The organism is Christiangramia crocea (genome assembly GCF_022410465.1).
GTDB classification, from domain to species: domain Bacteria; phylum Bacteroidota; class Bacteroidia; order Flavobacteriales; family Flavobacteriaceae; genus Christiangramia; species Christiangramia crocea.
The window spans coordinates 57672-115342 of record NZ_JAJSON010000020.1; the positions used below are offsets into that span (position 1 = coordinate 57672).

A 57671-nucleotide genomic window follows, 5' to 3' on the forward strand; every position below is an offset into this window, starting at 1 on the left:
GCTGAGTAGATCCTCCGTTAACACGATAGAATTTCTGAGTGGTTATCTTAAGAGCTCCCATATCGCCCATATCATTATTTCTCAACCATCTGTTCAGGTCAATCACATTCTGAACTGTTCCCTTACCATAAGTTTGCTTACTACCAATAATAATAGCCCTTTTATAGTCCTGCATCGCTGCAGCCAGGATCTCTGAAGCCGAAGCTGAAAGCTCGTTCACAAGAATCACCAGCGGACCATCCCAGAGGACCTCAGGATCTTCATCCTTAAGCACTTCTTTACGCTGGCCGTTTGATTTTACCTGCACAATAGGACCTTCTTCAATGAACATTCCAGCGATATCTACAACAGTTTTTAACGAACCACCGCCATTATTTCTAAGGTCTAAAACCAGCCCCTCCATTCCTTCCTGCTTAAGGCGGATAATATCCTGCTTGATATCTGAGGCTGCGTTACGCTCCTCATAATCGGTCATGTCAAAATAGAACTTTGGAAGATTGATTACTCCGTATTTTCTATCATCCTTTTTAACCATGGAGGTCTTCGCGTAGGTCTCTTCAATTTCGATGACGTCACGAGTAAGAGTTACTTCTTCTATATTACCCATTACCTTTTTACGGATCGTTAGGGTAACCTTGGTATCTTTTGGGCCTTTGATAAGGTCTACCGCATCATCCAGACGCATTCCCACGATACTCACTGCTTCTTTTTCGTCTTCCTGCTGAACCTTAAGGATAACATCTCCTTCACTGATCTCTTCACTTCTCCAGGCCGGTCCACCTGAAATAACTTCTGTAATAGTAATATTGTCACTATCCTTAATGAGACGGGCTCCAATTCCTTCAAGTTTACCAGACATAGCTATATCAAACCTGTCTTTGTCCTGTGGAGCGAAATAAAAGGTATGCGGATCGAACTCTTCTACTATGGAGTTTATATATACAGAGAAATAATCTTCCCTTTGAAGATCATCTGTAAAATCATAATACCTGTCAATATTGGACATTGTAGTCTCTCTGGCTTCTTCCTCAAGCTCGGCATCAGACTTCATCTCGTAGGATGGATCCTCTTCCTTCTTCTGTTTTTCATCCTGTTTAAGATCGTAATAGGTTATCAGGGTGTTGAACTTAAGTTGTTCTTTCCACCTTTTTCTCATTTCTTCTTTTGACGAAGCATACTCCAGACTATCGTAGTCTGTATTGATTGTTTCATTTTCAGAAAAATCGAAAGGCTTGGAAAGTATATCCTTATAAAGAGACCTGGCCTCTTCCATTCTTTTACCTAATCGGCTATAGGTAAGATTGAAGAACTCAATGTTCTTACCCTTTATCTGGTCGTCTATTTGGTTTTTATAACTGCTGAATTCTTCAACATCCTCCGCATAAAGAAAGCGTTTGGAGGGATCCAGGCTCTCCAGATAATCTTCGTATACATTAGCTGAAAAATTGTCATTAATATCTTTCGCCTCATAATGACCCTGGTTAAGCACATAGGTAATAAGATCTATAAGAAGCTTATCTTTATTAGGGTCATCAAATTTTTTGGTCGTAAAACTACAGGCAGCAGCAGCAAATAGAAGAACTACCGCTAAAATTTTAAAATTCCTTTTCATAACTCGTTTTAATTTCGTCATCCTTTGGTCACTATAAGTATAGTAAAAACTATGCCAATGAGTTGCATAATCAGCATTAATTTGTTAAACCACTAATATAAGCCATACTTATTTAAATTCTTATTTTAGCGAAACCAAATATTTTTGAATGAACAAGACTAAACCGCTTATCCTGGTCACTAACGATGATGGCATCACAGCCCCGGGGATAAGGACGCTTGTAGAAGTTATGAAAGAGCTCGGAGACGTGATCGTTGTCGCGCCGGACAGCCCTCAAAGCGGGATGGGACATGCTATCACAATAAGTGATACTCTTTTCTGCGAGCAGGTCACCATAAAGGAAACGTACAAGCATAAGGAATACAGCTGTTCAGGAACTCCGGCCGATTGTGTAAAGATCGCCACCCAGGAAATCCTGCATCGCAAGCCAGACCTTTGTGTAAGTGGCATCAATCACGGTTCTAATTCTTCCATAAACGTTATATATTCAGGCACCATGAGTGCTGCCGTAGAGGCAGGAATCGAAGGTATTCCGGCCATAGGATTCTCCCTTTTGGATTATTCTCTTAATGCCGATTTTGAACCCATCAGAAAGTATGTCAAGAACATCACCAGAAATGTGCTTAAGAATGGCCTGCCAAAAGGCGTTGTCCTGAACGTAAATTTTCCTAAATTGAAAGAATCTGAAATAAAAGGCATCAAAGTTTGTCGGCAGGCTAATGCACACTGGGAAGAGGAATTCGATAAACGAACCAATCCCCAGGGCAGGGAGTACTACTGGTTAACCGGAAAGTTCGTCAACAAAGACGATGGAGAGGATACCGATGAAAAAGCCCTTTCTGAAGGATATGTTTCCGTAGTTCCCGTGCAATTCGACCTTACGGCACATCATTTTATTAAAGATCTAAGCAGCTGGCCTCTGAATGATTAAACAAAATATATTTACCGGATTTCTAACTGGCATCGCCGCAAATATAGCGGGAGTAATGCTTTATATCTCTCTACTTTCAGAAGCCGGGATCGACGAAACTCTTGAAGACGCTGTAGCCAATGGCTACCTCGGGAAGATCATTGCATTAGGAGCGATTTTAAACTTCGTCCCCTTTTTTGTATTTCTAAAAAAGAAACAGAATTATCACGCCCGCGGGGTATTACTGGCTACCGTATGCATTGCAGTAGCAGTAGCAATCTATAAATTCTTTTAGGATGAAATACTATATCATCGCCGGAGAAGCTTCAGGAGATCTTCACGCCTCTAACCTTATGAAGGCCCTCAAACAAATTGATGGAGAAGCTGATTTCCGCTTCTGGGGTGGAGACCTTATGCAGGAACAGGGTGGTACGCTGGTAAAACACTATAAAGAACTGGCGTTCATGGGCTTCTCTGAAGTCATCATGAATCTCAGAACGATTTTCAATAATATTAAACTTTGCAAGGAAGATATCAAAAGCTTTGATCCCGATGTGATCATCTTTGTTGATTACCCCGGTTTCAACATGCGCATTGCAAAATGGGCAAAAACCGAAGGTTATAAGACTCACTACTATATTTCTCCCCAGATATGGGCCTGGAAAGAAAACAGGATCAAAAAGATTAAACGCGATGTAGATCAAATGTATGTAATCCTGCCTTTTGAGAAGGATTTTTATACCAAAAAGCATGATTTTCACGTTCATTTTGTAGGTCATCCTTTACTGGACGCGATTGAAAACAGGCCTCCAATAGATATTAAAAGTTTTAAAAGGAATCACAATCTGGACGATAGACCGGTCATAGCCCTGCTTCCTGGTAGCAGAAAACAGGAAATCGAAAAAATGCTGAAAGTAATGCTGAGTGTTACAGGAGATTTTAAAGATTATCAGTTTGTTATTGCCGGTGCACCGAGTCAGGATAAAGAATTCTATGAAAGATTTATGAAGACATCCAATATCAGCCTTATAATGAACAAGACCTATGATGTGCTAAGCATTTCGCATGCGGCTCTGGTCACTTCGGGTACCGCTACCCTGGAAACCGCCCTTTTCAAAGTTCCGGAAGTGGTTTGTTATAAAGGAAGTTATATCTCTTATCATATTGCAAAACGCATCATCAATCTGGATTATATTTCCCTGGTAAATCTTATCATGAACAGGGAGGTGGTAAAAGAGCTCATCCAGGATGATTTCAATTCAAAAAACCTTAAAGCTGAACTCAATAAGATCCTTGATGAAGAAAACAGAAAAAGGATCTTTGAAGATTATTTTGAACTGGAACAAAAACTTGGTGGTAACGGCGCCAGCGGAAAAACAGCCCAGCTGATCTACCAAAACATTACCCAATGATCATGAGAAAACTAAAAAGATCTTTCTTAATGACCGGTCTTTTTTTTCTGACGGTTATTTTACTTTCCTCATGTGGTTCCTCCCGGCCCCGCGTGATCACCACAAAAAAAGAAGAAAATAGAACGGAAAAGATCACACAGGTATATGACCGAAATCCCTCTGCCGAACCTGAAAATGACAGAGCTTACAAGGTTATTAAAACCGCTAAAAAGTTTGAAGGCACTCGCTATAAATTTGGAGGCACCGATAAAAAAGGAATGGATTGTTCCGGACTCATCTACACCTCTTTTCAGGAAGAGGGCATCTCCCTTCCACGAACATCCCGCGCCATGTCTCTTGAAGGAAAACGCCTGTACCTTAAGGAAGTTAGCGTTGGGGATCTACTATTCTTTGAGACCAATAAGAACCGGAAGGTCATCAACCATGTTGGCCTGGTGGTAGAAGTGAATGATGATGGGATCTATTTCATACATTCCTCAACTTCTCGAGGGGTTATTATCTCTTCTCTTTCAGAGACTTACTGGTATAATAATTTTGTGATGGCGCGAAGAGTGATCTGAAAATTTCATATCTTCTGAATGTAAAAAACATTCGTTGAAGAACTTTCAGTTTATCTTCCTTCGACTCTCATTATACCTTATTGCAGGTATACTTTGTGCTTTTTATTTTTCTTTTAGCCGGCAATTCATTTTGTTATTCGGTTCAGCCACAATGTTATTTTTTCTCATTGCCTATCTGAATGCCACCAGACAGCTCTTTCCCAGTCCATGGATGGGAGTTGCTACTTTTTTTCTCATCTTTTCCATCGGACTTTTCTCAACCTATTATTCGATTCCGGAAAATCAGGCGAATCATTATCTTCAAAAGGATTCAGGTACTGAAAAGATATTCTTTGCAAAGGCGATAATTACTGAAGAATTAAAACCCACTCAATTTTCAGAAAGGTATTTACTGAAGGTGGAAGAACTTATTTCAGAAACCGAAATTCATTCTTCCAGAGGTAAATTATTACTGAATGTAAATAGTGATTCCATAAATCTTCAACCCGGAAATAAAATCTTAATTCCCTGGACTCCACAAGAAATAAAACCTCCTTTGAATCCTTTTCAGTTCAACTATAAGGACTATATGAAGAGGCTGGGAGTAGAAAGACAGGTCAGTATTTCAGGTGAACAGCTGGAAGTGACTGGACAGGAGGAAAATTTTATTGTATTAGCCTGGACCTTAAGAGAGAAATTGATATCCAACCTTAGAAATTATGATTTCGGCAAGGAGGAACTGGCAGTGTTTCAGGCTTTGATCCTTGGTCAGCGCAGGGATATCGATGATCAGCTTTATAAAAATTATGCTGCTGCCGGGGCGATCCATATTCTTGCGATCTCCGGTCTGCATATTGGTATTTTAATGCTACTGTTGAATTTTCTTCTAAAACCCGTGGAAAAGCTCAAATATGGCAAATACCTTAAACCCGGGCTTGTAATAATTTTACTCTGGGGCTTTGCGATCCTAAGCGGCTTAAGTCCGTCGGTGGTGCGTGCAGTTTGTATGTTTTCCTTTATCGCCATAGGACTTCAGCTTAAAAGGAAAACCAGCACACTAAACAGCCTGTTCCTATCACTATTCTTCCTTTTGCTTATCAATCCCTTTTATTTATTCCAGGTGGGATTTCAAATGAGTTACCTGGCCGTGTTCAGCATCATTGTTTTTCAACCTTATATAAATAGATTATTCAGCCCAAAAATCAGGATTATTGATTATTTCTGGAAAATAATTTCGGTGAGTCTGGCTGCTCAGATCGGGGTACTGCCCTTAAGCCTTTACTATTTCCATCAGTTCCCGGGTCTCTTCCTAGTTAGCAGTCTGGTAGTGCTACCACTTCTTGGCTTTATACTGGCCCTGGGGATACTGGTTATATTACTGGCGTTTATGAATATCCTGCCACAAATCCTGGCAGATCTTCTGGGAATGGTAATAACCTTCCTTAATACTTTCATCGGGAAGATCGCGAAGTTTGATGTCTTTGTGTTTAGTGATATCGATTTCAGCCTGTTACAGAGTATGGCAGTCTATCTGATCCTATTAGGGATTTTGCTCGTTATTGCAAAGCCAAACTTCAAAAGGCTTTGCTTTCTTCTGATAAGTATAATGGGTTTCCAGTTGGCAAGTTTTTATAATAAGATTAATAATCCGGCGGACGAGATAGTTGTTTTTCATAGAACTCGGGAGAGCGTAATAGGAAAAAAACAGAAATATGATCTTACAATATTTGCAGAAAATAAAGATCAATTGAGCTTTCTAAAAGCATATTTAAGAGAGCGACAGATAGAAAATTTCAGCCTCCAACAGCTTCCCGATATACTTTCGGTTTCAGACCAAATTTGTTTAGTGATCGACACTACTGCCAGCTATAACCTCAAAGAATTTCAGCCTGAATTTATTATTTTGAGGAACTCACCAAGACTGAATATGGAAAGACTCATAAATCAGCTGCAGCCCCGGCAGATAATCGCTGACGGAAGTAATCATCCTTCTTTTGTAAACCAGTGGAGGAATACCTGCAGACTAAAAAAAATCCCTTTCCACTATACTGGTGAAAAGGGAGCATATATCTTTCCTTAAGAATTAACTCGAAAAGGTACTCTCAAATTCTTCCTGGTATTTTTTCCATTCCTCATCGGTTTTCACCTGCTTGTAATCATCGGTGGCAAAAACCTTCAGGAAAATCTCAAGTTGCTGAGGAGTAAGATATCCTTTTAAAGGACTTAGAAACTCACCTTTCTCATCAAAGAATACCATAGTTGGATAAGCACTCACCCCCATTGCAAGAGCAAAATGGTGCACACTGTTCCGACCTTTCTTTTCGGGGTTGTAATCGGGGTTCTTAAAGACCTTGTCTTTATAATTTATCACCTCATTCCCTTCAGCGTTGAACTTTACAGCATAGTAATGTTCATTGATATATTCGGCTACATCTTTATTGCCAAAGGTGTTCTTATCAAGCATTTTGCAGGGACCACACCAGGTGGTATAGGCATCTACAAATATTTTTTTAGGCTGCTTCTTCTGAGCTTCCAGCGCCTCATTCATACTCATCCATTCGATCTCCTGAGCGTTGACAACAACGCCAGCAATCAAAAATAGAAAAAGGAATAATCTCTTCATAAATTCAATTTTCAGGTAAACAAACAAAAAGCGTTCCTAAATTTAATGAATTCCATTCATCCATTTACGCAATAAAGGCACAAGAAGTAACAAAATTAATGCAGCCGCACCAACCACGCCTACACCCCAGATAAGATAGGTTTCAGAATAAATACCCAGAGTCATTTCAGCCGGAGTATCATCAGTCACCGCCTCACTGGTTGTTAAGGTTCCTATAAGACCTGCCATTTTATTAGCAAGTGCGATAGATAAGAACCAAGCTCCCATAACGAATCCCACAACTTTGGCTGGAGACAGTTTTGTTACCATTGATAGTCCAATAGGCGACAATGAAAGTTCTCCGGTAGTATGCAGCAAATACATCAGCGCCAGGAATACGATTGGTACAAGGCCATCTCCTCCTGCGAAGAATTTTGCACCTATCACGATCACTGCAAAACCTAATGCTAACTGGACAAGACCAAGCACGAACTTCATTGGGGTACTGGGTTCTTTTCCCGTTTTACTGAGTTTCAGCCAGATCCATGAGAATAATGGCGCCAATAACATAATGTAAAGTGGATTCAGACTCTGAAAGATAGAAGCGGGTATCTCAGTTCCACCTACTAATCTGTCAACATTTTTATCGGTAAAAATGGTAAGACTACCCCCGGCCTGCTCAAATAGTGCCCAGAAAACAGCATGAAAAAAGAATAACACTACCACAACCAGCAATCGCTGGCCTTCTACCCTATTTTTAGCAGTTAATGCCTGGTAAAGCAAATAACCAACAATTAAGAGAGAAATAACGATCAGTGCGCCAGACATGAACTCATCAAGGTCCAGCATAAATGCACACACAGGAATTGCCAGTAATGAGATGATATATACTCCTATATCAGGTTTCATACCCAGGAATTTTCTTTCACCACTTTGCACTTCTTCCGGTGACATACCTTTTCCTTCAAAATCACGGCTGGATTTTGTGAAAATATAAAAAACGATAAGTCCCAGTAACATTCCTATTCCTGCAAGCCCGAAACCATAATGCCAGTTTATCTGCTGGCCCACATACCCACAGGTGAGAGTAGAAAGGAATGCGCCGATATTCACACCCATATAGAAAATGGAAAAAGCACCATCTTTTCTGGCGTCATTCGGGTCATAAAATGTTCCCAGGAAAGAACTTATATTAGGCTTAAAGAAACCATTCCCTACAATGATAAGGGCAAGAGCTGCAAAAAAGAAAGGCATATTCCCTTCAAGATTCTCAAAGCCCTGCAGGGCCAGGGTAAAATGCCCCAAAGCCATTAAAAGACCTCCCCAGAGAATGGTCTTTTTAAATCCTAGTAACTGATCGGCTACCAGGCCTCCTAGAACAGGAAACAGATACACCATAGCAGTATAGGATCCGTAAATTCCGTATGCCTGGGTTTCAGCCACATTCTGAGCAAGATCAATGAATAAAACTTTCGTCATGTACAGGACAAGTAATGCCCGCATTCCGTAGTAAGAGAAACGTTCCCACATTTCAGCAAAAAACAGAACAAACAATGCTTTTGGATGGGTGTCCTTATTTGTATAGATGATAAACGGAACCCAGATGAGCACGAAAACCCATCCTATAATCATGATCCATAAAGTAATATCCATGATGAAAATATTTGGTTACTAATTCACTTCCGTATCTGCAAGCTCATATTGTTCCTGTTCCAGCATTTCCCTTTCGTTATCCTCGGCACCATGAGTCAATCGTTTCAATGGTTTCAGCATAATAAGCACTAATGTAGCGAAACATACCGTAAAAATTGTTATTCCGGAGAATATGGCTATATCACCAGCTTCAGAAGCAAACTCCCCTACCACACCTGCAACCTTATTTCCTAAACCTGTAGCTGCAAAATAAACACCCATCATTAGGGAAGCATATCTTACCGGTGCAAGTTTAGTAATGAAAGATAGCGCTACCGGCGAAGAACAAAGTTCTCCAATGGTATGGAAAAGATAAGCCAGAACTAACCAGTACATCGCAGAAGCTCCATTAGACTCGAATTGTAAAGCTGCAAAGACCATAAATACAAATCCCAGACCCATAATTATAACACCGGTTGCCATCTTGAAAATAGAAGAAGCCTCCTTGTTCTTCAGTTTTCTGCGTGCCCAGAAATTGGCCACGACAAGTCCGAAAATAATTATGAACATGGCGTTAAGTGACTGGAACCAGGACGCCGGAACTTCGTTTCCTATAAGTGGAAGACTAAAAGGAAGGGATCTGTTCGTATTATCAAGTGCATAGATATTCATCAATCCACCGGCCTGCTCAAAGGCGCCCCAAAATACGATCACCAGTATAAAAGACAATAGCATTACTACATATCTGTCTTTCATTACCTTGGTGGTAAGATCTTTATAAACCATCATCATCATTGAGATCACAACTGTAAGGAAGATGAACAGCAATCCGTAAGCAATTCCCATTACGTACATCCCGTAAAGCGAGGCAGCAAGTAAAAAAAGCGAGATAACCAGTTGCAGAGGTGATTTTAAAAGATCCTGAAAAAGCTTTCCTAAAGAAGCTCCTTCGTCCCTCTCGGTTTTAGAAAGCAGGTTCCCAACATTCACCAGGTGTTTCTGACCAAAAAGATAAACTATGAGACCTAAAGCCATCGCAATACCAGCCAGTCCGAAACCATAATGCCATCCAATATTCTCCCCCACATAACCCACGATCAAACTGGAAAGGAATGCTCCAAGGTTAATCCCTATGTAGAAGATTGTAAATCCTTTATCCCTTCTAATATCGCCTTCTTTATAAAGACCTCCCACCATAGTGGAAATATTGGGTTTAAGGAATCCAACCCCGATAATAATAAGCGTTAAACCGGTATAAAAGGCCCACATCTGTTCAACGGCAAGTATCCCATGACCGGCTACCAGCACTATTCCACCAATTAGCACTGCCCGTTTCTGCCCAAAAACCTTATCTGCAAGTATACCTCCGGGAATGGATGCGACATAAACCAACATGGTATACCATCCATACAGGGCAAGAGCCTCAGCCTGCGTCCATCCCAATCCGGCATTCCCTTCTGTAGTGGCACTTACAAGATATAATACCAGAATTGCACGCATCCCATAATAGGAAAAGCGTTCCCACATCTCGGTAAAAAATAAAATATAAAGCCCTAAAGGATGCCCAAAAAGCTCTTTCTGTTTAACTCTTACGTCTCTCGTTGCCATTTATAGTTATGTATTTAATTAAAGTTTTTCAAGTATAAAATCTGTCATCATATTATACAGGTGCAGCCTTGTATTGCCCCCGTAGATCCCATGATTCCTGTCAGGATAAATAGCCCAGTCGAATTGTTTATTAGCCTGAACCAGCTCTTCCACCATTCTCATGGTATTCTGAAGATGTACATTATCATCTCCTCCACCATGAATAATGAGATAATCGCCCTTTAGCTTTTCAACGTGATTCAGAGGAGAGTTCTCATCGTACCCTGAAGGATTCTCCTGAGGAGTCCTCATATATCTTTCAGTATAAACAGTGTCGTAAAATCTCCAGCTTGTAACAGGAGCAACTGCAATAGCCAGTGAGAAAGTATCATTCCCCTTCAGGATCGCGTTGGAAGACATAAAGCCACCATAGCTCCAGCCCCATATCCCAATCCTGTCTTTATCTATATAACTTCTTTCACCTAGTTTTTGAGCGGCAGATATCTGATCTTCCACTTCATATTTTCCAAGTTCCTGGTAGGTCACTTTCTTGAAATCGGCTCCTTTAAAACCGGTCCCCCTGCCGTCCACACAAGCAATGATATAACCTTTATTCGCTAAAAGCTGATACCAGTAATCGTTGGTTCCGAAATAAGAATTGGAAACAGATTGTGAACCAGGTCCCGAATATTGATACATTAAAAGCGGATATTTCTTATTCTCATCAAAATCTGAAGGTTTAATGATCCACATATTAAGCTCGTTTCCGTTCACATTGATTGTGGAAAGTTCTTTTGGAGAAAAGTCATAGTCCTCAACCTTCTTTAACAAGTTACTGTTATTCAAAATCTCGCGAACCTCCTTACCGTCCCTGGCCCGGCGAAGCGTGTACACATGAGGGGTATTGGTATTGGTAAAGGAATTGATGAAATAAGTATAATCTGCACTGAAATCGGCTGAGTTCATCCCGGCTCCTTTAGTAAGCCTTGTCTTTGACTTTCCATTTGGTTTGATGGAATACACATCGCGATTCACGCTGCCATTTTCTGTGCTTTGATAGTAAATTTTGTTAGCCTCCGGATCATAACCATAATAATTGGTAACCTCCCAATCGCCGCTGGTTATCTGGTTGATCAACTCTCCATCTTCATCATAATGATAAATGTGATTATAGCCGTCCTTTTCGCTGGTCCAGATAAAACTATTATCCTCTAAGAAAGTAAGGTTATCGGTAATATCAACATAGGCCTTATCGGTTTCGTTCATCACCACTTCTGCATCATTATCTTCAGCATCTACAAATATAAGTTCAAGGTTATTCTGATGCCTGTTCAACACCTGAACGCTTAGCAACATAGGATCGGCTGTCCATTTGATTCTGGGGATATAAAAATCTTTCACCACATTCCCAGTCTCGGAACTTTCAGATGCTAAATCAAATTTATCTCCCAGGTCTATCTCTTCTGAAGAATCTGAACCTACATCATACATATGCAAACTCACTTCTGAATTGGACTCCCCGGCTTTTGGATATTTAAAGACATGCTGTCTGGGGTACAGATCCCTGCCGAACATATCCATGGAAAATTCCGGCACTTCTGATTCATCGAATTTCAGATACGCCAGTTTTTCTCCGGTCGGATTCCATGCAAATGCTTTAACGAATGAGAATTCCTCTTCATATACCCAGTCAGTAATACCGTTTATTACACTATTTATCTCACCGTCTGTAGTGATCTGTTTGGCCTGTCCGGAATTCAGGTCGTGGATATAGATATTATTTTCAAAAACATAAGCTACTTTAGATGCATCAGGAGAAAAGGCCGCCTCCTGGATCTTTTTTTCACTAATCTTAGTGAGTTTTTCGGTGTTCACATCATAGACATAATAGATCTCCCTGGAAGACCTCCTGTAGATAGGTTCAACTTCAGTAGAAAGCAATATCTTTTCTTCGTTTGAACTGAATTTGAATGCCTGAAAAGAATTGATCCCATCAAGATCGGCACTATTCACAAGGGTCCTGGTCTTCTCCCCTGTTTTATAGCTGTATACATCTATACGGGTATTTCCGGTTGTTCTATCCCGGTCAAGGACCACATATTCCTCGCCATTATTTAAAGATTGAAGAGATTGAAGTCGTTCTTCACTAAATGTCCCGCTCCATATTTCCTCGAGACTAACTTCTTTTTTTTGTGCGGTAAGCACAGAAGATGTTGCTAAAATAAAAGCAACCAGTATTTTGGGGAATTTCATAAAAATTCAAGAATATTTAATCAAGGCCAAGTTTAATAAATTTTGACCAAAAAATGAGCATTTTTACAGTTAAATACTAAGGATTTGTTAAAAAAAATTTAGTTTTTAATTTTTCATATAAGCGGTTATATTCTGGTCTAAAAATATGAATTGTATCTTTGGGCTTTTGAAAGACAAAAAGGATGACAAAACCCGTAAACGGATTTTCAAGGCTTACCAAAAATGAAAAAATTGAGTGGCTGGCCGAGCATTATTTGAAGAGTGACCAAACTGCTGTTTCGGTCCTGAAACAATACTGGAATGAAGATGATAAACTGCAGAAACTTCACGATGAGTTCATCGAAAATACGGTAACCAATTTTTACCTTCCTTTGGGACTTGCCCCTAATTTTCTGATAAACGGAAAATATTTCACGCTACCAATGGCTATAGAAGAAAGTTCGGTGGTGGCAGCTGCAAGTAAAGCGGCCAAGTTCTGGAGTGAGAGAGGTGGTTTTAAAGCCAGAGTGATCAATAATAAAAAGATAGGCCAGGTTCATTTCCTCTTTAGAGGAGATCATGAAAAACTAAGGAAGCTCTTTAATGAGATTGAACCGAAACTGTATAAAGCCGTGGAACCTATCACAAGGAACATGGTAAAACGTGGGGGCGGGATCCTGGACATCGACCTTATTGATAAGACTGCAGATCTGGAAAATTACTACCAGCTTTTTGTGAATTTTGATACCCGCGATTCCATGGGCGCAAATTTTATTAATTCCTGCCTGGAAAAATTTGCCGAGGTTTTACAGGAAGAGGCCAAAAAACAAAAAAACTTTACGCCTGAGGAGAAAGACCTGCAGATTATAATGAGCATCCTCTCCAATTTTGTACCAGAATGCAGGGTGAGAGCCGAGGTATCCTGTCCCGTGGATGAACTATGTGAAGATGCCAGCATAAGCGGAAAGGAGTTTGCCGAAAAATTCGTTCAGGCGGTGAAAATTGCCGAAATCGAACCTTATCGGGCCGTAACCCACAACAAAGGAGTTATGAATGGAATTGATGCCGTGGTCCTGGCGACGGGGAACGATTTCCGGGCTGTGGAGGCAGGTGTGCACGCCTATGCCTCGAGAAATGGAAATTACACCAGCCTCACACATGCCAACATTGAGGATGGGGTCTTCAAATTCTGGATGGAAATACCTCTGGCACTGGGTACGGTAGGCGGACTCACAAGTCTGCACCCTCTTGTAAAACTTGCTCTGGACATACTGCAAAGACCTTCCGGAAAGGAACTCATGGAGATCGTGGCCGTGGCCGGACTAGCCCAGAACTTTGCCGCATTGAGATCACTCATAACCACGGGAATACAGCAGGGACACATGAAAATGCACCTCATGAACATTCTAAACCAGCACCAGGCAACGGAAAAAGAAAAAGCAGAAATGATAGAATTCTTTACCCATCACACCATCACCCACAGCAGTGTGATAGAACAACTTGAAAAAATGAGATCCTAATGCAGGTTTTTCAAAGCAATGGAAAAATACTACTAACCGGAGAATACGCGGTACTCGACGGTGCCAAAGCGCTGGCTTTACCAACTACAAAAGGTCAAAGTCTGGAAGTGGCTGAAGCCGGCAAGGATATTATTGACTGGACAAGCCTCGATGAAAACGGAGAGATATGGTTTCAGGCAAAATTCACCATTGACAAAGGCCAGTTTCAACCGTTACTGGACATGGAACAACAGAAGGATCCCGAGCTAAGAAATACCGCTCAAAGACTTCAGCAGATACTCAGCAGTGCCTATAAGACCAATCCATCAAAATTTGCCGATAAGAAGGGCTACGCTATCACTACCCGACTTGATTTCAATCGAAAATGGGGCCTGGGCACTTCTTCAACCTTAATAAACAATCTTGCCCAATGGCTGGAAATAGATGCCTATAAACTTCTCGAAAACAGTTTTGGCGGGAGCGGTTATGATATCGCTGCGGCAAAAAGCGACCTTCCTATAACTTATCAGAAAACATCTCACGGTCCGGCTGTATTTACTTCCGATTTTAACCCTGTGTTTTCAGATCGATTATTCTTTGTATACCTCAACAGGAAACAGAACAGCCGTGAAGCCATAGCTCACTACAGAAATCAGCCTAAGGAAAATATTAAGGAACTTACAGAGAAGATTTCAGGAATCACCGAGCAGGTGATAAAAAGCGAAAGCCTGGAAGAATTTAAAGTAATGCTGAAAGCACATGAAATGCTTATCTCAAAAGTCATCAACCTGCCAAGAATACAATCTGAGCTGTTCCCGGACTACGGCGAATTCATAAAAAGCCTGGGCGGCTGGGGCGGAGATTTTATCCTTGCAACCGGAGGGAAAGAAGAGAAAGATTATTTCAGAAACAAAGGCTACAACATCATATTTGATTATTCTGAACTGGTATTATAGAGAACACTTTAAGCTATAATACAACCCAGGTTAGAAGCTGAAAACTCCAGTTTAAACCCCCAGTTCCTGACGTAAAAAGAAAAGCCCCGCCAAATGGCAGGGCTTTTTTATATTTCGATTAGATCTTAGTAAAATCTAGCTCTGTTATCTTCTATGTCTGCCTTCTTCTTAAGTGCCTCAAAGACTCTCATGGAAGCCTCAGCCCTTCGCGCCATGCTCTCCTGCTGTGCAAATGCTTTGTAGGAATCCATCGCAGGAGCCTCGAACCTGCTAACAAGCTCTACTACATAAACTCCATTTTCACCGGCAATAGGCTCACTTACTTTTCCTGGCTCCATAGCAAATACAGCACCTACAACCTCAGGCTCTGCTCCTGCACCGGCCAGGGTCGGACTGTTTAAGTTAACTGCATTGGCAGTCTGAACGCTTTCTCCGTGATTATTGGCGATCTCCTGAAGTGTGTTTCCTTTTAATCTTTCCTTGATCAACTCCGCTTTTTTCTCTTTTAAAAGAATTGGAGTCACGACAGAAGAGGCTTCTTCAACACTCATAAGTCCTTTATCCTTTTTAGAAGTTAATTGAGCAACGATATATCCGTTATTTGTATCAAACCTTCTAACATCGCCAACCTTTGCCTCATCTTCGAAGGCCCACTGAATCACTCTACGCTGTGGTCCGGCTCCAGGAATATTCTCATCAAGTGCCTTCAGGTCCCTTACAGTCTTAATTTCATAATTGTTCTCTTTAGCAACATCTCCAAAATCATCTTCAGAGGCTGAAATCTCAAATTTCGTAACCTCATTGAAAAGTCGGTTCATAGTGGTCTCTGATGCCTGAATCTCTCTTGCTATGGTAGCAACCTTAACAGCCCTTGCTGCTTCGGTTTGATCATCGATAGAAATTATATGGTAACCAAGAGGGGTTTCCACCACACCTACATCACCTGTTTCATTTTCAAAAACGTAATTCTCAAATTCCGGGATCATCATTCCGGGACCAAAATATCCAAGGTCTCCACCCTGTTCTTTATTTGAAGTATCGGCAGAGTATTCTGAAGCCAGTTCAGCAAACTTGGCTTTATCATTTCTCACCACTCCGGCTATACTATCAGCAAGCTCCTGTGCTTCCTCTTTAGAACGGCTAACGCCCGCTCCAAGCTGAGATCCCTGATAAGTAATAAGGATGTGGCTTGCTTTCACAGAATCCGGGATATTCTTGGTCTCAATAACTTTACTTAATTTCCAGTATCCATCTTCTTCATAAGGACCAAAGGTCTCACCTTCTTCAAGATTGAAGATGGCCTCAGCATTTCTTCCGGTAAATTCATTTCTGAATTTGAATCTGTTCTCGAATGGAAGATCTGAATTATTGCTTACGAAATCTGCATAATCATCAGTACTGTCAAATCCAGGAAGTGTGTCATTTGCTCCTATAGCAGAGTTATATTCCACGCGTTCTTTCCTAAGGTCAATTAAAGACTCCTTTGCTTCAGTCTTATCTTCTTCAGAAGCAGTTTCATCAAAGATCACATATTCGATGTTTCTGGAAGCCTCAGTCTCAAAAGTAGTCGGATGCTCTTCTATATAATTCTTGATCTCAGATTTTGAAACCTCAACCTCACTATCCGGGATCGAAGAATATGGCAGCTGAACGAACTTCATATTGATATTATCGTTCTTCATTCTATAAGCCTGCTCTCCTTCTATCAAAGTAGCACCAACTCCGGCGCTCACCATATTGTAGTAACTGTTCAGCTTGGCAGTTTTTGCAAGATTTGAAGTGAAGTTCTGCCACTGCTCGTAAGCCTGTGGCGAGGTCTCCCTAAGATTGGCCACATATTCTCTCAGCCTGTTCTCATCAAACATTCCCGCTTCATTAGTGAAATTGGGATTTCCGGCCATTTGAGATCGCACCAGGTTGGTAACCTGCCCTTCTCCGGCTCTTATACCTAACTTTTCAATTTCTTCAGTAAGGATCACTTCTCTCAGCTTTTGATCCCATACACGACTTACTGCCTGGGTAGTACTTATATTACGACCCATATTTCTTTCAAATGTCTCCACATCACGAGCGAACTCCTCTCTGCTTATCTCCTTACCATTTACTGTGGCAATTACATTCTGAGAGTTCTGAGAGCTCAGTCCACCATTTCTTATCACATCGGCCAATACGAATGAAAACAATGCCAATGCGATGATAATAATCAAGAAAACAGACCTTTGTCTGATTTTATTTAATACTGCCATTTGAATTTAGAATTTATCAAAATATAGGGGGCGAAAATAAGGTTTTTAGGCTAATAATAAAATTTAAAATTAGCAAATTCTTAACTTTTAAGCTTTAATCTTCAGCTTTGATTTTAAGCTCCACCAATTCGATTTTGGTATTGGAAGTTTCAAGGATTTTTATTTCGAAGTCTTCAATCTTTATCACTTCGCCCTGTTGTGGAATTTCCTCAGTATGATTCACAATAAAACCGCTTAGGGTCTCATAGTTTTCTCCTTCGGGAATCTCTATTCTATAAATTTCATTAAGATAGTCCACTTCCAGTCTCGCCGAAAATTTATAATGATCTTCCCCGATCTTTTCTTCGATAAGCACTGCCGAATCATGCTCATCCTCAATCTCGCCAAACAATTCCTCCACAATATCTTCCACGGTCATCATCCCGCTGGTACCACCATACTCATCGATGACCACAGCAATACTTTTTCGTTTTTTGATAAGGATATTAAGCACGTCCTTGATCCACATGGTCTCCGGCACAAAGATCACCGGGAGCAATATGGATTTTATGGATTTTGGTTTCTTGAAAAGTTCGAATGAATGCACATAACCGATAATATCGTCTATGGTTTCATTATAGACCAGTATCTTGGAAAGTCCGGTTTCGGTGAAAGTCTGAATAAGGTCGCCGGGTGCCTGATTCTGGTCCACGGCAATAATTTCGGTTCGGGGGATCATTACCTCCCTGGCCTTAATATCGGAAAACTGGAGTGCATTCTGAAAAATCTGAATCTCACTATCCACTTCTTCATGCTCTTCCACGGTCTCCATTTGCTCACTGATAAAGTTTCCTAACTCCACTTTACTAAAAGCAAGCTGAACTTCATCTCCTTCGGTCTTAAAGAACCTTTTTAGTATCATATCTGAGATCCAGATAACAAAGGACGACACAAAGCTGAAAAGCAGGTAGAATACATAGGCCGGGATCGCAAAGAATTTAAGCATGGTATTGGCATAGATCTGAAAGAAGACCTTAGGCAGGAATTCTGCAGTTAAAAGAATTACCAGTGTTGAGATTACCGTTTGAGTAAAAAGACTCAGGTCTGAGATCAGATATTTCACGAAACCACTTTGGGTGTCGATACCCGTAAGCCAGGCCATCAACAGGTCTCCCATGAAAAACCCATAGACAACAAGTGCAATATTATTGCCTACCAGCATGGTAGCTATAAACTTAGATGGTTTTCTGGTTAGTTTTTTTAAGACCTTGGCAAGGAAGTCATTTTGCCGTTTCTCAATTTCTATATAGATCTTATTGGAAGAGACGTAAGCGATCTCCATCCCCGAGAAGAATGCCGAAAGGATAAGAGAACAAACAATGATAAGTATATCGACCTCCATTGGGCTACTTGTTACGATCTTCGTATTTACGCCTGAAACGTCTTTTAAAGAAGAACATAAAAACAGCTATACAAACAAAAAACAGGAATAAATAAGCCCTGTTCCTTTCAGTATTCCATATTCTGATCGCCTCAAAAATGAAAAAGGCCGCAAAAAAGAGATAGGCATATTCAAAATACCTGAAAAATTTATTCATCCTTTTTTTCTTCTATTATTTGTATACCGGTATTGGTTCTAGAACGGAAATTACCGAAATTTTGATTAGAATCAAAACCCTGCCCCTGGTTTAAAGCACCATTAGGAAAACGGATGGTATTGGGTTTATCAGTAAAAACCCAGCTCCTGTTCTGGTCCCAGAAGAGCTGGTTCGCCTCAAGCCTTGTGCTGTCGGCAGTTATTATCACCACATTCCCCTGCAGATCGATGAGATTGGTCTTCTCGTACACGATCCCATAATCGGCCTCTACCGTATTTTTACGATCCTGTTCATCAAAGAATTCCACTTCCAAGCCTTCAGGGAATTCACGATAAGGGAAGTTTTTATTACTGTAGTCCAGCATCTTTGGACTGCGCAGAGTTGCAACCAGCCTGCCTGAATCGGTAAATTTCAGATTTATTCCTTCGGCAATAGCTTGTGGTGCATCTTCTTCCAGACTGAAGGCTCTTACTTCCTGCAGGTTACCTTCACATGAAAAAAGCATTGTCACGCCGATAAGCGTGACAATGCCTGAAATTATATTACTATATGTGAGTTTCATCTTATAGGTTCGGGATGCGAACTGTCTCACCTATCCAGCAACTGATCTGAATCGCATCTCCTACATTGTATGAAGATTGGAATACATCAGATTTCTGTGGCGCTCTACCTCTGTAGGCAGCGGCAGCCTGATTCGCATTGCTCGCAATAGAAGGATCTACCCTTGCAGCTCTTGAAGCATAATCAGCAGCCAGCCAGTACACAGATCTCTTAGTGAATGCATCATCCCCACAGTTATTGGCACTTTGAGCATACATACTTGCGATCTGCAGGTAAGCACTACCTAAAGAAGGCTTAGCTGTAAGTGCTTTTCTATAGAAGCTTCTAGCCTGACTAAAACTACCTTTTTCTTTGTAGTTATTAGCAATTCTGTAATAGATCTTCGCCTGATCAGATTTGTTGGTCTCTAGCTCGGCAGCCTCGTTATAATAATCAAGGGCCTTGCTGTATTCTCCTTCAGATTCAGCTAACTGACCAAGAGAGTATGCCGACTTTGCAGAAGGCTCCAGCCTGTGTAGTGCTTCAGAAACCTGAATGAAAAGCGGATCTTCCGTACAGTCTTTAGCAGAAAGTCTAGCGTTAGCATTCTTTAACCAGTTAACATCTGTCTTTTTATCCTCGAAGTCTTTCTTGTAAAGCGGGATAAGGTTATCACAATCTGCTCTCGCACCAAGCTTTGCATTGATCGCTTCTTTTACCTTAGCATAGTTGGAAAGGTTGATCTCAGCATACTTGATCTGCTTTTGCTCTTTAGCCGTAAGGTCTTCACCTTCTTCCTGCTTTTTCAAAAGCGGTGCAAGATTTTCTGCAGCGTCGTTTTCCTCTTCTTCAATCTTGGCAAATACACGATCATAGTTTTCAAATACATCCTGAAGTGTTCTTTCACCTTCATCCTGCATTTCAACCATCAGGTCAAAATATGCATAAAGACCTTTAGGGCTTTTAAAGTTATCTTTATCTACAGTATATACCTTATGAAAAGCCTCATACTGATCTTCCTTATCTCCTATTTTATTATCGAATTTAAGCAAGGCGATATCAGTATAAACTTTACCTTTTTCGGTTTTGTCCGGGTAAAGTTCAAGTCTTTCTTCCCAAACCTCAATTAGTTCCTGTACCAGTTCTTCTTTTTGTTCCCCGGTTGCCTTATTAAGTTTAGACTCAATAGCTCTTTCAAGGTATTGATAGGTCGCAAGGCTGTATTTAGGACACTCTTGCCTTACTTTTAACAAAGCAGGATAAGCAGCGTCGTAATTTTTGGCCTTCGCATCATCATATGCTAAAGCCGCCATTGTAGCACAATCACCCGATTGTGCACTCATAGCCCCAAAACCTAGTAAGGCAACAGTTAATAGTGCTAGAAATCTCTTTTTCATCTTCTTGTTTATTGTGTGGTTAATCAAATTTTCTTTTTGTGAACCATTTATCGTTTAACGACAGTCCAACAGACAATCTTAAAAAATTCTCCTGAATTAAACCAGAATCGGTGGTACCTCTTTGTCCAAGCTCGATTCCAAGGTTTGCATTAGAGAATAAATCCCTGTTGGTGGCCCCTATCGGCAATCCTAATCCAAAAGACATGCCAAACTCTTTAATGGACTCATTATTGATAACAAGACCTGTGGCATCATAGCGGAATCCGGCACGGTAAACAACTCTTTTAAAGTAACTGGTGAAAGAGTTATATTGTGGAATAAAGAATCCGCCTATTGCAAACTGGGAAGCATCTTCAAATTCTCCCCCGTCATTTCTGAACATAAAACTATCTTCATAGGAAGATGATCCAACATTCGAATACTCCGCCCCCAGGAACCATTTATGCTCCCTGCCAATTCCCGCTCCAAAGGTAAGCCTTGAAGGTAAAGTAAAGTCTGTATCTTCCACATCCACTTCCCGGGTATCTACAACCAGCCCTGAAGAACTCACAAAAGCAATGGTTGAAACCTCCCTGAAGTTGTCAGAATTAAGATCTATTGCCGGAGAATAAGTTCCGGAAACATGTAATTTAAGGCCCTCTGAAAGCAATTTCTGATAATTCGCTCCAAAACTAAAGTTGAAACCTTTTATATCAGATCTGTTCACATCACGAGTTCCCAGTTCTATCCCATCCCGTACTACAGTCCTGCGATTCTGAAAATTACCAAAATTATAGTTAGCATCCACTCCGATGCTAAAATTATCGTTAAAAGCATAGCCTGCAGAAAGGAAAACTTTGTTCATCCCTCCCCTTCCGTTAAGACGGCTGGCAGATTCATCTTCAATATCAAGTATCCTGTATCCAACCGAGGTATATGGAATAAGGCCAACGCCTATCCCAAAACCATCCCCAATGGGAATTCCTAAACCAAGATAGTCAATTGAAGTAATCTTAGCATTATCACTTGCTTCAGAAGACTCAAGGCTCACTCTTTCATGACTACCCCCAACCAGATAATTTGTAAGTTTAAGCCTACCATAAGAGGCTGGATTTTGCAAGTTCGCATGGATACTATCATTAAATATGCTAATCCCTCCCATAGATCTGTTTGCAACAGTACCTTTGAAGTTGGTTAGGCCAATACCGTAGTATGAATAGGGCGAAGATACGTTTTCCTGTGCTTCGGCAGTAAAAGCTAAAAATAAAGCTACGATTACTATAAATCGTTTTATCATTGAGTCCTGTTAAATTCTAGAATGAAATTAAGTCCTTCTAACAAAAAATTTGAGTTGGCAAATATGCTATTTTTTAATGGTATAGACAAAATTTGACTATCTCCACCGGTGAAAATTACTGTTAAATCTTCAAATTCAGTATCATAAACATCTATCACCCCCCTTAATTCCATTCTAATTCCATTAATAATTCCGGATAAAATACTGGTTTCGGTAGAGTTACCGATCAGTTCCACATCCTGCTTCGGTTTTACTAACGGCAAATTAGCTGTAAACTTGTGCAGGGATTTAAATCTCATTTCCATTCCCGGGGATATCGCTCCGCCAAGATAAATTTCCCGCTCGGTTTTTATATCGTATGTGATACAAGTGCCCGCATCAATGATAAGCACATTTTTACCAGGGAATGAATTTACTGCTGCTGCTACAAGAGCGATCCTGTCTTTTCCGAGGGTTTCAGGGGTAGCATACTTATTTGTGAACGGAAGTCTTACATTTTGATCAAACTCCAGCAGGGAATATCTTTTTCTCACTTCTGCAATGAGATCAGAATTTTGAGAAGCGACACTTGAAATTACAGAATTGGCTATCTCAGGGAAGTTTTTTCGAATAATTTGAAATTTCTCAGAAAATTCTTTCTTGTTAAAACTCTGTTTATCTAAAAGTCTATCATTTTGAAAAACAGCAGTCTTTACGAGAGTATTTCCTTCATCGATAACTAAATTCATCCAGAATATCTTTAGACCTCAAAAATACGAAAGCATTTTTTTAATATTTCCTTTGTGAGTTCCTAAAAATGAAATTATATTTGCCACCGCTTTCAAAGCAAACGGTACCTTAGCTCAGTTGGTAGAGCAACGGACTGAAAATCCGTGTGTCCCTGGTTCGATTCCTGGAGGTACCACCTTTAAAACCCGCTTCAGATGAAGCGGGTTTTTTTGTTGCCTTTTCTCAGCTCAGGTTTTTCACGGAGTTTCTTACTAAGGTAACCCGACAATAACACCCCTCTTAGTTTCAATAAGAAGAATAGTTCTGCTTTAGGATACACTTCAGATTAACTATGAAATATAAACTTCCAATAATTTTGATAGGTTTCCATCGATGGTTATCGATTTTGAGGTTGCAGGAACCAAAATAGACTCTCCGTATTCAATCAACTCCTCTGCTCCGTCAACATCAATTTTCGCCTTTCCCAAAACGCACATAAAAATCACAAAGGAATCCAGTGAAGAATAATCCTTTACTATCTTTCCCTGTACTTCAATAATATTGGTTGTGAAAAATTGACAGTCTACCAGATTGGTTGACTGATTTTTTATGAGTTTATAATCAACGGAATGATCATCTATAACATTAAAATTCATTGCCTCACCAGCCAGATCTATATGCAGTTCTCTTGAAACCCCATTTTCATCTACCCTATCCCAATCATACACCCTATAAGTTACATCTGAAGTCTGCTGAATTTCCGCTAACATAACACCTTCTCCAATAGCATGAACTTTCCCTGCTTTAATAAAAAAAGTATCTCCCTCATTAACCGGAATGAAATTGAGATGATCGGTTATAGTCCCATTTTTCAGACTCTCGCTATATTCTTCAGAACTGATTTTATTTTTCCATCCAACGTTTATCATGGATCCTTTATCAGCTTGCATAATATACCACATTTCCGTTTTTCCATAGGAATTATGGTTTTTCTTTGCCATTTCATCCCCGGGGTGTACCTGAACAGATAAATTTTTGGAAGCGTCAATATATTTGATCAATAAAGGAAAATTCCCTCCGAATTTATTAACTACAGATTTACCCAGAACTTTATCCTGGAATCGCTCAAGCAATTCATCAAACGGCAAACCCTTATAAACTCCATTCTGCACTTCAGAAACATCGCCTTCTACAGTTGAGATCTCCCAGCTTTCACCGGCACTATCTGTAGCTGATTTCCCTAGGATATTCTTTAATTTGGAACCGCCCCAGATTTTATCTTTTAAAATGGGCTTAAATTTAATGCCGTACGCTATAAAGCCTTTATTCGATTTCATTTTACTCCTTTTTATAATCAATTATTTCAGTTACTGGATAAAAAGTATTCCTGGTAGCAGGTATATTAGCGATCCTTAAAGGATGCTTCTATCTCCTCTAAAGATTTTCCTTTTGTTTCGGGCATCATGAAATGAACAAAAAGCAATTGCAGCCCCATTAGTCCAGCAAAAATGGAAAATAGCATCCATGGTTGCAGCACATCAAGTAAAACTGATCCGAACAGCGTAACAAGAGCAGCAAAAACCCAATGGGTACCACTTCCCCATGCCTGACCATAAGCTCTAACTTTATTCGGGAAAATCTCTGAAATAAACACCCAGATCACAGCGCCCTGACCTATCGCATGGCTTGCAATGAACATGAGGATAAATACTAATTTTGATATCGCAGCCGAATCACTCAGAAATAAGTAGCTCACCATGGTCAGGCTAATTATATAACCAATGGAGCCTATATACATAAGATTCTTTCTTCCTGTGCGGTCAATAAGATAAACCCCTAACAAGGTGAAGACAAGATTAACCAGACCTATAGCAATCGCGCTGAATAGAGAATCTTCCGTACCAAAACCTGCTTTTTCGAGAATCTCAGGCGCATAATACAGTATGAAGTTGATTCCGGAAAGCTGATTGAAAAATGCAATCAGAAATGCCAGGGTTAATGGAAAGCTGTATTTCCTGGAAAATAATTGGGTACTGCTGCCTTTACTACGCTCCTGGTCATTCTTCATATCCTTGAGAGTAATATCCGCAGCTTCCACTGAACTGGTTTTTACCAGAACCTTCAGGGCTTCATCGGCCTTATTCTGATGAAGGTACAACCAACGCGGACTCTTGGGTACGCCCAAAACCAAAATAGTATAAACTAAAGCGGGAATTGCTTCCACTCCCAGCATCCATCGCCAGTCATTATCCCCACCCACACCTTCAAGCAGGTAATTGCTCAGGTATGCTATCAGGATACCAAAAACAATATTAAATTGATAAAGAGAGCCCAGGGTACCACGATTCTTTGGATTAGAGATTTCCGAAATATAGGTAGGTGCTGCAATAGAAGAAATTCCCACACCAAGACCTCCAATAAAACGAAAAAAGGAAAAGCTATAAGGATCTTGAGCGAGTCCCGAACCAATTGCCGAAATAAAATAGAGTATTCCTATACCTATGAGTGTATTTTTTCTTCCAAATTTATCGGTAGGTATTCCCGCTACTAAAGCTCCAATTACGGTGCCCCAAAGTGCCATAGACATAATAAAAGTCCCGTGAAACCAACCTGAGGTATTCCAAAGTTCCTTAATTGGAAGATTCGCACCTGAGATAACCACTGTGTCAAAACCAAAAAGAAATCCGGCCATTGCCACAGTAATGGAATAATATAATAATCGTTTGTTCATTACTTAAAGGCTATTTTTAATTAGAGCTTTAGTGTTGATCCCGGCTAATTCGGTTCCTACTTACTGATCACGCAGGCACATATACCTGGGCAGAACAAGTAAGACTAAAGGATCAAGATGAAAAATGGTACGGGAATGCAAGGTGAAAGACTATCAAAAATGAACTTTTGAAGTTTGTCTCTTTCTATGATATTCCTGAATTCACAGCAAAGAAGAGCCTGTTTAAACCGGAGCAGATTCCAACCTGACAAGGATAGTCAGCAGATGGTCTTCCGGTTTAAACCAGGCTTTCTGAATATTATTGATAGTTTATTCCTTATCCTTAGATTTAACTACTCCCACCATACTATCTGCAGTACCATAATAAAGATACCAGGCATCCTTAAAGTACACCAGACCTTCAATAAATGTAGTCCCATCCTTATACTGACCTGATTTCTCAAAATCTAATTCAGGCTTAATGAATGGTTTATCGGCACGATCCAGGATCTTCCAGGGTTCATTGGCATCATATAAAGCCTGTCCTCCTGTATAAATTCGATTTCCAAGTTCTTCTACTCCAATATTCTTTGAGTTTCCGGCATTGTAAAGCACCACGATCCCGTCTTCGGTGAGAACTGGCGGTGGTCCTGCTTCTACTAACCAGGAATCGAAATAACCCGGACGCGGACTGAGCACCGGAGAGATATTCCCTTCATAATCTTCTATCGGCTCCCAGTTTACAAGATCTGTGGAGCATGCAAGCCAGATATGAGGAACTCCAAAATACATCCAGTATTTCCCATTTATTTTGGCAGCGATTAACTTACCTTCTTCATTAAGTTTACTTACAATAGCACCGGATTTGGTGTGCATATCATTGTACTTCCCGTCTTTGTATTCTTCAAAGGCAGGACCATGTTTTTCCCAGTTCTTCAGATCCTTTGAAGTCGCAACGGCCAGCCGGGGAGTATCCCGGTTCCATTGGGTATAGGTTAGCACATAAGTACCGTCTTCGGTTTCCACGATACGGGGATCTTCAGTTCCTCCGGTCCATTCATATTTTTTCTGATCATCATTATCCGGATAAAAAACAGGCTTTTTCTTTCTGTTATATTTAACCCCATCTTCTGACGTAGCAAGTCCCAGCCTGGAGGTATGAGTTCCTATTCCGTCTTCCCCTACTCTTTCTTCGGCCCTGTAGAAGACATTAATTTTCCCATCCTTAACAACAGCAGCCGGGTTAAAAGTGGCCATTGATTCCCACCTTACTTCCTTACCGCTCATAGGGTCATTGAAAGTAGATAAAGTATCCTTAGAGATAATTGGTTTCCCCTGGGTGAACCTCTGGAAGGGACCTAACATCCAGTCTTTTTCTTTGGTTTCCTGTGCCAGCCCCTGGATTCCACCCATAAAGAGCACGTACAATAAAGTTGCTCCTAAATAGCTTAATTTTTTCATATTATTAATATTATTCATTTTCCGGCCACCCGAGAGTAGCCGGATTTGTTGATTTTTTAGTATCCGGGATTCTGTGATATCTGTCCTCCCGATTTATCGATCTCTCCCTGTGGAATTGGGTACAGGTAATTGAAATCCTGGAAATTCTTTCCTAGTTCGGTAAGTACCTCCTTGGCAATCTGCCATCTTTTAAGGTCCATAAATCTCTGGGATTCAAAACCAAGTTCCACTCTTCTCTCATGCATAAGTGCTGCCATGGCTTCTGACTGGGACAAGCCCTGTCCGGAATACGGAGGCAGTGCATCAGCCGGAGTCTCACTTCCGTCTACAGATTGAGTATTCCTTGCTCTTTCCCTTATTTGATCAACTATGGCAAGGCCTTCTTCCACCTCTCCAAGCTGGATAAGAGCTTCAGCTTTCCAAAGCAATACATCTGCATACCTTATATAAACCTTGTTCCCGGGAGAATCGGCATTTCCTTTAAAAGCTCCATCGGTAGAACCTAATAACTTGTGTACTTCCTGAGCCTCCACATCTACGGTATAACCTAATCTCGGGTCGTTCTCTTCAAATGCAGCTATAAAATCTTCAGAAGGTGCTACAAAGCCCCATCCCATTAATGCAGCAAGACCATTACCTTTGCTCGGGTTCACTCCCTGCTCATGGTCATAGGCAAAGATCACTTCATTTTCATTGAATTCTTTTGTCACATCAAAAGAATCAAAATAATTATCGTTCAGCGAATAAAAGCCCCAGGACTGAAGTTCATCCACATAAGATATTACACTATTCCAGTCTTCATTATACAAAGCTATTTTAGCCTGCATAGACTTTGCCGCCCCAATAGAAACTCTCCAGGGCTCTGAAGCGCTGGAATATTTTTGCTGTGGAAGCATGGAAACCGCCAGATCAAGATCAGACTTTATAAATTCTATAACCTCATCTTTGGGCGTTCTTGTAGTCACCTCATAGGCTTCAGAGAAATTCTCCAATGGTTCAGTCAATAAAGGTACATCTCCAAAATTATTAACCAGATCGAAATAATAGAAAGCTCTCAGGAAATACGCCTCTCCAAGTAATCTGTCCCTGGTAGCGGCATCCATATCAAGATTAGCTATTACCTCATCCTGTTTCAGGATATTTATGGCCTGATTAGCCCTTGCAATACCTTCATAATCATAACTCCACTGCCCATTAAAGGCCCCATTCATGGAAGTGAAATTAAAGGCAGCGATCTGATCCATCCAGGCCTGGTCACCATCTGGGTTCCATTTCTTATTCATATCTCCAGAAGCTATATCCTGAAGAATAAAATCATTTCTTAAAACGGTAGCATCATCCCAGTTCCACTCCCCAATGATATTCAGGGTACTGGAAAGAGTTTGATACGTAGAGTTTACACTTGAGGTCACAGAAGATACCGTTGGTTCGGCATTGATCTGTTCTTGCGTGATCAATCCTATTGGATCTTTCTCAAGATAGGAGTCACAGCCCGCAATAAATACGGCTGAAGCAATTATTAATATTTTAGGAATATGTCTCATTGTATTCAATTTTTTGTTACTGATTAAAGCGATTAGAATCTTGCATTTACACCAAACAACAGGGTTAAAGATTGGGGGTAAGTTCCCATATCTATCAGGTCTGTAGACTCAGGGTCAAGACCGGAGTAATCTGTAAATGTTAGCAGATTCTGTCCTGAAACATATAATCTGATATTTCCAAGACCCGATAATTTATCAGAATCAAGGCTGTATCCTAACTCCACATTCTTAAGTCGCAGGTAAGAAGCATCTTCTACAAAAATATCAGACACCTTACTACTTCCGTTGTCACTAAAGCTCACCCTTGGAATGGTGTTGGTAGAGCCTTCTCCATCCCATGCTCCTAACACTCTGTCTGAATAATTAAATGGACGTGTATCATAATCTATGATCTTTTTAAGATCATTGTACCTGTCAACATCATCTACACCCTGTAATAAAAGACTGAAATCAAAAGCCTTATAATTCAGGTTAAAGTTCATTCCGTAGCTTAGCTTGGGATTAGGATTACCTATGAAATCACGGTCATTATCATTAATGATTCCGTTTCCATCAAGATCCTTAAACTTGATATCCCCTGGTTGTTGAGGCGGGTTGGCGGTTCCAGACAAATGCTCATTTACTTCGGCCTGGTTCTGGTAAATTCCTTCCTGAACAAAACCGTAGTAAGCGTTCAAAGGATTCCCAGGCTGAGTTCTTGTTACCCTTCCATTCAAATAAGGCAGGTTGGGATGTAGGGACTGTACTTCATTTTTAAGTGTGGCCATATTTGCACTGATCTCGAAGCCAAGGGGATTATCATAATTCCTGTATGAAAGGGCAAATTCAAATCCACTGTTCTCCACTTCTCCGGCATTCAGATAAGTTGGTGAAACATCTCCAACAAACTGCGGAAGGGAAATTGGCAATAAAATATCTGCAGTATTCTTTTTGAAATAATCTGCACTACCATATAATCTGTTCTTATACAGTCCAAAATCAATACCAATATTAGCCTGGGTGGTAGTTTCCCATTTAAGATCAGGATTACCATATCTGCTTATTAGATATCTGTCGGCATCCCTTCTGTAAAGGGTAAGATATGCATAGTTTGGAATTTCCTGGTTACCCAATTGCCCCCAGCTTCCTCTAAGTTTCAATTCTGAAAGCCAATCTGTGTCCTCCATAAATTCTTCTTCAGTGATCATCCATCCCGCTGAGACTGATGGGAAATAACCCCATTTATTATCTTCTGCAAAACGGGAAGAAGCATCTGCTCTTAAATTGGCAGTTAGCATATATCTGTCACCGTACACATACGTAGTTGAAGCGAAATAAGAGAACAGAGCCCATTCTTCAGCGAGTCCTCCATTCCAAAGGTCACGATCTGTTCCACCAAAATCAAGATATCTGAAGTTAGGATCGGTGAAATCGAATCTTAACCTTGAAGCACTAAGGTTTGAGGATTCATTAACAATAAATTCTGTACCTAAAAGTGCACTTATGGAATGTTCATCAAATTCCTTATCAAAATGAAGACTGTTGTTCCAGGTAATCGTAAAGTCCTGACCTCTTGCTTCGGACAGGGAACTAGGTCGATTTTGTCTACCCAGTCCCTGGTCTATAGCTGCTCCATTCCCATCATCATCACCAAAATTTCTGTTAAATGCTTTTGAGTGGAAGAAGTTAAGATCAGCACCCAGATTGGTCTTAAATCTTAGTGATTTATCTTTAAAAATATCATACTCTCCATAGACATTTCCGAAAGTCTTGAAAGTTGAAGTTTCATCATCGGTAAAATAGGCCAAAGCTATCGGGTTCTGGCTGTATTCATATTTACTGCTTTCATAATTGTCCGGTCCCTGGTAAAATGGAAGATCGGTAAAAGGATCTTCTTCGGTATAAGTTGGATCTGAAGGGTCTTTAAATACAGGGATGTTAGGCGGACGTAAAAACGCGTGTCTTATGATTCCCGGCGCATCTCCTTTAGAAGAAATCCTGTCCTGAGTATTATAAGATATCTGAACATTGGCACCTACCTTCATACGCTCCAGCACCTGTGAACTGATATTGGTACGGAAATTCAGTTTTCTGAATTTATCGTTATCATAAACTACGGTTCCATCCTGGCCAAAGTAACCTCCAGATATCATGTAGTTGGTCTTTTCGTTTCCTCCTGAGACCGAAACATTCAGGCTATGAGTTTTTCCTAATTCGAATAATTCGTCAAGGTAATCTACATCTCCAAAGTCTGAACGGCCAATGTCTTCGGTATAAGGATTTGTTCCATCATATCCTGCATTATCCCAAGCCTGTTCTACGGTTTGCATATACTGCTCGGTATTAAGCATATTTGGAAGGTTGATCACCTTTTGGATTCCTCCAAAATAATCAACTTTAAACTGTCCTCCCTGTTTACCTTCTTTGGTCTTGATAACGATCACCCCGCCGGCGGCACGTGATCCATAGATAGAAGCAGCGGCAGCATCCTTAAGGACAGTCATCGACTGTATATCTGAAGGATTCAGGAAAGATATTTCACGGCTTGGAATTCCGTCAATAATATAAAGCGGATTGTTATTCCCGATAGTACCATTACCTCGAATTCGTACTTCGACCTCATCTCCGGGAGCACCTGTGCTTTGAGTAATATTTACCCCGGCTACCTGCCCCTGCAGTGCCTGTGTTACTTCAGAAACCCTTCTGGATTCTAATTTGTCGATATCTACAGAAGAAATTGCTCCTGTAATAGTGGACTCTTTCTGGGATTTATAACCTACAACCACAAGCTCATCAAGCTGGGAAATGTCTTCCTGCAGAGTCACATCTATATTGTTACGCCCCTGTACTTCGGCTTCAAAAGTCTGGTATCCTACATAGGAATATACCAGCACCGCATCACTGCCGGAAACTTCAATGGAATATTCCCCGTTAAAATCTGAAACGGTACCGTTCGAGGTTCCTTTTTCAACTACCGAAACGCCTGGTAAAGCACCACTGGAATCAGTAATTACACCTGTAACCGTCTGCGCATAAACTGCGCCTCCCGTACATACAGCCCAAATCATCAACAGGCTGAAAATCGTATTTTTTTTCATCATAATAGACCTTTCAAAAGATTAGTAATAGAGTTGATTTTTTTCATGCCATTCATTTATTAAATTCTTATTAAAAATTTTATCAGGATTTCCAGGTTAAACAGACAGTTCTTCGTTTTACTTCTGGAAAAAATTAAAACTACTGTTTCCTGTAATCGGGATCCATTTCGGGCTCACGAAGTCCGGCAAATTCATTTGCCATCAATACGAATACATTCCAGCTTAACCCTCGTGTGGAATCCCACCATTCTTCATAATTGTTCCATTTAGTTGGGATAAATTCTTTGCTGTAGGGCCAGTATGGATTCAGATGAATCTCCGCCCATAAGCGGTTCTTCATTCGTTTTTCTGCCTTTTCCCAGCCGTGTTTAAGACCGGTAACATAAGCGGTATATTCGGCCCTCAACCAGCTGCCTCCATTATAGTAATAACCATCCCGGGCATGGTTTCCGTAACTGTTCTTTCCAAACTCACCAAATGGCTGGTAGTTTTCATCCATATAGGCATAGCCACTGGCATCATTTGTTAGCCTTATACAAATAGGTGCTGTAGTTCCCATTTCAGGATAAGGAGCTTCATCAGTTTTATTCAGTGCCGGGATCTGATCCAAGTGGTTTTGCACCATCTCATCGGTGAGCATTGGTTCATTAAAGACCCAGAGTGAAAGAAATTCCGGAATCAGGTCGGTAAAACTTATTAGGTCGGGGTAATCTGTATCGAATAATAGATGCTTTCTCTCAGGATCGTAAAAATTTAAATATTCCTTTTCCGCCTTTGCTACATAATCTTCATCTATCTCTACTCCCAAGGCTTTAATGGTCTTGAGTGCTACAGCAAACATTCCCTGGTTTGCAGCCATTCGCTGGGTTTTAGGATGGTATTCCATGACATCTATCTGGCTCATTGAAAAATGGGAAGCACAAACTGCATCGCGGTCTTCATCAAATTCATTCAGGATATACTCTGCGGCAAGTTTTATCTTTTCCTGTGGCAACTCCATGCCAAACCGCCTTTTATTGAGCAATCCCCAAATAAGCCATTCTATAGTTGCTTCATTATCCTTGGCTTCTACCGACCCCATATAAGGCGTGATAATAGTACCAATAGCACCACGTGGCGTCTGGGTTCTGGCCCATTGATTCCAGATGGAAATATTGAGTTCTTTGTTATAGGTTGAAATAACGGACCAAAATGAATCCCTGTTATACATATCCGGCGAATAATTCATATTAGGCACATTAAAAGCGGTGAAATCATCCACGGAAGTAATCCAGGTCATCATCTGGAAATTTGCGTATAGCATCTTTTCAATTTCAGACCCCTGAAAACCCATTCCTTCAGCAAGCCTTGTTTTTGTGGAAATTTTAAATTGTTTCTGGTCTTTCCAGGGCTCAGAAAAAATATAAGTAACCTTTTCTATGGGTTCACCTAAAGTCAGCCTATTATAAGGTCTTTCAAATGGGTGGTTTTCCTCTATTCTCAGATCTTTCAACTTTAAAGAACCATTTTCCGGATTATTGACACCTATGAACATCATAATGCTGTCCTTATCGATATAGGGTACCAAAACGCTTCCTTTAAACCGGGTCCATTCTTTGGTATTTACCGGAAAATTATCAATATACTTGATGCCGTGTTCCAGTTCTTTTGTCCTTTCCCCATTTTTTACCCTGTATAATTTCAGGGAAACAGGAGCATTAGCTTTAGCGAGGAATGAAACAGTATACACCTTCTGGTCCCTCATAGGCGTTATTAGTTCCATTCCCGCTTTGCTATTGTCTTTAAAATTCAGTTCTGTTATACTGTCTTTTCTCTCAATCTCAAGATTACCTACTTTCCTGAAGTCTTCAGGAAGGTCAAGCTCTTTAACCGTTCCCCTGTCAAGAACATCCATTTCCCCGAAAGTGTACTGTATATAGTCATTTCCGGAGTTTTGTTCTTCCTGAGTGGCAACGGAAAGAAGACGTACATCAGGGAGAACCCTCATCCCAATCATTCCTCCTCCACGTCCACTAAAGCGTCTACGGGTGGTTCTGGTAAAATGATTCTTATAGCCCGGATCTGTTAAAAACCCAACTACATTTCCCTGAGGGGTTATAAAACCTGCTGAAGGATATAATTCGTGAACAAGGCCGCCGGGGAAATTCCCATGCTCAAAAGTTATGTAACGTTCCGGCCGCTTTGCGGGAATATTCTTAACGCCAAGACTATAGTAAAGAGTGGGAATGGAAGGCTGAAATAGCCGTATTGTCTTTTTTATAAGATTCGGACTTATCCGGTCATATTCTACCTCGACTGATAAGTTTGAATCAAATCTATCCAGATAAATATCTTTTTGAAGACTGATTCCGGTTTCTGACTTATTAAAAGATGAAGCTCTAAAATTCTTTATTTCATGCTGGACACTTAAGTCAAGGTTGGAAAGCTTCAGAGAGAATTCTCCGTCAGCAACAACTAATAGCTCCTCTCCGTCAAGTACATTTACAGAATACCCTGACTGCTCATTCCCGGAAACTTCCAGATTTAGATCCTGAGCCAATCCTGAATACGATCCTCCCAAAATTATAACTCCGATAAATAACAAATAAAAGGTTCGGTAAACAGTCATTCTTCTTGATTTAGAGTTGAAAATCAGCTTAAGTGTTAGTTTAATTTTTTACATCTTGGTAAATCGTTTTACTAAATCGATTTAGTAAAACGATTTACTTGAGGGCTAATATAGATATCATGTTCCTATTTACCAAACTATTCTGGTAGAGAATTATTCTTAAAATTTAAAGGAAAAGCAAAAAAAAGGGTTTAAATTGAATTATTCTCAGAAACACGACTAGAGGAAATTCTTTCTATCAATTGTCCCTTCAAAACTTTCCGAAATTTAGAAGATTCTTTAAAATCGCTTTCCAGCAAATTTAAGGTTCCCTTAATAAGTTCATTGGCCAATTGACTAACCGGTTGTGATATAACACTAATAGGTGGCGAATACAGCTCAAAAAGATCGCGGTCGTCAAAAGTAAGTACCGAGACATCCTCCGGGATTTTAAGAGACATTTCCTTTAGGGTCTTAAGCCCGCTTATAGCAAGGCTGTTAGTAGCAAATAACAAGGAGTCTATTTGTGGATTCCTTTTAATAAAATCATAAATCTTCTTTCTGCCTGTCAGGGTTTTTACTTCATCGAATGGAATAAGTACAGAGCGGTCTTTCTGGCCATTTTCTGCCATCACCTGCTGATAACCCTGAAGTCTTTCAAGAGTTGGGGAAATATCAGATTTAAGTCCTACAAATCCAACATTCTGAAATCCGTTATCCAGAAGATATCTTGTGGCCCGCGTTGAACTTGCCAGATTGTCCAAAACCACATAATTATGCTCAAAATCGTCATAATACCTGTCAAATACCATAACCGCCTGTTTATTCTCTCTGATAAGTTTTTCCATTTCATCTTTGAATCCCTCCGGCGGAGTAATAATAAAGGCATCTACCTGTCTATCCTTAAAAAGATCAAGTAACTCCAGTGCCCTTTCTTTTTTATTTTCGGTACTACAGTAGATGATCTTATACCCATTTTCAAAAGCAATTTCTTCCATCTCCTTGGCTATAGCTGAAAAAAACGGGTCAGAAATATCCTCGGCCATGAAAACTATAGTCTTGGATTTACCGGTTCTAAGAGTTTGAGCAGTAGTATTTGGTTTATAACCCACCTTTTCGATATAATCCTCAACCTTCTCGATAACTTCCTTACTTATCCTGTTTTTCGCTTTATTATTAATAATAAATGAGATAGTTGTAGTAGAGATCCCCAGCTCCTTAGAAATATCTTTAATAGATATTTTTCGCTTTTTTTTCATCTTAAATTAGATTATAAAATTCTGTGTATGGTATATAGTATTCAAAAGCTTTTAAGGGGACCAGAAAGTTAAAGCCAATGATGAATTAAAAATCAAAGTTATTAAAATCACCTTCATAAGCCAAGACATCTAAATTATTTACCATATTATATTGAATTAGATCTGGTTTAAAGGCACCGTGTTACATAATCAAGAGGTTCTAATTCTGAAGGCATCACCTTATGGGTTAAATTTCAGTATAAAAACCATCAAAGTATTTTTCCTTCTTTTAGGAAACCGAATACTACTGTTTGAATTTATTATCATTATTTTTATCTAATAAAATATAGTGATGCATTTATAAATAAGAGCATGGAGTTTTTTAGAAAAATCAGTGTAAAAATAGGTGAAGAAGAATTACAGAATTCTCTGCAGGTTTCCAACCTGGAAGAAATAAGTACTAACATTTTTAATTTGGATATCCCTGGCGATGACGAAGTATACATTGGCGGAATATGGGGAGAATTCACATTACGCCGAACCAGGATAAGAGGAGGTATACGCTTTGCTCTATTAGAGTGTCCTAATGCACTTTGCTGGACCGTCACTACAGGCATTACTCCGGAAAGTGACTCAATCACCATTCATTTAACAGTAAATCGACCACAAAGAAATTCGGAGTTTATTGAAGAAGTTGAAGATTTTTTAAATGACCATTCCAGTTGCCTAGAGAAGTTTTTATCACCAAAACAGAGGGAAAATATTTACACTAGTCTATAGAAGTAATTTAAACTGAAAGTCAATTTTTTATACGGCCAGCCAGTGTTGCTTCCAATAGAAAAGACGGTTAAATAAGTTTTAACCGCCCCTTCATCATTTTAAAATAAACAACCTAGCCTTGCATTTTTTCTTTTCCTTTGCGTTTGGTAAGTATAATCCCATTGCTACGGGTACCAATTATAAAGGTAGAGTCATTCAATCTCGCGAGATCGGTCACACTATAGTCTTTATTAAGGCCGGTGAGTTTTACCATTTCTCCGGTTTGGGTATCTATTTTGTAAAGCCCCGAATCTGTTCCGGCAAGAATACTATTGGCTATATAATGAACAGTTTGAACATTGGGAAGATTCTGAACCCTTTCCACCTTTGTGTTGTCGCCATTATGGGTTAATTTCCAAAGACCGTTAAAACAACCTACCCAAAGATTTCCATCTTCATCTTCAGCAAAGAATTTGACTAAGGAAGGGCGTAAATTACCCGATAATTCAATTTTCTTGAAATTATTTTCACCTTCATCAAAGTAAGCGATCCCATTTTCACCACCTATCCAGATTTTATTACCGGAGTCAATAAAAATAGTCCGGATGCGTGTTCCAAATTCATCTGGCAATCCGTCATATTTATTATATGTTTCAGAATTTTTAGAATTATATCTTATAACTCCCTCTTCAGTAGCCATCCATATATTGCCGATGGAATCCTGAGAGATAGCATAGACAATACTCTGATTAACCCCTTCCTCATATGACAGTTTCTGAAATTGGAGTTGTTGTTGAGCAATTATAAATGAGCTCCAAAAAAATAATAATATCAGAAGTAATTTCTTCAAACTGAATTTTTAAATAAGATATTTAAAATATTTGAGATCTTAGTTGAAACCGTTCTTTAGAATGGTCCATATCAAATTTAGAATCGAGAATACAAGAAATACAATTGCAAAATTTAACAGGGAAATAAACGATTTATTTAAGTAACAGAGGTTTGAAAATAATCCGGAATGGATCACTTACAGTTAATGTGCGACTCCTTAAGGTTAAAAAGGAATCCTTTTGAAATAATCACCTGAAAGGAATATAACTAAAAACAGATCCTACCTTAAAAGCTGATTGCTTATCAACTTTTATCACTCCCGAAGCTTTGCTGAGACTAACTAGATCGCCCGAGCCGTTCCCGTTTACCAGATCTCCGGTCAAAACAGCTTTTTCATGATTGGCAGAAACAAGAAGGAACTTGGTAAGATCAGTAGGATTTTCTACCTCATCATTCATCCTGATCTCATATTTTTTTGATGACTGCCCCAAACACGCGTCCATCCAGTCGTTAAAATAAATATGAAAATTCACATAAGTACTAACAGGATTTCCTGGAAAAGCGAAAATATGTGTTTTATATTCCTGGTGAATTCCAAACCAGAATGGCTTACCCGGCTGCTGGGCCACCCGGTGGAATTTCTTCTGAACCGATAGTTTCTCAAAGATTTCCGGCAGGTAATCATATTTTCCCTTTGAGACTCCGCCGCTAAGGACGAGAACATCGAAATCCTGAAGGGCTTCCCGGATTCGCTTCTCAAGGATTTTCTTTTCATCCGGAATATGCATTAATTCACTTTCAATATTCAGTTGTTTCAAAAGAGCCTGGAGAGTATAAGAGTTAGAAGTCCTAATCTGGTGAATCTCGGGAACCTGATCTATAGGTACGAGCTCATTTCCGGTCGAAATAATCGCAACCTTCGGAAGTTTTTTCACCCTGAGACTTTCCTTCCCCACACTGGCAAGAATACCAATATTCTGTGATGAGATCTGTTCTCCTTTCTCAAGAATCAGCTCATCCTTCTGTTGATCACTTCCTTTTCTATGGATATTCTGTTCTGGTTTTGGACTACTGCTTATCCTTGCTTTGCCATTCTCAATATCAACTTCTTCATACATGATAACTGCATCACAGTTAAGAGGAAGCACAGCTCCGGTCATAATTTCCAGGCAATGAGCGGGATCCTGAAGTTTCTTTTGGGGGTCACCGGCCGCACACACGCCTTCAATCCTTAAAGGATTGTTTATTTTTACATGTTCAGCATTCACCGCGATCCCGTCTTTTGTAGATCGGTTAAACGGAGGGAAATCCCTGTCGGCAAGGATATCTTCAGACAGAACGCGGCCAATACTATCCATGATATGGACCTGGGTTTCACCAAAATCCTTTACTGTTTCAATCACTATTTTATGAGCTTCCGTATAACTTATCATGATCTAAAAAATTTCTATTCCGTTCACTAAAAGCACCCTGACCCCTACTATAAAGACCATCAGCGCGGTAATTAATTTTATTCCTTTACTGGTAAGTCTTTTAATACTTAGTCTTATTCCTATCTGGCCACCAATAAAAACAGCGAGCATAAGGAACAGTATCTCAGGCATGGGAACCTCCAGCGTTTGGTTTACAGCCAGCCCCGTTAATCCCGAAACTGAATTCACCAGTATAAAGAAACTTGCCAGGGCCGCGATGCTAATAGATCTATCCCATTTTAAATGGTTGAGTACCGGAGCGAGAAAAATTCCGCCGCCTATCCCTACCATTCCTGATAGCAAGCCTATGGAACCTCCTATAATATAAGCTAAAACAGGATGGTACTCCCTGATCTCTTCTGAAGTCTTTGGATTTTTCAAGGTTTGCCAGGCCAAAAAGATGGCAGACAGGATTAGAGCCACCCCCAGAATACTGAAAAAGACCTGCTCCCTTAATTTGAACAAAGCTCCCACAAAAGCCAGTGGAATACTTGTAATAATAAAGGGCAGGAATTTTCGCAGGTTAAAATGTCCATTTCTCCAGTACAGGAAGGTACTCCCGGTTACCACCACAAGATTGCAAATGAGACCGGAACTGCGAATTATAAAAAAGCTGGTGAAGAACAAGGTGAGAATGGCCAGGTAACTTGAACCGCCGCCAAAACCTATCGAGGAATACAGAATTGCGATCACAAAAAATCCAAGACTTATTAATAGCAATTCACTTACCGGCAATGACATATTTTTTTATACTATTTATCCCTCCTTCTACATTTTTCAGCTTCGTAAATTTTTTTTCTTTTAAAATTTCCACCGCCTTCCGGCTTCTCATACCCGACTGACAAATAAGATATATTTCCTTTTCCCTGTCCAGAAAAGCAATATTATTTTGAAGCTGATCAAGCGGAATATTGACCGACTGCTCCAGGCTGAAACCTGAAAATTCTTCGGGGCTTCGAACATCAATGATCTGGATTTCTGTTGATGCTCTTATTTTTTCAAATTCCGAACTCTCTATAGAATCCATAGAACATGGTACCTGATAGGAATCCTGAAGCTGCGAAATATCAGAGTTTTTAGTATCCTTCCGGAATTTCATATGATGAATACTTTGACGCAGGCCATCATAGATCAATAATTTACCTGAAAGCACCTCGCCAATGCCGGTTACGAGCTTTACTGCTTCCAGAGCCTGAAAAGTCCCTATGATTCCCGGAAGAACCCCTAAAACACCATTTGTATTGCAATCAGGTATCTCGTTTGCTTCTGGCATTTTTGGAAAAAGACATCTGTAGGTAGGTCCATCTTTATAATTGAAAACAGACACCTGGCCTTCAAAGTCATGTAAAGCTCCATAAACAAAGGGCTTTTTTTGTATCACACAAATATCATTAACCAGGTATCGTGTGGTGAAATTATCTGAACAGTCGATAATCAGGTCAAAATCCCTGGCAATCTCTGAAGCATTCTCCCTGTTGAAAAATGTTTCAAAAGTGACAATATTAGTCTCGGAGTTCTGAGCCTTTAACTTAGCGCTGATAACTTCGATCTTCGATTTTCCAAGATCGTTTTCAGAATAAATAACCTGGCGCTGAAGATTGCTCAGGTCTACTTTATCATTTTCAACGATCCCAAGGGTTCCCACACCCATGGCATTCAGGTATTGCAAAACAGGGATTCCCAGACCACCGGCTCCTATCACCAGGACCCTGGCCTTTGAAAGCTTCTCCTGCCCTTCTTTTCCGAATTGAGGAAGCCTGGTCTGCCTTATGTATCGGGATTCATTCAAGTTTCACTTAATATTTTCTGTACTTCCCTGTAATCCTTTTCATCGTTGGCATTCATTAAGACCAGATCATCTTCTGGATGAATGATCTTAATATCAGAATTGATAAGGAATTTACGCGGACAGGTATTTCCGGTTTCTGAGATGAATTCCTTAGCCAGGTTAAAACTTCTGGGTTCCCAGATAGCACATAAAGGTTCCGGCAAATCTGAGCCTGAAACTGCATAAGCCGTGGCAACTTTTTGTCTATCCCTTTCTGCAACCAGTTTTAAAAGAGCCTCTTTATTCAGTAAAGGCAGATCTGTAGCCACTATCAGCCACGCAGCTTCCGGATGTGTTTTATGTGCGCTTTGCATTCCATTTTGTGGCCCGCGAACTTCGTCCATATCAGCAATTGTGCTGAAGTTTTCAGGAATTGTACCTTCCTGATCTTTTCGAACGCTTAAAAAAACCTCATCACAAACCTCCCGAAGCATTTCATACAAATGATCACGCTGGGGTTTTCCGTGGTATTTTAAAACACCCTTGTCCATTCCCATCCTGGAACTTTTACCTCCTGCCAGTACCAGGCCGTATAACTTAGTTTCCATAATCCTTTTTTCCTCCGGTCTTTTTCTCCAGTTGAATATCTGAGATCACAATCTCATGACTCAGGGCCTTTGTCATGTCGTATATAGTTAGCGCTGCAGCAGAAACCCCGGTAAGCGCTTCCATCTCCACTCCTGTTCTTTCAGAACATTTCACCTCACAGCTAATTTCGAGACAATCATTTCCCGGCTCTATCTCTATACCTATCTTTGAAAGTTTCAGCGGATGGCAGAGAGGTATGATATCTGAAGTTTTCTTTACGGCCTGAATTCCCGCAATAACCGCTGTTTGAATTACGCTCCCTTTTTTACTTAGAAAATCCTGCTGCTGCAGATCATTAAAAATTTCAGAAGGAAAGATCACTTTCCCTGATGCCCTTGCATACCGGGAAGTAACTTCCTTTTCGGAAACATCCACCATTCGTGGATTTCCAGCCGAATCTATATGAGTTAGTTTTTTATCCACCTATGCTCGTCATTGAATTTGAATATATATCAGTGCTTCGCTCCTCAGCCTCAAAACCATTTTTTGCCCTGTTTGAAATAGCTGCCAGGATCTCATTTTCCACAGGCCTGTCTTCCGGTGAATTCCTCAAAATATCTCTCAGGTTCTTTGATGCGGTCGCGTAAAGGCAGGTGATCACATCACCGGTTGCGGTGACCCGGAGACGGTTACAGCTTCCGCAGAAATTACGGGTGAATGATGGGATGATCCCAAAACTACCCTTATAGCCTTTGATCCTGTAGTTCACTGAAGTGGAAGTCTTTTCAGATTCCAGTTTACTGATATCACCGTAATGTGAAGCGATATACTCATATATTTTACTGTGGTTCCATTTGATCTTCTGAAAGCTCCTGCTGCCTCCATTAAAAGGCATTTCCTCCAGGAATCTTACTGAAACCTGATAATGTTTGGTGAGTCTTTCTATAATTGGAATTATATCCTGAATGTTCTGATTGTCCAGAACAATGAAATTCACCTTAACATCAAAACCCTCCTGGATCAGTTTTAAAAGATTTTGATACACAGTCGCGAACTGCTCCCTCCGGCTTATCTTATTGAAAGTGGGTTCTTCAATAGCATCCAGGCTAAGATTGATCCTCGTAATTCCCAAAGCTTTTAATTCAGGAATATGTTTTTCGATTAAAGAAGCGTTGGTGGTGATACTTATTTCTTCAAGTTCATCCAGTGTTTTGAGCCTTCTAAGGAGTTGCATAAGGTCCTTCCTCATAAAGGGCTCCCCCCCGGTAATCCTTATCTTTCTAATGCCCTGGCCAACCAGCACCTTACTTAGGCGGAAAAGCTCATCAATTGATAAAAGATCCTTACTGTCTGCAAAATTAATCCCTTCAGCAGGCATACAATAGTTGCATCTGAGGTTACATCTGTCAGTGACCGCAAGACGCAGGTAATCTATTTTTCGATTATGGTTATCTATCAGCATTTAATTCAACTTTAGGGATGGGCGCTAACCCAGACTTCATCATCATCAAAAAATTCCTTTTTCCAGATTGGCACTTTTTCTTTCAGGGTATCAATGAGATACCTGCAGGCTTCAAAGCTGCTATCCCGGTGTGCAGAAGATGCACCAACGATCACTACAGGTTCCTGTACTTTTTTATTTCCAACAGCGTGCTTGATGATCACCTTGTTAAGATCCCATTTCTGTTCAATCTCATCGGCGATCCTGTTCATTTCCTTTAGCGCCATATTTTCATAGGCTTCAAAAAAGAGATGTGAGACCTTTCTTTTTTTAGTGGCCTCCCTTACCGCACCAAAGAACACACAAATAGCGCCGCTACCGGGATGAGAAAGTTCGTCATAAACCTTCCCCGGATCCAAATCTTCAACAAGTTCAATGATTCTTTCCATATTAACCTCCACTAACCGGGGGAATTAACGCAATTTCATCATTTACCGAGATCGCTTCAAAGTCTTCAGCTAATTCTTCGTTTATCGCAAAATTAAGAGATGATAAGTCCTTTAACCGGGGATATTTTGCATTCAGCAGATCCCGCAGCTCACCTACGGTACCAATTTCTTTAAGATCCCTGGCATCAACCATAGTTTCTCCAACAATATCCCTGGTGATACCGAAAAAAAGAATTTTCATTACAGTTTTATTTTAAATGTAAGAAAACTGTTCGTAAAAGCTATGTCTTTACATCTAATTTTCCGTTTAGTGAAATTTCCAAAGTGGAAGAATAGGCATGGAATTCACTTGGAATAGGATCGAATCTAAATTTCTTGCAGGATTTTCCCAATTGAGCTATCTTCAAATCATGACGCATGAATTCAGGAAACTAATAGAAGTCGCTTTTCTTAACGGGCAGAAGAATATTCGAAACGTTCTTGCCAGTGTAGTGGCACTCGAGGGCTCCTCTTACAGGAAGCCCGGTGTTCGCATGCTCATTTCTGAAGAAGGTAAGATGACAGGAGCAGTAAGCGGAGGATGTGTAGAGAAAGAGGTTTTCCATCAGGCCCAGGAAGTCTTTGAAACAGGTAAACCGAAAATGATGACCTATGACGGAAGATACCGGCTTGGGTGCGAAGGGATTCTTTATATACTTCTGGAGCCTTTTGAGATCGACAGGAAAACTCATAATATTTTTGAGGAAATTTTCCGAACAAGGCAGTCGTTCAGGCTTATTTCAGAGTATGACAAGAATATCGAAACTGAAGCTGTCTTAGGGACTCATGCACAGATTGCGGATTCTGAAAAGATCAGTTTTTGGAAGCGATTACAGAAAGAAGCTGAAGTCAGTTTGCTATTTGAGCAGGAAATGTCTCCTCTTTTTAAACTCCTGATCATCGGCGCTGAACACGATGCGGTACAATTATGCAGCCTCGCCTCAATGATGGGCTGGGAAGTGGATGTGGTGGATTCACCGAAGGACCCGAAGAAACCGGATAATTTCCCCGGCATTAATAATCTGTACCATCTTTTCTCCGAACAGCTTTCAGAACTAACATTCGATAAAAATATGGCTGTGGTGCTCATGAACCATAGTTATGTGACCGACCTGAAATTCCTTATCTCGTTAAAGGATCTTGAGCTCCCATATATTGGTGTTTTGGGATCGGTTAAACGAAGAGAGAAGCTTTTTAATGAATTGCTCGAAAGAGCTCCCGAACTTGAGGAGAATTTCTTTGATTCGATCTACAGTCCGGCCGGTATAAAGATTGGAGCCGAGACTCCACAGGAGATAGGGGTTTCGATCATTTCAGAAATACTTTCCGTGATGCGCAATAAGGACATAGGTCACCTAAGAGAGGAAAAAGGCAAAATACATTCAGAAATTGAATAATATTCATATTCTTATTCTCGCGGCCGGTTCATCTTCCCGGATGAAGAGAATCAAGCAGCTCTTAAAATTCAGGGGTAAAAGCCTGCTTCAAAATTCTTTTGATGTAGCTGTTGCTTCAAATGCCGGAAAAGTTTACTGCGTTTTAGGAGCTAATTTCGAAACAATTACAGAACACACTGATCCAACCGGAGCCATTATTCTGAACAATAAGGACTGGCAGGACGGCATGGGATCTTCCCTGGCCTATGGGGTTGATAAGATATTTGAGCAGGAAAAAGATTGTGATGGTATTCTGGTCATGCTGGCCGATCAGCCTTTGATAACAACAGGTTATCTGAACTCCATGCTTAAAGCCTTCAGAAAAAATGAAAAGCAAATCATTGTGAGTAATTATGGACAGAAAAACGGGGTTCCTGCACTGTTTTCAAACGATTTCTTTTCGCAATTAATTAATCTGAAAGGAGATGAAGGCGCTAAAAATATCATTCAGGAAAATGAGGATCTCATTATTTCACTTCCTGCCCGGGCAATGTTATTCGATATAGACACAAAAGAGGATTATTTTAAGCTCATCAATAAAGAGTATAATAAATAAACCCATTTATTTATATAAACAACTAAAAACGAGTAGATAAGATTAAAAAAATCTTTACAGACTTCGATTTCGTCGGCTTATATTTTAAAAAAAACCTTAACTTTTAGAAAAATTTTTTCGCATGGCAAATTTTAAGATCAACATCAATGGAAAGAGCCAGAATGTAGATGTAGATCCGTCTACTCCTATGTTGTGGGTCTTAAGAGACCATTTAAAACTGGTTGGAACAAAATACGGTTGCGGGATCGCCCAGTGTGGTGCCTGTACTATTCATCTGGATGGGAATGCGATACGCTCCTGCCAGTTACCAATATCAACGGTAAAGGATAAAAAGATCACCACTATCGAAGGCTTATCTGAAGACGGAGATCATCCGGTACAAAAAGCCTGGCTGGAACATGATGTTCCTCAATGTGGTTATTGTCAGGCAGGTCAGATCATGACGGCAACCGCCTTGCTGAAACGAAATCCCAGTCCGAGTGATGAGGAAATTGAAATGGCTATGAATGGAAACATCTGCCGGTGTGGTACTTATACCCGTATTAAAGCTGCTATCAAAACAGCTTCAGATTCCGATATCGCCTAATCGTCAGTTTAATTAAAAACCGGAAAAAATGACTAAAATAAAAACAGGAATAGGAAGAAGATCCTTTATAAAAAGCGTTTCTATTGCAGGAGGCGGAATGATCATCGGTTTTAACTGGCTGGCGTGTAAACGGGCTGAAGAAGCAACCGAAAATGAAGTGGCCATGCAAATGCCCGATGAGTGGTTTGAACTGAACGGGTATTTGAAGATAGGAGATAACGGAGTCGTGACCATTTATTCACCTAATCCTGAAATAGGCCAGAATGTTAAGACTTCCATGCCTATGATCGTGGCCGAGGAACTGGATGTAGACTGGAACAATGTTGTCGTAGAACAGGCACCTCTTAATACTGATATTTTCACCCGACAACTGGCAGGAGGAAGTCAGTCTATCAGGCAGGGCTGGGAATCTCTAAGAATGGCTGGTGCCACTGCAAGACAAATGTTGTTAACGGCAGCCGCCAGTGAGTGGGAAGTACCGGTATCTGAACTAAGCGTTGAGAATGGAATCATTCAGCATAAAAACAGTGACCGTTCTATAGGTTATGGCGAAATCGCGAAGGCCGCAGCACAGGTAGAGGTGCCCGAGGAAGTGGAACTTAAGGATAATGACAAATTTAAAATTATAGGCACGTCCCGTAAGAATGTAGATGCTAAAAAGATCGTGACCGGCCAGCCATTATTTGGACTGGATGTTACCCAAGATGATATGCTTATCGCCATGGTGGTGCAACCACCAGCGTTTGGAATGCAGTTAAAGTCTATGAACGCCGAAAAAGTAAAGGAGATGCCCGGAATAGTAGATGTTTTCACCATAGATACCTATCCTGAAGATATGGAGAAAGAGTGGAGCGATGTTGCCGCATTTTCGAAACTGGCAGTCGTGGTTGGGGAATCAACCTGGCAGGTGATGCAGGCTAAAAAAGAATTAAAAGTGGAATGGGACCTTAATCCTGAACTCACAAAGGATATTCAGATTTTGGAAAAATCTCTTGGCATGGATGATGCCAGTGGACTGGAGAGCAGTAAATTTCATGCCTCTCTGATGGCGGAAGTCGGTTCTAAAAAATCTGAAGTTGTGAGGCGCGATGGGGATCCTGAAAAGGCCTTTAAGAATGCATCAAGGGTAATAGAACGTTCTTATACCTGTCCTTTCCTGGCCCATAATTGCATGGAGCCAATGAACTTTTTCGCTAATGTAACAGAAGATAAAGCGGAACTGTTAGGACCAGTTCAAACGCCGGAATATGCGGAAAAAAGTGTCAATAAACGCCTGGGATTCGATCTTGAAAATATCGATATTCAAATGACGCGGATGGGAGGTGGTTTTGGCCGTAGACTTTATGGGCACTTTCTTGTAGAAGCTGCCGTGATTTCACAGAAAATGGGAAAACCGATAAAACTGGTTTATACCCGTGAGGATGATATGACTAATGGTGTTTACCGCCCTGCCTATCACGTAAAATACCGTGCTGCACTGGATGGAAATAACAATCTTACTGGTTTTCATGTAAATGCCGGTGGAATCCCAGAAAGCCCGCTTTTTGCCAATCGTTTTCCTGCAGGAGCTATCGATAATTACCTGGCGGAAAGCTGGACCCTGGAATCAAACATTTCGGTAGGTGCATTCAGGGCGCCAAGATCAAATTTCATTGCCGGAGCTGAACAATCCTTCCTGGATGAGCTCGCCGAGGAAATGGGTAAAGATCCAATACAGTTCAGACTGGATATGCTGCAAAGAGCAAAAACCGATCCTGTAGGTGAAGATAATGATTACGATGCTTCGCGTTATGCAGGAGTATTAAAACTGGTGAGAGATAAGGCCGGATGGGGTAAGGAAAGTTCAGAAATAAGCAGAGGGGTATCGGCATATTATTGCCATAATTCCTATGTGGCGCAAATCCTGGATATGAGTGTAAGTAATAACGAACCTATTATCGATAAAGTCACCTGTGCCGTAGACTGCGGAATCGTAGTAAATCCCGATGCAGCAAAAAATATGGTTGAAGGAGGAACTGTAGATGGAATTGGGCATGCTATGTATAGCCAGATGACGTTCGAGGATGGTGTTCCACAGCATAAGAACTTTGACACTTACCGATTGATACGCCACCGGGAAGCTCCTAAGGTTATAGATGTTCATTTCGTAGAGAATGGTATAGATCCTACCGGACTGGGTGAACCTCCATTTCCTCCTATCATGGGAGCTGTCGCCAATGCCTTATATAAAGCGACCGGAAAACGCTATTATGACCAGCCTTTCATGAGAGAACGAAAGGTATTAGGTTAAAATAAAATTTACATAAAAAGAAAGCCCTGCTTAAAAGCGGGGCTTTTTTCATCAAAACATTCATTCATCAATCATCTCCATGGCAGGCAAGACCAATCACATCTCGTTCTCCATAGAAAATATTTTTCATACAATAGTTTAGGGAAGTCTTACATCATATTTGGGGGTCATAACCGCATATTCTTATTCCAGAATTATAAAGTTAAGTGAGATTTTAATTATTTACAGTAACAAGAGTTACATAAGAAGCAATATATATCAGCAATTTATAATGAAAAATTTAAAAAGGGAAGGTCTATAAAAGCAAAATCCTTTCACAGTCCTTATAGAAAGACCTGCAAAAGGATTCTGAAGAATTAATAGTTTAATTCTGGTTTATTCCTTAAAATTAAACGTTGTGTACGATCACATTTACTATAGCACCTACAACTGCTAGCAATATTAGCACTAAAGCTAATGTCACTCCAATTTTGGCAAAAATGTTGAGACCTCGTAGGGAACTATTATAATTGTGAACAAAATCAGTAAAAATTTCCATACGCTATACTTTTTAAATTCACATTTAACTACATTAAATTTAAGCCCTAAGAAGCACGATTCAAAAATTAATCGTTGAACAAACAATATATTAGCCGTATAACATTCTATGGTTTTTTGGGATAATACTGCTTTCCAATTTCCTTCAAAAATGATGCTTTTTAGCCCCTAAATAATTCTTAAATTGAACCATAAACATGACTTACATCATATTGTCAGCAGTCTTTTTAACTTAATTTAAAGACCACTTAAGGTTTTTTCGCTTTTTAACCCTTCAAAAAGTAAACGCCATGAAAAAATCCGGCCTAGATGTCTACCTGTTACTTCCCATCAAAAATTTTATTGAAAAACAAACCTCGGTTGGTATAAGCCTGATTATATCAACAGTTCTGGCTATTGGAATTGCGAATTCACCTCTCTCTAGTTATTACCATGAATTCTGGAAACAGGAAATATACATAGGACTCAATGAGTTTATGATCAGGAAAAATCTGCTTCACTGGATTAACGATGGGCTCATGTCTATGTTCTTTTTTCTGATAGGCCTCGAACTCAAAAAAGAGATCATGCATGGGGAACTCTCCAGTCTAAGAAGAGCTGTTTTACCGATAGCCGCAGCGATAGGAGGTATGTTATTCCCGGCTCTCATCTACTTTTTCTTCAATTCCGGTACCGACTCCATTTCGGGATGGGGTATCCCCATGGCTACAGATATAGCTTTTGCCCTGGGAATTCTGTACCTGTTGAACGATAAGGTCCCGGTCTCTTTAAAAATATTCCTTACCGCAATCGCAATTGCCGATGATATGGGAGCCGTACTGGTAATCGCCTTCTTTTATACCGAACAGATCTCTCTACAAAGTCTGGGAATAGGCTTATTCTTTCTTCTTGTGCTGCTTGGGGCCAATTACATTGGGATAAGGAATAATCTGTTCTATGCGGTAATGGGAATCGGGGGACTCTGGCTGGCGATAATGCTTTCAGGAATACATGCCACAATAGCAGCAGTACTGGCTGCCTTCGCTATTCCTACCAGCAAAAGAATAAACACACCTGTCTTTCTCAGAAAAGTAAAACTCCTCTCCTACCACATAAAAACCCAGCTTAAAAAACCTTCCAAGAAAGCGAGGCAAAGCCAGGAAGAGATCACTGAAACCATAGGTAAATTCTCCCTCCTCACACAGGATGCCACTCCTCCACTTCAGCGACTTGAAAATGCATTACATCCTTTTGTAAGCTTCGTGGTGTTACCATTATTTGCTTTCGCCAATGCAGGGGTGAGCTTTACAGCAGAATCTTTTTCATATTTCCTAAGGCCAGTAAGTCTTGGAATCCTTCTGGGATTAATTCTGGGAAAATTCTTCGGGATTGTATTATTTACACGCCTTATGGTAGCCTTAAAAATATCCAGGCTTCCCAAAAAAGTACACTGGAAGCATATTTACGGTGTAGGCCTTCTGGGAGCGATAGGATTTACAATGTCACTTTTTATAACCGAACTGGCCTTTGATAGTGAAACCTACCTGGATCAGGCTAAAATCGGTATTTTTTCAGCTTCCTTACTAGCAGGAATAATTGGTTTTTTTTATCTGAAATATGCCAAACTTACATCCTAAAAAACTGCTATTCTGTCTTACTGAACTCCCGGTGAAGCTGAACATTAGATAACTTGCAAAAAGATATATCCTTCTGCTTCGGTTTCTCGCGACAAAGTGTTTTAAGACCTGTCCGGATAGGAATAAAGATAATCTAAACTATTTTTTTCTAAAATAAATGGTCACAGGAACACCCTGAAAGTCAAATTCCTGCCTTAGTTTATTTTCTATAAATCTTTTATAAGGATCACGCACATACTGTGGTAGATTACAGAAAAATGCAAACTGAGGATGCGGAGTTGGGAGTTGAGTACAGTATTTTATCTTAACATATTTACCCTTGTAGGCCGGGGGTGGATTCTTTTCTATAATAGGCAACATCACGTCATTTAATTGACGGGTTTTTATCTTACGACTCCGGTTTTCAAAAACTTTTACGGCCGTTTCTATTGCCTTAAAAACGCGCTGTTTGGTCAATACTGATATAAAAACAATCGGTACGTCAGTAAAAGGCTCTATTTCTCTTCGGATCATCGCTTCATAATCCTTCATAGTATTGGTTTCCTTATCTACCAGGTCCCATTTATTCACCAGGATTACGATACCCTTATGATTTCGCTGAGCCAGCCAGAAGATATTTTGCACCTGTCCGTCGAAACCACGCGTAGCATCCAGAACAAGCAAACAAACATCACAATTTTCAATAGCCCTAACCGAACGCATTACCGAGTAAAATTCCAGGTTCTCTTTTACCTTGGATTTTCTTCTGATCCCCGCAGTATCTACAAGATTAAATTCAAATCCGAACCTGTTATAGCGGGTGTCCATGGAATCCCTGGTAGTTCCGGCAATATCGGTGACTATATATCGATCCTCACCAATCAGGGCATTGATAAAGGAGGATTTCCCTGCATTAGGCCTTCCTACCACAGCAAACCTTGGCAGTTCGGTCTCTTCTTCGGCTTCAACTTCCGGCAGGGCTTCAATAAGTGCATCCAGAAGATCACCTGTTCCGCTTCCGTTCGTACTCGCAATCGGGAAATATTCACCCAGGCCAAGCGAGTAGAATTCAACAGCGTTCTCCAGTCTCTTGTTATTGTCAACCTTATTAACGACAAGCAACACAGGCTTTTTAACTTTTCGAAGGAGATTGGCAATTTCCTCATCCATCGGGGTAACGCCAGATTCAACATCTACCATAAAGATGATAGCATCGGCCTCATCAATTGCCAGCTCTACCTGTTTATCAATTTCAGCTTCAAAGATATCATCACTGCCTTTTACATAGCCGCCGGTATCGATAAGCGAAAACTTTTGGCCATTCCAGTCAGATTTTCCATAGTGTCTGTCACGGGTCACCCCGCTAACCGAATCTACGATCGCTTCGCGACGCTGGATAAGGCGGTTAAAAAAAGTTGATTTACCCACATTAGGTCTACCTACAATGGCAACGATATTACCCATAATTAAAATTGATTTCAGGGAGCAAAATTAATGGTTTTAAACCAATTAAAAGCTCACTGCGTTAAGCTGAAAAGATTATTTTTTATCTGTGTACCCGAATCTACGAAGCTGATTGGAATCACTCCGCCAGTTTTTATTGACTTTAACATAGAGTTCCAGATGCACCTGTTTTCCGAAGAATTTCTCAAGATCCTGTCTGGCTTCCACCCCCACTCTTTTAAGAGCCGAACCTTTATGCCCGATGATGATCCCCTTTTGCGTATCACGTTCAACCATGATCACGCTACGCATCCTTATGATATCTTCCTCTTCGAAAAATTCACTGGTATCGATCTCCACGCTATATGGGATCTCCTTTTTATAATGCATAAGGATCTTTTCACGAATGATCTCATTCACAAAGAATCTCTCAGGTTTATCGGTAAGGGTATCTTTAGGATAAAAAGCAGGGGATTCAGGTAGCAATTCCACAATTCGGTTAAAAACTTCCGAAATATTGAACCCTTCAAGAGCAGAAACAGGATGTATCTCAGCATTTGGCACCTTTTCCTGCCAGTAGCTCACCTGCTCTTCCAGTTGCTCCTGGTTGGATTTATCGATCTTATTCAATAACAATAGAACCGGGACTTCCGAATTTCTGATTTTGTTAAAAAAGGCTTCATCCTTTAAAGCCATTTCGCCAATTTCCACAATATAGATAAGCACATCGGCATCTTCAAAGGCAGATTTCACAAAATCCATCATGGATTCCTGTAGTTCGTAGGCGGGTTTAATGATTCCCGGCGTATCGCTTAATATCACCTGAAAATCCTCTCCGTTGACTATTCCCAGTATCCTGTGACGTGTGGTTTGTGCCTTCGAGGTAATTATAGATAATCTCTCACCCACAAAAGCATTCATAAGGGTAGATTTTCCAACATTAGGATTCCCTATAATATTCACAAAACCAGCCTTATGTGCCATAACTCTTCTTCATTCGTTTGAGACCACAAAAATAGGAAGTTAAAAGCGAGCATGCGACAAATCTTCCGGCAAATTTCAAAATATCATAGAAATGATTTAATTTTAATACAGAATCTCGTTCCGGGAACTCTAAATCAAGTCCCATTCTATCCCCCAGTTCTGCCTCATCAAATTACTAATTGAGTTATGCAGAATGAAAATAAAAAAATCATAGAGGATCTTCTTACCAGTGCCGGGATCAGTATTAATGGCAACCGAAATTGGGACATTCGTGTTTTTAATGAAGAATTCTACCGGCGAATTCTAAGGGATGGTTCACTTGGTCTTGGAGAATCTTATATGGAAGGCTGGTGGGATTGCCCACGGCTGGATGAGTTTATACACCGCCTTTTTGAAGCCGACCTTGAAAAACAGATCCGCAAAAACCTCAGGCTGAAGTGGCAGGTTCTCAAAGCCAGGATTTTTAATATGCAATCCATCAAAAAAGCCCGGAAATCCATTTCCAGGCATTATGATATTGGCAACAACCTATTCACAGAGATGCTGGACCCACTAATGGTATATTCCTGTGGCTACTGGCACGAGACCAATAACCTGGCCCGGGCGCAGGAAAACAAACTTGGGCTAATCTGCCAGAAATTAGACCTGAAACCAGGCCAAAAAGTACTGGATATTGGTTGCGGCTGGGGAGGCTTTTCTTATTATGCCGCGAAGCATTACGACGTACAGGTTGTGGGTATCACTATCTCTAAGGAACAACAGAAAATCGCACTGGAGAGATGTGAAAATCTTCCTGTTGAAATCCGTTTACAGGATTACCGTGAGCTCGACGAGAAATTTGACCGGATTGTTTCTGTTGGAATGCTTGAACATGTGGGCCATAAGAATCATTCTTCCTTTATGAAAGTTATAAATCGCAATCTGAAGGATGAAGGAATCTGTCTGTTGCATTTTATTGGAGGGAACGAAAGCCGCTACACCACCGATGCATGGATAGATAAATATATCTTCCCACAGGGGCTGATACCGTCTATCACCCAAATAGGAAAAGCTATGGGCAACGATATGATACTTCAGGATCTGCACAATTTCGGATTGTATTATGATAAAACGCTAATGGCATGGCATGAAAATTTCAAGGAAGCATGGCCGCGCCTAAAGGAATACTACAATAATTTCTTTTACAAGATGTGGGAATTCTACCTCTGCTCATCAGCTGCAGCATTCAGGGCGCAAAGACTGAACCTGTGGCAACTGGTTATTACCAAAAGAGAATTTCCCCACATTTACCATTCAGTAAGACCTAAGCATTTAACAACAAAAGAGCTGATAAATGGCTAAAATTATAAATTATGGATTTTGAAAATTTAAAACTCTACAATTATAAAGGCTTGAAAATCAAAATATCATAAAAATTCAAATCTAACATGGGCAGAAGTTGTGCTTCTGTTTTTAATGACTATTTTTGCCGGCTCTTAAAGCAAGCTGAAAAAGCAAAGATATTGTCATGAAAAAAGTCCTGAATCTCTTCGATTTTTCCCAGAAAATCAATTACAAAACTGAAATCCTGGCTGGTCTAACAGTAGCCCTGGCACTTATACCGGAAGCAGTTGCCTTTGCCATGATCGCAAAATTATCACCCTTAACCGGACTGTATGCTGCTTTTGTGATGGGATTGATAACTGCAATTCTAGGGGGGCGTCCCGGAATGATCTCCGGAGCGACGGGAGCGGTAGCTGTTGTGATCGTAGGGCTATCAATATCACACGGACCAGAATACATATTCGCTACCGTGGTACTTGCAGGAATCCTGCAGATACTGGCAGGGGTCTTCAGGCTTGGAAAACTGATCCGGCTTGTACCTCATTCCGTCATTTTTGGTTTCGTGAACGGTCTGGCAATCATTATTTTCATGTCGCAGCTTGCTCAGTTCAAAACGGTAAATGCTGAAGGAGAAATGGTCTGGATGACTGGCCCTCCATTCTATATTTTTCTGGGACTCGTACTTATAACCATGTTTATCATATGGGGGCTCCCAAAGCTTACCAAGGTATTCCCTTCATCTCTTGCAGCGATCCTTGCCATCTTCGGAATTGTAGTTGCATTAGGAATTGATACTAAAAGCGTAGGTGATATGGCCTCTATCAATGGTGGTTTTCCTCCTTTCCATATCCCGATGGTACCTGTGAATTTTGAAACTCTTTCACTCATTTTCCCATATGCCCTGATAATGGCCGGAGTTGGCCTTATTGAAAGTTTACTTACCCTGAATATCGTAGACGAGATTACCGAAACCAGGGGAAGCGGAAATAAGGAATGCGTTGCCCAGGGAACGGCAAATATCTTTTCCGGTTTTTTCTCGGGAATGGGAGGCTGTGCCATGCTTGGACAAAGTCTAATTAATATTTCATCTGGCGCGAGAGCCAGGTTATCTGGAATAACAGCAGCCGTCATGCTACTGGTTTTTATAATGTTTGGTGCCGACCTTATCGAAAAGCTGCCTATGGCAGCACTTACCGGAGTGATGGTTATGGTTGCTGTAGGAACCTTTGAGTGGGCAAGCCTTAAGACCTTCAATAAAATGCCAAAATCTGATGTGATCGTTATGGTACTGGTAACCGCAGTAACGGTAATCCTTCACAATCTGGCTCTTGCTGTGCTTGTAGGTGTGATAATCTCTGCTCTGGTTTTTGCCTGGGATAACGCTAAAAGAATCCGGGCAAGAAAGAGCATAGATGAGAACGGAGTAAAACATTACGAGATCTATGGTCCGCTTTTCTTCGGATCCACTACAGCATTCAATAGTAAATTTGATGTAATTAATGATCCCGATGAAGTTATCATCGATTTTTCAGAAAGCCGTGTGGTTGACATGTCTGGAATCGAAGCCCTGAACAAACTTACTGAAAGATACCTGAAGCAAGGAAAAACCCTTCACTTAAGGCATCTGAGCCCCGATTGTCGTAAACTGCTGGATAATGCCGATAAGATCATTGACGTGAATATTCTGGAAGATCCAACTTATAAAGTCGTTACCGACAAAATTTAGCATTCAGGCTTATAACCTGTTATTATTCACTTCTATCCAGTATCCATCGGGATCCTGAAGATAGATCTGTTTTATCCCGTCAGGACGGGTGTTGGTAGTTCCCTTTTCTCCCGGCCAGTTCTCAAAATGGATATTCCTTGATTCCAGAAATTCCATAAAAGCTCCAAGATCATCGGTGCTAAGGGCTAGGTGAAACCCTTTATTCTTTTCTGGAGCTTCTTCACTTTCTATAAGATGGATCTGAACCTTATTACTCAACTCAAACCAGCGAATATGATCACCTAGTCCACCATTGGGTATTTCCTTAAGACCAAAAATTTCCTGATAGAAATCTGCCGAAACAGCAACATCCTTTACCATTAGTGCATCGTGATCTTTTTTTAAATTAAATGGATTTTGAGCCGATGATAAGGTCATAACTAAAATTGTAATTATTGAAAGATAAAAGCTTTTCATTTTATAAAATATTGAGTTAAGATATAAAGTTTTTTTGTCTTAAATATCAACGCAAACCCGCAATTGTTATATAAGTTCAATTCCGCAGAGCATCACCCTCCAGTTTTCATTTCATTATAAGCCTTTAAAGGCTTGCTAAAATTACCGGATAACTTTTAAACATTACTTAAAATATACCACTGGCACGTTTAATATTCCTAACTTTCAAATGCCAAATTAAATGAATGCAATATGTCTGCACTCGCTGAAGACCAATTTGAAAATATATTATCCATTGAGAATAAATGCACCCGTCTAAATCTCAACGAGAATATATATGGGACTTTCGCTGAGATAGGGGCGGGACAGGAAACCGTGAGGCATTTTTTCAGGGCCAGAAATCCAAAAGGCACCATTGCCAAAACCCTGAGCGCCTACGATAAGGATTTTAGCGATGCCATCTATGGCCTGGATCCGCAAAACCGTTATGTAACCGAACCCAGGCTTAAAAGCATGCTAAAATATGAGACCGGGCTCATTGAGCAACGTATCTCAAGAGTTAAACATCCCGAGAAACTGTTCTTCAGTTACGCTAATACAGTGGCGACCATAGACTGGGCAAAAAAATACAAAGGTCATGGCTGGCTGGGAATCCGTTTTCAGAAAAAGCCAAAACAGGAATATAGCGAGATCATTCTGCATGTACAGCTGCACGAGAATAGCGCGTCGCACCAGCAGATAAGCCTTGGCGTCATGGGAACCAACCTTATTTATGCCGCCTTCTATCAGAGCGATGATCCTATGCACGTAATGCGCCATCTTTATGACCATCTTGACAGCGACAAGATCGAGATCGACTCGATTAATTTTAACGGACCGGTTTTCGAAAATGTAGATAATAGGCTTATGAGCCTTCATTTGGTAAGGGAAGGGATCACCGATGCGGTAATGTTTGCTGAAGACGGTAACAACATCCTGCCGGCGAATGCTCTTTATAAGAAAAATATCCTGACCCTTAGAGGTAGCTTCAGACCGGTAACCAATCTGAATCTGGACATGTTCAAGACCTCCAGAAAACTATTTTTAAAGGAAAAAAATGTCAGGAAAGAAAATACGGTCATCATCTTTGAAATGACCCTTAATAACCTTAAGGCTGAAGGCGAGATCGATGAAAAGGATTTTTTAGATCGTGCCGATCTTTTATGCGCCTCGGGACAAACTGTGATGATCTCCAGCTTCCAGGAATATTATAAAGTCGTGGAATATTTTGCCCAGCATACTAAAGAACAACTTGGCCTGGTACTGGGAGTTGACAACTTACAGGACATTTTTAATGAGAAATACTACCGAAGCCTTAGTGGTGGTATACTGGAAGCATTTGGCAAACTTTTCTTCAAGAAACTCAAGGTCTACCTCTACCCGATCCTTGATGAAGAAACCGGGGAAATAATCAATAGTAAGAATTTAAAAGTGCACCCACGTTTAAAGGAACTTTACAAATTTTTTGTTGATAATGACAGGGTGGTAGATATTGAAGATTACGATAAAGAAGCATTAAAGATACCCCCTCGCAAAGTATATGAAATGATTCGTGAAGGTGATAAAAACTGGGAATCTATGGTCCCCGGACTTACCGCGAAAATGATCAAAGAGAAGAAGCTTTTTCAGAAAAACCCACCTAAAGAATCTCCAGAAACCTGATGATCAGGTGGAAAATTCATTTTTTAATCCACGATCGTACATTACAATACTTCCCGCAACCGAGACATTCAGACTCAGAGTAGACTTGAATTTTACCAGATAATGTGCTTTCTCAATCGCTGCATTGGAAAGGCCGTGATCTTCAGCTCCAAGCAGATAAACACATCTCCTTGGATGTTTAAAGGTTTCCAGAGGCTCTGAGTTTTCGGTAAGCTCTACTCCTACCAGCATGGCTCCTTTAGGCAGATGATCGTAGAAATCCTCGAAAGTCTCATAATGAAAATAAGGCATTGCTCCCACCGCTTTATGAGTGTCACAGGCCTGCTTCGCATACCGATTACCAATGGTGAAAATGAAACTGGCCCCCATA

48 protein-coding genes and 1 tRNA gene (2 of these 49 cut by a window edge) are annotated in these 57671 nt (G+C 40.4%); 17 read left to right on the forward strand and 32 right to left on the reverse strand.

The window, feature by feature from the left end:
- Positions 1 to 1612, reverse strand: the 5' portion of a protein-coding gene (locus tag LU635_RS09360) for a carboxy terminal-processing peptidase (protein WP_240098471.1). It extends 542 nt beyond the left edge of the window; the window shows 1612 of its 2154 coding nt (coding positions 1-1612); the start codon lies at positions 1610 to 1612; the stop codon falls past the left edge of the window.
- 148 nt (positions 1613 to 1760) lie between these two features.
- Here LU635_RS09360 and surE point away from each other — a divergent pair, with 148 nt between their 5' ends.
- The 5 genes from surE (at position 1761) to LU635_RS09385 (ending at position 6553) form a co-directional block, all read left to right on the forward strand.
- The gene (surE, locus tag LU635_RS09365; protein ID WP_240098473.1) at positions 1761 to 2543 is read left to right on the forward strand and encodes a 5'/3'-nucleotidase SurE; all 783 of its coding nucleotides are present in this window, start codon (positions 1761 to 1763) and stop codon (positions 2541 to 2543) included.
- The gene (locus LU635_RS09370) at positions 2536 to 2817 is read left to right on the forward strand and encodes a hypothetical protein (protein WP_240098475.1); all 282 of its coding nucleotides are present in this window, start codon (positions 2536 to 2538) and stop codon (positions 2815 to 2817) included. Before surE ends, LU635_RS09370 begins: the two co-directional genes overlap by 8 nt.
- 1 nt (position 2818) lies before the next feature.
- Positions 2819 to 3934 (forward strand): lipid-A-disaccharide synthase, encoded by a 1116-nt coding sequence (gene lpxB, locus LU635_RS09375; RefSeq protein WP_240098477.1) that lies wholly within the window; start codon positions 2819 to 2821, stop codon positions 3932 to 3934.
- 2 nt (positions 3935 to 3936) lie between these two features.
- Entirely contained in the window at positions 3937 to 4494 is a 558-nt protein-coding gene (locus LU635_RS09380) for a C40 family peptidase (RefSeq protein ID WP_240098480.1), read from the forward strand.
- A 130-nt stretch (positions 4495 to 4624) separates the two neighbouring features.
- Positions 4625 to 6553 carry a ComEC/Rec2 family competence protein gene (locus LU635_RS09385; RefSeq protein ID WP_255749793.1) on the forward strand — a complete coding sequence of 643 codons (1929 nt, stop codon included), beginning with the start codon at positions 4625 to 4627 and terminating at the stop codon, positions 6551 to 6553.
- A 3-nt stretch (positions 6554 to 6556) separates the two neighbouring features.
- On the opposite strand, the gene LU635_RS09390 is transcribed toward LU635_RS09385, so the two are convergent.
- Genes LU635_RS09390 through LU635_RS09405 form a run of 4 tightly spaced genes read right to left on the reverse strand, consistent with a single transcriptional unit; the run spans position 6557 to position 12547 of the window.
- Entirely contained in the window at positions 6557 to 7096 is a 540-nt protein-coding gene (locus tag LU635_RS09390; RefSeq protein WP_240098484.1) for a thioredoxin family protein, read from the reverse strand.
- Between the two features lie 42 nt (positions 7097 to 7138).
- The gene (locus LU635_RS09395) at positions 7139 to 8728 is read right to left on the reverse strand and encodes a peptide MFS transporter (RefSeq protein ID WP_240098486.1); all 1590 of its coding nucleotides are present in this window, start codon (positions 8726 to 8728) and stop codon (positions 7139 to 7141) included.
- A gap of 18 nt (positions 8729 to 8746) precedes the next feature.
- The gene (locus LU635_RS09400) at positions 8747 to 10315 is read right to left on the reverse strand and encodes a peptide MFS transporter (RefSeq protein ID WP_240098488.1); all 1569 of its coding nucleotides are present in this window, start codon (positions 10313 to 10315) and stop codon (positions 8747 to 8749) included.
- Between the two features lie 18 nt (positions 10316 to 10333).
- Entirely contained in the window at positions 10334 to 12547 is a 2214-nt protein-coding gene (locus LU635_RS09405; protein WP_240098490.1) for a S9 family peptidase, read from the reverse strand.
- Positions 12548 to 12729: 182 nt separating this feature from the next.
- On the opposite strand from LU635_RS09405, the gene LU635_RS09410 reads away from it, so the two are divergent.
- Positions 12730 to 14046 carry a hydroxymethylglutaryl-CoA reductase, degradative gene (locus tag LU635_RS09410; RefSeq protein WP_240098492.1) on the forward strand — a complete coding sequence of 439 codons (1317 nt, stop codon included), beginning with the start codon at positions 12730 to 12732 and terminating at the stop codon, positions 14044 to 14046.
- Positions 14046 to 14981: a GYDIA family GHMP kinase gene (locus tag LU635_RS09415; RefSeq protein WP_240098494.1), complete on the forward strand. Its 936-nt coding sequence runs from the start codon at positions 14046 to 14048 to the stop codon at positions 14979 to 14981. Before LU635_RS09410 ends, LU635_RS09415 begins: the two co-directional genes overlap by 1 nt.
- 125 nt (positions 14982 to 15106) lie before the next feature.
- On the opposite strand, the gene LU635_RS09420 is transcribed toward LU635_RS09415, so the two are convergent.
- The 7 genes from LU635_RS09420 to LU635_RS09450 form a co-directional block, all read right to left on the reverse strand.
- A complete protein-coding gene (locus LU635_RS09420; RefSeq protein WP_240098496.1) occupies positions 15107 to 17227 on the reverse strand; it encodes a peptidylprolyl isomerase in 2121 nt (706 codons plus the stop codon).
- A gap of 94 nt (positions 17228 to 17321) precedes the next feature.
- Entirely contained in the window at positions 17322 to 18608 is a 1287-nt protein-coding gene (locus LU635_RS09425; RefSeq protein WP_240098498.1) for a hemolysin family protein, read from the reverse strand.
- 4 nt (positions 18609 to 18612) lie between these two features.
- Positions 18613 to 18804 carry a hypothetical protein gene (locus LU635_RS09430; RefSeq protein ID WP_131397409.1) on the reverse strand — a complete coding sequence of 64 codons (192 nt, stop codon included), beginning with the start codon at positions 18802 to 18804 and terminating at the stop codon, positions 18613 to 18615.
- Positions 18797 to 19366: an LPS export ABC transporter periplasmic protein LptC gene (lptC, locus tag LU635_RS09435; RefSeq protein WP_240098500.1), complete on the reverse strand. Its 570-nt coding sequence runs from the start codon at positions 19364 to 19366 to the stop codon at positions 18797 to 18799. The genes LU635_RS09430 and lptC overlap by 8 nt, the downstream gene beginning before the upstream one ends.
- Before the next feature lies 1 nt (position 19367).
- Positions 19368 to 20741, reverse strand: a complete 1374-nt coding sequence (locus LU635_RS09440; RefSeq protein WP_240098502.1) for a hypothetical protein — start codon at positions 20739 to 20741, stop codon at positions 19368 to 19370.
- A gap of 19 nt (positions 20742 to 20760) precedes the next feature.
- A complete protein-coding gene (gene bamG / locus LU635_RS09445; RefSeq protein ID WP_240098504.1) occupies positions 20761 to 22017 on the reverse strand; it encodes a BamG family beta-barrel-assembly machinery protein in 1257 nt (418 codons plus the stop codon).
- Complete coding sequence (locus LU635_RS09450) at positions 22014 to 22745, reverse strand: type III pantothenate kinase (RefSeq protein WP_240098506.1); 732 nt, start codon at positions 22743 to 22745, stop codon at positions 22014 to 22016. The genes bamG and LU635_RS09450 overlap by 4 nt, the downstream gene beginning before the upstream one ends.
- Positions 22746 to 22848: 103 nt before the next feature.
- Between LU635_RS09450 and LU635_RS09455 the strand changes: the two genes are divergently transcribed.
- Positions 22849 to 22921, forward strand: a tRNA-Phe gene (locus LU635_RS09455).
- 154 nt (positions 22922 to 23075) lie between these two features.
- Here LU635_RS09455 and LU635_RS09460 read toward each other — a convergent pair.
- The 7 genes from LU635_RS09460 to LU635_RS09490 form a co-directional block, all read right to left on the reverse strand.
- Positions 23076 to 24062, reverse strand: a complete 987-nt coding sequence (locus LU635_RS09460; protein WP_240098508.1) for a type I phosphomannose isomerase catalytic subunit — start codon at positions 24060 to 24062, stop codon at positions 23076 to 23078.
- Between the two features lie 65 nt (positions 24063 to 24127).
- Positions 24128 to 25456, reverse strand: a complete 1329-nt coding sequence (locus LU635_RS09465; protein WP_240098510.1) for a sugar porter family MFS transporter — start codon at positions 25454 to 25456, stop codon at positions 24128 to 24130.
- 309 nt (positions 25457 to 25765) lie between these two features.
- On the reverse strand, positions 25766 to 26896 hold the full coding sequence (locus LU635_RS09470) for a glycoside hydrolase family 130 protein (RefSeq protein ID WP_240098512.1): 1131 nt from the start codon (positions 26894 to 26896) through the stop codon (positions 25766 to 25768).
- Between the two features lie 56 nt (positions 26897 to 26952).
- The gene (locus tag LU635_RS09475) at positions 26953 to 28440 is read right to left on the reverse strand and encodes a RagB/SusD family nutrient uptake outer membrane protein (protein ID WP_240098513.1); all 1488 of its coding nucleotides are present in this window, start codon (positions 28438 to 28440) and stop codon (positions 26953 to 26955) included.
- A 32-nt stretch (positions 28441 to 28472) separates the two neighbouring features.
- Positions 28473 to 31520 (reverse strand): SusC/RagA family TonB-linked outer membrane protein, encoded by a 3048-nt coding sequence (locus LU635_RS09480; protein ID WP_240098515.1) that lies wholly within the window; start codon positions 31518 to 31520, stop codon positions 28473 to 28475.
- Positions 31521 to 31656: 136 nt separating this feature from the next.
- On the reverse strand, positions 31657 to 34125 hold the full coding sequence (locus tag LU635_RS09485; protein WP_240098517.1) for a carbohydrate binding domain-containing protein: 2469 nt from the start codon (positions 34123 to 34125) through the stop codon (positions 31657 to 31659).
- A gap of 191 nt (positions 34126 to 34316) precedes the next feature.
- Entirely contained in the window at positions 34317 to 35363 is a 1047-nt protein-coding gene (locus LU635_RS09490; RefSeq protein ID WP_240098519.1) for a LacI family DNA-binding transcriptional regulator, read from the reverse strand.
- A gap of 351 nt (positions 35364 to 35714) precedes the next feature.
- Here LU635_RS09490 and LU635_RS09495 point away from each other — a divergent pair, with 351 nt between their 5' ends.
- Positions 35715 to 36122: a hypothetical protein gene (locus LU635_RS09495; RefSeq protein ID WP_240098521.1), complete on the forward strand. Its 408-nt coding sequence runs from the start codon at positions 35715 to 35717 to the stop codon at positions 36120 to 36122.
- Positions 36123 to 36234: 112 nt separating this feature from the next.
- On the opposite strand, the gene LU635_RS09500 is transcribed toward LU635_RS09495, so the two are convergent.
- The 9 genes from LU635_RS09500 to LU635_RS09540 all read right to left on the reverse strand — a co-directional run bounded on the left by LU635_RS09500 (position 36235) and on the right by LU635_RS09540 (position 42891).
- Positions 36235 to 36951, reverse strand: a complete 717-nt coding sequence (locus tag LU635_RS09500) for a ligand-binding sensor domain-containing protein (RefSeq protein WP_240098523.1) — start codon at positions 36949 to 36951, stop codon at positions 36235 to 36237.
- 229 nt (positions 36952 to 37180) lie between these two features.
- The gene (locus LU635_RS09505) at positions 37181 to 38365 is read right to left on the reverse strand and encodes a molybdopterin molybdotransferase MoeA (RefSeq protein WP_240098524.1); all 1185 of its coding nucleotides are present in this window, start codon (positions 38363 to 38365) and stop codon (positions 37181 to 37183) included.
- Between the two features lie 3 nt (positions 38366 to 38368).
- Positions 38369 to 39145, reverse strand: a complete 777-nt coding sequence (locus LU635_RS09510; protein ID WP_240098526.1) for a sulfite exporter TauE/SafE family protein — start codon at positions 39143 to 39145, stop codon at positions 38369 to 38371.
- Positions 39126 to 40193 (reverse strand): HesA/MoeB/ThiF family protein, encoded by a 1068-nt coding sequence (moeB, locus tag LU635_RS09515; protein WP_240098527.1) that lies wholly within the window; start codon positions 40191 to 40193, stop codon positions 39126 to 39128. Before moeB ends, LU635_RS09510 begins: the two co-directional genes overlap by 20 nt.
- Positions 40190 to 40780 carry an NTP transferase domain-containing protein gene (locus LU635_RS09520; RefSeq protein ID WP_240098529.1) on the reverse strand — a complete coding sequence of 197 codons (591 nt, stop codon included), beginning with the start codon at positions 40778 to 40780 and terminating at the stop codon, positions 40190 to 40192. The genes moeB and LU635_RS09520 overlap by 4 nt, the downstream gene beginning before the upstream one ends.
- Entirely contained in the window at positions 40770 to 41243 is a 474-nt protein-coding gene (moaC, locus tag LU635_RS09525) for a cyclic pyranopterin monophosphate synthase MoaC (RefSeq protein WP_240098531.1), read from the reverse strand. Before moaC ends, LU635_RS09520 begins: the two co-directional genes overlap by 11 nt.
- Positions 41236 to 42222 carry a GTP 3',8-cyclase MoaA gene (gene moaA, locus LU635_RS09530; RefSeq protein ID WP_240098532.1) on the reverse strand — a complete coding sequence of 329 codons (987 nt, stop codon included), beginning with the start codon at positions 42220 to 42222 and terminating at the stop codon, positions 41236 to 41238. The genes moaC and moaA overlap by 8 nt, the downstream gene beginning before the upstream one ends.
- An 11-nt stretch (positions 42223 to 42233) precedes the next feature.
- Entirely contained in the window at positions 42234 to 42650 is a 417-nt protein-coding gene (locus LU635_RS09535; protein WP_240098533.1) for a molybdenum cofactor biosynthesis protein MoaE, read from the reverse strand.
- Between the two features lies 1 nt (position 42651).
- Positions 42652 to 42891, reverse strand: coding sequence for a MoaD/ThiS family protein (locus LU635_RS09540; protein WP_240098534.1), 240 nt, complete (start codon positions 42889 to 42891; stop codon positions 42652 to 42654).
- Between the two features lie 97 nt (positions 42892 to 42988).
- On the opposite strand from LU635_RS09540, the gene LU635_RS09545 reads away from it, so the two are divergent.
- The 5 genes from LU635_RS09545 to nhaA all read left to right on the forward strand — a co-directional run bounded on the left by LU635_RS09545 (position 42989) and on the right by nhaA (position 49710).
- On the forward strand, positions 42989 to 44086 hold the full coding sequence (locus LU635_RS09545) for an XdhC family protein (protein ID WP_341482122.1): 1098 nt from the start codon (positions 42989 to 42991) through the stop codon (positions 44084 to 44086).
- Entirely contained in the window at positions 44079 to 44681 is a 603-nt protein-coding gene (locus LU635_RS09550; RefSeq protein ID WP_255749789.1) for a nucleotidyltransferase family protein, read from the forward strand. Before LU635_RS09545 ends, LU635_RS09550 begins: the two co-directional genes overlap by 8 nt.
- 121 nt (positions 44682 to 44802) lie before the next feature.
- Positions 44803 to 45267 carry a (2Fe-2S)-binding protein gene (locus LU635_RS09555; protein ID WP_240098536.1) on the forward strand — a complete coding sequence of 155 codons (465 nt, stop codon included), beginning with the start codon at positions 44803 to 44805 and terminating at the stop codon, positions 45265 to 45267.
- A 28-nt stretch (positions 45268 to 45295) separates the two neighbouring features.
- Positions 45296 to 47557, forward strand: coding sequence for a xanthine dehydrogenase family protein molybdopterin-binding subunit (locus tag LU635_RS09560; protein WP_240098537.1), 2262 nt, complete (start codon positions 45296 to 45298; stop codon positions 47555 to 47557).
- An 827-nt stretch (positions 47558 to 48384) separates the two neighbouring features.
- Positions 48385 to 49710 carry a Na+/H+ antiporter NhaA gene (gene nhaA / locus LU635_RS09565; protein WP_240098538.1) on the forward strand — a complete coding sequence of 442 codons (1326 nt, stop codon included), beginning with the start codon at positions 48385 to 48387 and terminating at the stop codon, positions 49708 to 49710.
- A gap of 138 nt (positions 49711 to 49848) precedes the next feature.
- Here nhaA and der read toward each other — a convergent pair whose 3' ends face one another.
- Both der and era read right to left on the reverse strand, forming a co-directional pair.
- Positions 49849 to 51153, reverse strand: a complete 1305-nt coding sequence (gene der / locus LU635_RS09570) for a ribosome biogenesis GTPase Der (protein ID WP_240098539.1) — start codon at positions 51151 to 51153, stop codon at positions 49849 to 49851.
- Between the two features lie 75 nt (positions 51154 to 51228).
- Positions 51229 to 52116: a GTPase Era gene (gene era / locus LU635_RS09575; protein ID WP_240098540.1), complete on the reverse strand. Its 888-nt coding sequence runs from the start codon at positions 52114 to 52116 to the stop codon at positions 51229 to 51231.
- A 186-nt stretch (positions 52117 to 52302) separates the two neighbouring features.
- Here era and cfa point away from each other — a divergent pair, with 186 nt between their 5' ends.
- Both cfa and LU635_RS09585 read left to right on the forward strand, forming a co-directional pair.
- Positions 52303 to 53457: a cyclopropane fatty acyl phospholipid synthase gene (gene cfa / locus LU635_RS09580; RefSeq protein WP_240098541.1), complete on the forward strand. Its 1155-nt coding sequence runs from the start codon at positions 52303 to 52305 to the stop codon at positions 53455 to 53457.
- A 166-nt stretch (positions 53458 to 53623) separates the two neighbouring features.
- Complete coding sequence (locus LU635_RS09585; RefSeq protein ID WP_240098543.1) at positions 53624 to 55165, forward strand: SulP family inorganic anion transporter; 1542 nt, start codon at positions 53624 to 53626, stop codon at positions 55163 to 55165.
- 9 nt (positions 55166 to 55174) lie between these two features.
- On the opposite strand, the gene LU635_RS09590 is transcribed toward LU635_RS09585, so the two are convergent.
- Positions 55175 to 55582, reverse strand: coding sequence for a VOC family protein (locus tag LU635_RS09590; RefSeq protein WP_240098545.1), 408 nt, complete (start codon positions 55580 to 55582; stop codon positions 55175 to 55177).
- Between the two features lie 270 nt (positions 55583 to 55852).
- Here LU635_RS09590 and LU635_RS09595 point away from each other — a divergent pair, with 270 nt between their 5' ends.
- Entirely contained in the window at positions 55853 to 57301 is a 1449-nt protein-coding gene (locus tag LU635_RS09595) for a TonB-dependent receptor (RefSeq protein ID WP_240098547.1), read from the forward strand.
- 3 nt (positions 57302 to 57304) lie between these two features.
- Here the strand turns inward: LU635_RS09595 and LU635_RS09600 are convergent, their stop codons facing one another.
- Positions 57305 to 57671, reverse strand: the 3' portion of a protein-coding gene (locus LU635_RS09600; protein WP_240098549.1) for an RNA methyltransferase. Its footprint extends 98 nt past the window's final position; 367 of the gene's 465 nt are visible here — the last part of the coding sequence; its start codon lies beyond the right edge, outside the window; its stop codon occupies positions 57305 to 57307.

Bases quoted from the DNA above. Each gene is read 5' to 3' on its own strand.
- surE (WP_240098473.1), top strand. From the start codon at position 1,761: ATGAACAAGACTAAACCGCTTATCCTGGTCACTAACGATGATGGCATC.
- LU635_RS09370 (WP_240098475.1), top strand. From the start codon at position 2,536: ATGATTAAACAAAATATATTTACCGGATTTCTAACTGGCATCGCCGCA.
- lpxB (WP_240098477.1), top strand. From the start codon at position 2,819: ATGAAATACTATATCATCGCCGGAGAAGCTTCAGGAGATCTTCACGCC.
- LU635_RS09380 (WP_240098480.1), top strand. From the start codon at position 3,937: ATGAGAAAACTAAAAAGATCTTTCTTAATGACCGGTCTTTTTTTTCTG.
- LU635_RS09390 (WP_240098484.1), bottom strand. From the start codon at position 7,096: ATGAAGAGATTATTCCTTTTTCTATTTTTGATTGCTGGCGTTGTTGTC.
- LU635_RS09395 (WP_240098486.1), bottom strand. From the start codon at position 8,728: ATGGATATTACTTTATGGATCATGATTATAGGATGGGTTTTCGTGCTC.
- LU635_RS09400 (WP_240098488.1), bottom strand. From the start codon at position 10,315: ATGGCAACGAGAGACGTAAGAGTTAAACAGAAAGAGCTTTTTGGGCAT.
- LU635_RS09405 (WP_240098490.1), bottom strand. From the start codon at position 12,547: ATGAAATTCCCCAAAATACTGGTTGCTTTTATTTTAGCAACATCTTCT.
- LU635_RS09410 (WP_240098492.1), top strand. From the start codon at position 12,730: ATGACAAAACCCGTAAACGGATTTTCAAGGCTTACCAAAAATGAAAAA.
- LU635_RS09415 (WP_240098494.1), top strand. From the start codon at position 14,046: ATGCAGGTTTTTCAAAGCAATGGAAAAATACTACTAACCGGAGAATAC.
- LU635_RS09420 (WP_240098496.1), bottom strand. From the start codon at position 17,227: ATGGCAGTATTAAATAAAATCAGACAAAGGTCTGTTTTCTTGATTATT.
- LU635_RS09425 (WP_240098498.1), bottom strand. From the start codon at position 18,608: ATGGAGGTCGATATACTTATCATTGTTTGTTCTCTTATCCTTTCGGCA.
- LU635_RS09430 (WP_131397409.1), bottom strand. From the start codon at position 18,804: ATGAATAAATTTTTCAGGTATTTTGAATATGCCTATCTCTTTTTTGCG.
- lptC (WP_240098500.1), bottom strand. From the start codon at position 19,366: ATGAAACTCACATATAGTAATATAATTTCAGGCATTGTCACGCTTATC.
- LU635_RS09440 (WP_240098502.1), bottom strand. From the start codon at position 20,741: ATGAAAAAGAGATTTCTAGCACTATTAACTGTTGCCTTACTAGGTTTT.
- bamG (WP_240098504.1), bottom strand. From the start codon at position 22,017: ATGATAAAACGATTTATAGTAATCGTAGCTTTATTTTTAGCTTTTACT.
- LU635_RS09450 (WP_240098506.1), bottom strand. From the start codon at position 22,745: ATGAATTTAGTTATCGATGAAGGAAATACTCTCGTAAAGACTGCTGTT.
- LU635_RS09460 (WP_240098508.1), bottom strand. From the start codon at position 24,062: ATGAAATCGAATAAAGGCTTTATAGCGTACGGCATTAAATTTAAGCCC.
- LU635_RS09465 (WP_240098510.1), bottom strand. From the start codon at position 25,456: ATGAACAAACGATTATTATATTATTCCATTACTGTGGCAATGGCCGGA.
- LU635_RS09470 (WP_240098512.1), bottom strand. From the start codon at position 26,896: ATGAAAAAATTAAGCTATTTAGGAGCAACTTTATTGTACGTGCTCTTT.
- LU635_RS09475 (WP_240098513.1), bottom strand. From the start codon at position 28,440: ATGAGACATATTCCTAAAATATTAATAATTGCTTCAGCCGTATTTATT.
- LU635_RS09480 (WP_240098515.1), bottom strand. From the start codon at position 31,520: ATGATGAAAAAAAATACGATTTTCAGCCTGTTGATGATTTGGGCTGTA.
- LU635_RS09485 (WP_240098517.1), bottom strand. From the start codon at position 34,125: ATGACTGTTTACCGAACCTTTTATTTGTTATTTATCGGAGTTATAATT.
- LU635_RS09490 (WP_240098519.1), bottom strand. From the start codon at position 35,363: ATGAAAAAAAAGCGAAAAATATCTATTAAAGATATTTCTAAGGAGCTG.
- LU635_RS09495 (WP_240098521.1), top strand. From the start codon at position 35,715: ATGGAGTTTTTTAGAAAAATCAGTGTAAAAATAGGTGAAGAAGAATTA.
- LU635_RS09505 (WP_240098524.1), bottom strand. From the start codon at position 38,365: ATGATAAGTTATACGGAAGCTCATAAAATAGTGATTGAAACAGTAAAG.
- LU635_RS09510 (WP_240098526.1), bottom strand. From the start codon at position 39,145: ATGTCATTGCCGGTAAGTGAATTGCTATTAATAAGTCTTGGATTTTTT.
- LU635_RS09520 (WP_240098529.1), bottom strand. From the start codon at position 40,780: ATGGAAACTAAGTTATACGGCCTGGTACTGGCAGGAGGTAAAAGTTCC.
- moaA (WP_240098532.1), bottom strand. From the start codon at position 42,222: ATGCTGATAGATAACCATAATCGAAAAATAGATTACCTGCGTCTTGCG.
- LU635_RS09535 (WP_240098533.1), bottom strand. From the start codon at position 42,650: ATGGAAAGAATCATTGAACTTGTTGAAGATTTGGATCCGGGGAAGGTT.
- LU635_RS09540 (WP_240098534.1), bottom strand. From the start codon at position 42,891: ATGAAAATTCTTTTTTTCGGTATCACCAGGGATATTGTTGGAGAAACT.
- LU635_RS09545 (WP_341482122.1), top strand. From the start codon at position 42,989: ATGGAATTCACTTGGAATAGGATCGAATCTAAATTTCTTGCAGGATTT.
- LU635_RS09555 (WP_240098536.1), top strand. From the start codon at position 44,803: ATGGCAAATTTTAAGATCAACATCAATGGAAAGAGCCAGAATGTAGAT.
- LU635_RS09560 (WP_240098537.1), top strand. From the start codon at position 45,296: ATGACTAAAATAAAAACAGGAATAGGAAGAAGATCCTTTATAAAAAGC.
- nhaA (WP_240098538.1), top strand. From the start codon at position 48,385: ATGAAAAAATCCGGCCTAGATGTCTACCTGTTACTTCCCATCAAAAAT.
- der (WP_240098539.1), bottom strand. From the start codon at position 51,153: ATGGGTAATATCGTTGCCATTGTAGGTAGACCTAATGTGGGTAAATCA.
- era (WP_240098540.1), bottom strand. From the start codon at position 52,116: ATGGCACATAAGGCTGGTTTTGTGAATATTATAGGGAATCCTAATGTT.
- cfa (WP_240098541.1), top strand. From the start codon at position 52,303: ATGCAGAATGAAAATAAAAAAATCATAGAGGATCTTCTTACCAGTGCC.
- LU635_RS09585 (WP_240098543.1), top strand. From the start codon at position 53,624: ATGAAAAAAGTCCTGAATCTCTTCGATTTTTCCCAGAAAATCAATTAC.
- LU635_RS09590 (WP_240098545.1), bottom strand. From the start codon at position 55,582: ATGACCTTATCATCGGCTCAAAATCCATTTAATTTAAAAAAAGATCAC.
- LU635_RS09595 (WP_240098547.1), top strand. From the start codon at position 55,853: ATGTCTGCACTCGCTGAAGACCAATTTGAAAATATATTATCCATTGAG.